General features: G+C 37.9%; 38 protein-coding genes (2 of these 38 running past the window's edge). 18 read left to right on the top strand and 20 right to left on the bottom strand.

The window, feature by feature from the left end:
• Positions 1 to 146, bottom strand: partial view of a DUF2807 domain-containing protein gene (locus tag Q0093_RS03590; RefSeq protein ID WP_297928470.1) — the 5' portion only. The gene continues 670 nt to the left of window position 1, outside the view; 146 of the gene's 816 nt are visible here — the first part of the coding sequence; the start codon lies at positions 144 to 146; its stop codon lies beyond the left edge, outside the window.
• Positions 147 to 1,039: 893 nt separating this feature from the next.
• Here Q0093_RS03590 and Q0093_RS03585 point away from each other — a divergent pair.
• On the top strand, positions 1,040 to 1,513 hold the full coding sequence (locus Q0093_RS03585; protein WP_294176528.1) for a DNA starvation/stationary phase protection protein: 474 nt from the start codon (positions 1,040 to 1,042) through the stop codon (positions 1,511 to 1,513).
• A gap of 617 nt (positions 1,514 to 2,130) precedes the next feature.
• A complete protein-coding gene (locus tag Q0093_RS03580; RefSeq protein WP_297928469.1) occupies positions 2,131 to 4,437 on the top strand; it encodes a glycoside hydrolase family 2 protein in 2,307 nt (768 codons plus the stop codon).
• 67 nt (positions 4,438 to 4,504) lie between these two features.
• Here the strand turns inward: Q0093_RS03580 and Q0093_RS03575 are convergent, their stop codons facing one another.
• The 4 genes from Q0093_RS03575 to Q0093_RS03560 form a co-directional block, all read right to left on the bottom strand.
• Positions 4,505 to 5,719, bottom strand: a complete 1,215-nt coding sequence (locus Q0093_RS03575; RefSeq protein ID WP_294176524.1) for a sodium ion-translocating decarboxylase subunit beta — start codon at positions 5,717 to 5,719, stop codon at positions 4,505 to 4,507.
• Positions 5,720 to 5,728: 9 nt separating this feature from the next.
• Positions 5,729 to 6,181 (bottom strand): LapA family protein, encoded by a 453-nt coding sequence (locus Q0093_RS03570; protein WP_294176523.1) that lies wholly within the window; start codon positions 6,179 to 6,181, stop codon positions 5,729 to 5,731.
• Positions 6,182 to 7,123: 942 nt separating this feature from the next.
• Entirely contained in the window at positions 7,124 to 7,483 is a 360-nt protein-coding gene (locus tag Q0093_RS03565; protein ID WP_297928468.1) for a thioredoxin domain-containing protein, read from the bottom strand.
• A gap of 20 nt (positions 7,484 to 7,503) precedes the next feature.
• Positions 7,504 to 8,208, bottom strand: a complete 705-nt coding sequence (locus tag Q0093_RS03560; RefSeq protein ID WP_297928467.1) for a peroxiredoxin — start codon at positions 8,206 to 8,208, stop codon at positions 7,504 to 7,506.
• Positions 8,209 to 8,323: 115 nt separating this feature from the next.
• On the opposite strand from Q0093_RS03560, the gene Q0093_RS03555 reads away from it, so the two are divergent.
• Positions 8,324 to 9,247, top strand: a complete 924-nt coding sequence (locus Q0093_RS03555) for a hydrogen peroxide-inducible genes activator (protein WP_297928466.1) — start codon at positions 8,324 to 8,326, stop codon at positions 9,245 to 9,247.
• Here Q0093_RS03555 and Q0093_RS03550 read toward each other — a convergent pair.
• Positions 9,242 to 9,847, bottom strand: coding sequence for a recombinase family protein (locus Q0093_RS03550; RefSeq protein WP_297928465.1), 606 nt, complete (start codon positions 9,845 to 9,847; stop codon positions 9,242 to 9,244). The two genes, Q0093_RS03555 and Q0093_RS03550, sit on opposite strands and share 6 nt — an antisense overlap.
• A gap of 821 nt (positions 9,848 to 10,668) precedes the next feature.
• Between Q0093_RS03550 and Q0093_RS03545 the strand changes: the two genes are divergently transcribed.
• From Q0093_RS03545 to Q0093_RS03520, 6 genes are all read left to right on the top strand, one after another.
• Positions 10,669 to 11,055, top strand: a complete 387-nt coding sequence (locus Q0093_RS03545; protein WP_009319680.1) for an START-like domain-containing protein — start codon at positions 10,669 to 10,671, stop codon at positions 11,053 to 11,055.
• 199 nt (positions 11,056 to 11,254) lie between these two features.
• On the top strand, positions 11,255 to 13,165 hold the full coding sequence (locus Q0093_RS03540) for an LptF/LptG family permease (RefSeq protein WP_297928464.1): 1,911 nt from the start codon (positions 11,255 to 11,257) through the stop codon (positions 13,163 to 13,165).
• A gap of 71 nt (positions 13,166 to 13,236) precedes the next feature.
• Positions 13,237 to 14,454, top strand: coding sequence for a bifunctional 3,4-dihydroxy-2-butanone-4-phosphate synthase/GTP cyclohydrolase II (locus Q0093_RS03535; protein ID WP_294176562.1), 1,218 nt, complete (start codon positions 13,237 to 13,239; stop codon positions 14,452 to 14,454).
• A gap of 173 nt (positions 14,455 to 14,627) precedes the next feature.
• A complete protein-coding gene (locus Q0093_RS03530) occupies positions 14,628 to 17,267 on the top strand; it encodes a DUF4118 domain-containing protein (RefSeq protein WP_297928463.1) in 2,640 nt (879 codons plus the stop codon).
• Between the two features lie 20 nt (positions 17,268 to 17,287).
• Positions 17,288 to 17,983 (top strand): response regulator, encoded by a 696-nt coding sequence (locus Q0093_RS03525; protein ID WP_297304080.1) that lies wholly within the window; start codon positions 17,288 to 17,290, stop codon positions 17,981 to 17,983.
• 66 nt (positions 17,984 to 18,049) lie between these two features.
• On the top strand, positions 18,050 to 18,661 hold the full coding sequence (locus Q0093_RS03520; RefSeq protein WP_294176565.1) for an L-threonylcarbamoyladenylate synthase: 612 nt from the start codon (positions 18,050 to 18,052) through the stop codon (positions 18,659 to 18,661).
• Positions 18,662 to 19,150: 489 nt separating this feature from the next.
• Here the strand turns inward: Q0093_RS03520 and Q0093_RS03515 are convergent, their stop codons facing one another.
• Genes Q0093_RS03515 through Q0093_RS03500 form a run of 4 tightly spaced genes read right to left on the bottom strand, consistent with a single transcriptional unit; the run spans position 19,151 to position 23,068 of the window.
• Positions 19,151 to 20,305, bottom strand: a complete 1,155-nt coding sequence (locus Q0093_RS03515; protein WP_294176567.1) for a 1-acyl-sn-glycerol-3-phosphate acyltransferase — start codon at positions 20,303 to 20,305, stop codon at positions 19,151 to 19,153.
• A gap of 46 nt (positions 20,306 to 20,351) precedes the next feature.
• A complete protein-coding gene (locus Q0093_RS03510; RefSeq protein WP_297928462.1) occupies positions 20,352 to 21,338 on the bottom strand; it encodes a D-alanine--D-alanine ligase in 987 nt (328 codons plus the stop codon).
• Between the two features lie 48 nt (positions 21,339 to 21,386).
• Positions 21,387 to 22,457, bottom strand: a complete 1,071-nt coding sequence (locus Q0093_RS03505; protein ID WP_297928461.1) for an RluA family pseudouridine synthase — start codon at positions 22,455 to 22,457, stop codon at positions 21,387 to 21,389.
• On the bottom strand, positions 22,457 to 23,068 hold the full coding sequence (locus tag Q0093_RS03500) for a PASTA domain-containing protein (RefSeq protein WP_297928460.1): 612 nt from the start codon (positions 23,066 to 23,068) through the stop codon (positions 22,457 to 22,459). The genes Q0093_RS03505 and Q0093_RS03500 overlap by 1 nt, the downstream gene beginning before the upstream one ends.
• Before the next feature lie 236 nt (positions 23,069 to 23,304).
• Here Q0093_RS03500 and Q0093_RS03495 point away from each other — a divergent pair, with 236 nt between their 5' ends.
• The 5 genes from Q0093_RS03495 to Q0093_RS03475 all read left to right on the top strand — a co-directional run bounded on the left by Q0093_RS03495 (position 23,305) and on the right by Q0093_RS03475 (position 29,460).
• Positions 23,305 to 24,198, top strand: coding sequence for a hypothetical protein (locus tag Q0093_RS03495; RefSeq protein ID WP_294176571.1), 894 nt, complete (start codon positions 23,305 to 23,307; stop codon positions 24,196 to 24,198).
• 287 nt (positions 24,199 to 24,485) lie between these two features.
• Entirely contained in the window at positions 24,486 to 25,937 is a 1,452-nt protein-coding gene (locus tag Q0093_RS03490) for a TolC family protein (RefSeq protein ID WP_297928459.1), read from the top strand.
• Positions 25,938 to 25,965: 28 nt separating this feature from the next.
• Positions 25,966 to 26,961: an efflux RND transporter periplasmic adaptor subunit gene (locus tag Q0093_RS03485; protein ID WP_297928458.1), complete on the top strand. Its 996-nt coding sequence runs from the start codon at positions 25,966 to 25,968 to the stop codon at positions 26,959 to 26,961.
• A 53-nt stretch (positions 26,962 to 27,014) separates the two neighbouring features.
• Positions 27,015 to 28,196, top strand: coding sequence for an ABC transporter permease (locus Q0093_RS03480; protein WP_294176580.1), 1,182 nt, complete (start codon positions 27,015 to 27,017; stop codon positions 28,194 to 28,196).
• 28 nt (positions 28,197 to 28,224) lie between these two features.
• Positions 28,225 to 29,460 (top strand): ABC transporter permease, encoded by a 1,236-nt coding sequence (locus Q0093_RS03475; RefSeq protein WP_297928457.1) that lies wholly within the window; start codon positions 28,225 to 28,227, stop codon positions 29,458 to 29,460.
• 86 nt (positions 29,461 to 29,546) lie between these two features.
• Here Q0093_RS03475 and Q0093_RS03470 read toward each other — a convergent pair whose 3' ends face one another.
• The 10 genes from Q0093_RS03470 to Q0093_RS03425 all read right to left on the bottom strand — a co-directional run bounded on the left by Q0093_RS03470 (position 29,547) and on the right by Q0093_RS03425 (position 49,983).
• Complete coding sequence (locus Q0093_RS03470; protein ID WP_297928456.1) at positions 29,547 to 30,590, bottom strand: glycoside hydrolase family 43 protein; 1,044 nt, start codon at positions 30,588 to 30,590, stop codon at positions 29,547 to 29,549.
• Positions 30,591 to 30,651: 61 nt separating this feature from the next.
• A complete protein-coding gene (locus Q0093_RS03465; protein WP_297928455.1) occupies positions 30,652 to 32,331 on the bottom strand; it encodes a T9SS type A sorting domain-containing protein in 1,680 nt (559 codons plus the stop codon).
• Positions 32,332 to 32,421: 90 nt separating this feature from the next.
• Positions 32,422 to 35,199, bottom strand: coding sequence for an RICIN domain-containing protein (locus Q0093_RS03460; RefSeq protein ID WP_297928454.1), 2,778 nt, complete (start codon positions 35,197 to 35,199; stop codon positions 32,422 to 32,424).
• 12 nt (positions 35,200 to 35,211) lie between these two features.
• A complete protein-coding gene (locus Q0093_RS03455; protein ID WP_297928453.1) occupies positions 35,212 to 37,773 on the bottom strand; it encodes a glycoside hydrolase family 3 protein in 2,562 nt (853 codons plus the stop codon).
• Between the two features lie 28 nt (positions 37,774 to 37,801).
• Positions 37,802 to 38,539 carry a DUF3823 domain-containing protein gene (locus Q0093_RS03450; protein WP_297928452.1) on the bottom strand — a complete coding sequence of 246 codons (738 nt, stop codon included), beginning with the start codon at positions 38,537 to 38,539 and terminating at the stop codon, positions 37,802 to 37,804.
• Between the two features lie 85 nt (positions 38,540 to 38,624).
• Positions 38,625 to 40,514, bottom strand: a complete 1,890-nt coding sequence (locus Q0093_RS03445; protein WP_297928451.1) for a RagB/SusD family nutrient uptake outer membrane protein — start codon at positions 40,512 to 40,514, stop codon at positions 38,625 to 38,627.
• Between the two features lie 11 nt (positions 40,515 to 40,525).
• Complete coding sequence (locus tag Q0093_RS03440) at positions 40,526 to 43,600, bottom strand: TonB-dependent receptor (protein WP_297928450.1); 3,075 nt, start codon at positions 43,598 to 43,600, stop codon at positions 40,526 to 40,528.
• Entirely contained in the window at positions 43,597 to 45,876 is a 2,280-nt protein-coding gene (locus Q0093_RS03435) for a GH92 family glycosyl hydrolase (protein ID WP_297928449.1), read from the bottom strand. The genes Q0093_RS03440 and Q0093_RS03435 overlap by 4 nt, the downstream gene beginning before the upstream one ends.
• Positions 45,866 to 48,133 carry a GH92 family glycosyl hydrolase gene (locus Q0093_RS03430; protein WP_297928448.1) on the bottom strand — a complete coding sequence of 756 codons (2,268 nt, stop codon included), beginning with the start codon at positions 48,131 to 48,133 and terminating at the stop codon, positions 45,866 to 45,868. The genes Q0093_RS03435 and Q0093_RS03430 overlap by 11 nt, the downstream gene beginning before the upstream one ends.
• Before the next feature lie 233 nt (positions 48,134 to 48,366).
• Positions 48,367 to 49,983 (bottom strand): GxGYxYP domain-containing protein, encoded by a 1,617-nt coding sequence (locus Q0093_RS03425; RefSeq protein WP_297928447.1) that lies wholly within the window; start codon positions 49,981 to 49,983, stop codon positions 48,367 to 48,369.
• 264 nt (positions 49,984 to 50,247) lie between these two features.
• Between Q0093_RS03425 and Q0093_RS03420 the strand changes: the two genes are divergently transcribed.
• The 4 genes from Q0093_RS03420 to Q0093_RS03405 form a co-directional block, all read left to right on the top strand.
• On the top strand, positions 50,248 to 52,758 hold the full coding sequence (locus Q0093_RS03420) for a hypothetical protein (RefSeq protein ID WP_297928446.1): 2,511 nt from the start codon (positions 50,248 to 50,250) through the stop codon (positions 52,756 to 52,758).
• Between the two features lie 657 nt (positions 52,759 to 53,415).
• Positions 53,416 to 54,546 (top strand): ATP-binding protein, encoded by a 1,131-nt coding sequence (locus Q0093_RS03415; protein ID WP_297928445.1) that lies wholly within the window; start codon positions 53,416 to 53,418, stop codon positions 54,544 to 54,546.
• Positions 54,547 to 54,896: 350 nt separating this feature from the next.
• Positions 54,897 to 55,820 carry a magnesium transporter CorA family protein gene (locus Q0093_RS03410; protein WP_297928444.1) on the top strand — a complete coding sequence of 308 codons (924 nt, stop codon included), beginning with the start codon at positions 54,897 to 54,899 and terminating at the stop codon, positions 55,818 to 55,820.
• 328 nt (positions 55,821 to 56,148) lie between these two features.
• Positions 56,149 to 57,671 carry the 5' portion of an endonuclease gene (locus Q0093_RS03405; RefSeq protein ID WP_297928443.1) on the top strand. The gene runs 535 nt beyond the window's last position, so only the first 1,523 of its 2,058 coding nucleotides appear in the window; the start codon lies at positions 56,149 to 56,151; its stop codon lies off the right edge, out of view.

Genomic DNA, 57,671 nt, shown 5'->3' with positions numbered 1-57,671 from the left:
GTCATCTCTTTCTCCACAATCTGCCCTCTCCCCGAAACCTTTTCATAATTAGATTTTTCCACAATTTTATCTTTTCCTCCTTTACAAATTACTATACATGATTGGCAGACCAAAAGCAGAAGGAAAAAGAATCCCAATTTTTTCATTTGTATTTCATTTAAAAGTTAATAATAATGTTATGATAAAGATAAACTATCGGAGACTATTTTAATATAATTTTTGGGTCAAAAAATAACAATTTTACACCGATAATATGTTTTTTAATAAACATAACCCAATAAAATTTTCTCGGGAGTCCGAGAACTTGTCTAAATTTTCCAATTAAAAAAACGTCTTTGCATTTCTTTTCAAACTGTTTTCAATCGTCAGATAGTTCTTGATCATTTTCATAAAAGTAGAAAAAACATCCTTGAAAGAAACTCTCAAAACTGACCGAGCAAAATTTAAATAAGCTAAGCTCTAAAAATGAGAATGTATATTTTAATATGCTCATAAATCATAAATAATTGTTTATAAATAGCCTCTTTCATCCATAAGATACAAAACAATGTTAAACAACATATTTTTTGTAGACAAAGCATGTTGTATAACACAAAAATACATTATATTTGCATTGTGTTTTTCATGGTATTAGATTTAAGGTTAACGAAGATTGGTTGTCGAGATGACAACCTTTTCTTTTTTTAATAGCCTCCTCTCTCTAAAATATTCGAACAGCCAAAATTTTACTAATTCTCAAATAGAGAAAAACCTCCTTCTTTTATCAAAGCATGAATACTCAAGAAACATTTATACAAAATCCGGTAAGCTTCAAAGGCCGGAGATAAGCTTTCGCAAGCTCTTACAGTAACCCTATTCCGGCTCAATAATCCTCACCACAACACTCTTTATCTAAAACAACACAAAATTCCAATTATCTTCTAACTCAGAAATATATTCATATTATCTATATCAATATATATAATATCAGTTTGATTTATAAAACATAACTTCTTACATTTGTACTAAACAATTAAATAAACCTCTAAAATAAAATGATATGAAAACTTTAGATTATATTCAATTAGACAAACAAAAAGTAGAAAATATAGTAAACGGATTGCAACAATTACTGGCAGATTTTCAAGTTTATTATACAAACCTAAGAGGTCTTCACTGGAATATTAAGGGACATTCTTTCTTTGTTTTACATAGTAAATTTGAAGATATGTATAACAGTGCCGCCGAAACAATTGATGAAATTGCCGAAAGAATATTGATGCTCGGCGGGATACCTCAACATCAATTCAGTAATTATCTACAAACTGCAAACATTAAAGAATCCGGTTATATAGATAGTGCTGATAAAGCTCTAAACAATATTGGGGAAACACTTAAAGTCCTCATTGCTGAAGAACGAAAACTTTTATCATTAGCATCCGAAACAAAAGATGAAGTAACAGTTTCCATGATGAGCGACTTACTCAAAGATCAAGAGAAAATGATATGGATGTTAAATGCTTACGCTTCGTAAAAGCCCATCTATTTTTTAGATAACCAAATCTGCAGAAAAAACGAATGTTTTTTCTGCAGATTTGGTTTAATAGAAGAATATAGATTAATCAGTGTAAACAAAATCAATAAAACCCAAAATAGAAAATTCAAATAGCTCGATTTTATTAAATAATGTTTATATGCAACATTTTATGCTCAAAAAGTATGTTTAATAACAGATTATGCATTATATTTGCATTGTGTTTTTCATGGTATTAGATTTAAGGTTAATGAAGATTGGTTGTCGTGAGACAACCTTTTTTATGTGTATATATTACATCTTATCTACGAAGTAATCGAACAATAAGTTCATAATCCTATTATCTAAGAGCTGCCTAAATTTTCCAATAAGAAAAATTATCAGGTATCTTTCAGTTTTTTTTCGATTTTTTTCCGTTTCCACTTGTCAGATAGCCCGCTATTCTCCTCGTAAAAACGAAAAATATCCTCAAAAGAAACTCTCAAATCTAACTCGTACAAAATTCAGACTGACTATTGACGTGATTTGTTTATATTTCTCTTTTTCTTAAAAAAGTATATACAAATACATGAATATCCTTATATTTGTAAAATATATTTACAACAAAATTCATAAGGATGACTAAAGAGAAAATGAAAGTTGTAAGGATGCTGACTATATGTTGCATTCTTACGTTTCTTTGTTCAGAACTACATGCCCAGTTCAAAACAAAAGAAGCACCGATTATGACAAAATGGGCAAAAGACGTGAATTCCGAGAAACCTCATCCGGAATATCCCCGTCCACAAATGACTCGCAACGAATGGATGAATCTCAACGGAGTATGGGAGTTTCAACGTTCCGCCGATTTAAACGAAAAGCCACCTTTCGGGAGAAAACTCACAGAAAACATTTTAGTACCCTTTCCCGTCGAGAGTGCCCTTTCCGGAATCATGGAACAACTGGACAAATTCTGGTACAGACGTACATTTGAAATTCCGTCCAAATGGAAAGGGAAAAAAATTCTAATCCATTTCGGAGCGGTCGATTATGAGGCAGAAGTATTTATCAACGGGAAGAAAATAGGGCTGCATAAAGGAGGATATCTGCCTTTCAGTTTTGACATAACAAATGCCGTAACAAACGGAAAAAATGAGCTCATAGTCCGTGTTTATGACCCGACAGATAAGGGAGGGCAACCACGAGGAAAACAAGACAGTATTCAAAAAGGCATCATGTACACACCGACAAGCGGAATATGGCAAACAGTATGGCTTGAACCGGTCTCCAAAACTTATATCAAAGATCTCAAAATCGTCCCCGATATAGATAAAAAAGAGGTCGAAGTTACTGTCTTGTCAAATACAAAAAATGCCAAAGTGCTCATCGAGCTCGCATCCGGAAAATTTCAAGGAAAAACCAATAGTCCTATAAAGATCAAAATTTCGAATCCAAAACTTTGGTCTCCTCAAAATCCTTACCTATATGATATTAATGTATCGATATTGGGAAATGACGGCAAACCGACGGATAAGGTCAATAGCTATTTCGGTATGCGAAAAATCTCCGTAGGAGAAATAAACGGGGTAAAGCGTCTATTCGTAAATAATGAGCCTGTTTTTATGAACGGTCCCCTCGATCAAGGATTCTGGCCCGATGGAATTTATACCGCACCCACAGACGAAGCTCTTCGCTTCGACATAGAAGAAACGATTAAAATGGGGTTCAATTTTACTCGCAAACACATAAAAGTAGAACCTGCTCGCTGGTATTACTGGTGCGACAAACTCGGACTTATGGTATGGCAAGATGCCCCCTCTTGCAATTCATATAGAGGCAGCCACAAAGATGAGCCCACTCCAGAAATCGATAAAAAGGCTTTTGAAACCGAACTTACAGGAATGGTAGATTTTCTTAAAAATTCTCCGTCTGTTATTATGTGGGTAATATTTAACGAAGGACAAGGGCAATTCGATACCGAACGTCTTGTGCAGGTCGTCAAAAAACAAGATCCCACCCGATTGATCAATGACGCAAGCGGAGGAAAATGGTCTTTTTCAGGAGACATATTGGATACGCATAGTTACCCTGCTCCTTCTTACCCCAAACCTAAAGTCGAGGATCAAGAAAAAGCTAAAGGGAAAGTGCTCGTTTGCGGTGAATTCGGTGGTATAGGGATGAAAGTTCCGGGACACATGTGGTTCGAAGGTAAAGGCAGCGGATATGCTAACGTAGATACATCAGAAGATCTTCTCTTCAAATACGCCGAACTTTATAATATGATTATCAAAATGCGAGAAGAAAACGGTCTCGCTGCCGTAGTTTATACAGAACTTACCGATATAATGACCGAAATCAACGGATTGTTCACGTATGACAGAATTGCTAAAGTCGATGCTTCTAAAATTGCAAAAATAAATACATTCCAATTTAAAATGCCGAATTTTAAAGAAATAGTCCCGACATCGGAAAAAGAAGCCCAAATCTGGAAATATAAATACGGTCCGAGAAAAGGAGCTTGGAACAAAGAGAATTTCGATGATTCAGATTGGGAAGAAGGCCTGGGAGCATTTGGAAATGCCGCCGGTAAAAAGGGAAATACCCCTTGGCCTGTCGCAGACGGCAAAATAAAAGATAATAAGGGCAGAACCATTACGGAAATCTGCATACGTCGCAAATTTACCATGCCTAAACTTTCTCAAGACGAAATATCCCGCCTTATGCTCAAGGTTATGCATGACGAAAATTTTGATGTATTTATCAACGGTGTTCTTGCTTGTAATGCCGGAAGAGCAAATAACGACTATGAATATTTTCCAATAAAGCCAGAGGCTTTAAAAGCTTTGAGAATCGGTAAAGAGAATCTTATTACCGCATATTGTAAAGATACCGGAGGCGGACGTTTTATCGACGTAGGCATATCTTTGCGAGATAAGATGGAATAGTAACAAATGACAAAAAACAGGATACGCTAATTGTTAGCGTATCCTGTTTTTACAGCAACAATCAAAACTATAAATATGGAATTATAGTTATATAAATCCCTGTAATAATAGCTGACGTTATTACACCTGAAATATTTGCGCCCAACGCATCTCCTAAAACAAAAGAATCGGGATTTTCTTTACTGACTATTTTTTGTGCGACTTTCGCCGTAGTAGGGACACAGCTTACAGCTGCAATTCCTATCACCGGATTATAATTCCCCCTCTTTATAAAGTACATTATATACCCTCCCAAAATACCACCGATACCAGACAACAACAAAGCCGTAATTCCCAAAACCAATAACTTTAATATTTTAGGGTCAAGTAATAATTTTGCATCACATAAAACTCCCAACAATAAACCGAGCATGAAAGTAGAACCATACAACAAAGGACCACTGACAAAATCATAGATGTGTTTCATTCCCGACTCACGTACAGCAACCCCTAAAAACAAAGAAAAGAAAAGAGGGGAAGCTACTGGGAACAAGAAACATAAAACAGCACATAATATCGCAGCGAATGCAAGTTTTACCTTAGCATCATAATTTTTAGGAGCTTTTTTAGTTGTCATTTTAATAGCACGTAACCGCTTGGGTATCATCAATTTTACAAGATAAGGATACCCACCATAAGTCAACCCTAAATACAAATAAGCGACTACCGTTATAGGAACAAAAAGATGTTTTGCCAACATTAAAGAGGTAAACAAAACCATAGGTCCGTCAGCACCACCGACCATCGCAACAGAAGCGCTTTCTTTAAAAGACAGCCCGAAAGCAGATGCAATGGGCAATGTCAAAAATGTTCCAAGTTCTGCACACAAAGCCAGAAATAAACTGGTAAATGGTTTCTGAAGTAAAAAACTAACATCCAACAAAGTTCCTATACCCATAAAAACAAAACATGCAATCAATCCATTACTGAACGTAAGGGTATATACCGGTTGCAGAAAATCTATTTGCATTGTATTCATCAAATCATCCGTATCCGAAAGCATCGGATCAAGAAATAAATTACCCAAAACCCCGTCGGGCATAAATAGCGTACCACAATTAATCGCAATCATCCCCAATCCCATCGGTATCATCACCATGGGTTCGAGAACACCTTTCCAACCCAAATAGACAAGTAAAAAACCGAGAAATATCAAAAATAATCGTGCCGCAGCCAGTATCCATCCTCCGGCTGCCATTGTTCCAAATCCTTGAAACAAAGTAAAAAAATCAATATTTTCCATAAGTATTTATTATCTGTTATCCTTCTTAGATGAGTCATTTTTTTTATTCAAACTACTTTCTTGTTCTTCCTTATATTGTTCATGTTTTTTAAAATACATCAACTGCGTATCTTCAGGATAATAATAATCTAACAAATCCATTTTAGAAGCACCATGACTGACTCCATGATAATATCCCGCTTTACGCACATCAGCAGGGTCTTCATTTATTCCCCGACTAAATTCTTCTCGCCTATCCCCATAAAATTTATAATTTTTCAAGGCTTCCTGTTCTACAAGCCGCGCAACTTTCTGATGCAATTTCCGTAATCTTCTCAAACGAATTATCACATCTTGATGAGAAGTATAAAAATCCATAGAATCTGCCCAAACGGCAATAAACTTTATCACTCCTGCAACAAAAAAACCTATTACAAAAGTAAGTGCTGCCATTTCCAACGTAGATAATAACAAATGTATCATAGCATATTAATAATTTAAAGTAAAGATATTACTATTCAGTGTATTATAAAGATAAAAGTTAATTTCAAGGATAATCTTCACGTGCAGCAAATCCATAAGTCAATCTGCAAATGCACAATCTACTGCAACTAAAAAGATCAGCTTCAAAAATATATTAAGAGCTTACCTAAATTTCGCACGGAATTTTTTTTGAGAGATGTTTTCGAGGATGTCTTTTGTTCCGACAAGAAACGTAGCAGGCTACATGACGTGTAGGGACAGAAAACAGACCAAAAGAAAATACAAAGAAGAGCTGACAGATTTTCTTTATTGAAAAATTTAAGTAAGTTCCTATAATAGATAAGAAACAGCTAAATCTGTATTTGCCTTAATGCATATACAAAAAAACGATATGAGGACTTAAACAAAATAAAATTAGAAAAGTCTGCAATCGATTTTTTATTATTAAATCCAGCATTTCTTGTAAGTAAGCGAAAATACTTAGGAGAAATAAATTTGATAACAGTGGGATTTTCTATCTTTCTGGAATAAGAGTACACGGGGAAAAATACTCCGCATATACCGGTATCTAATAACACGAAATGACTTTCAATATCAGCACGTCTATTCGAGTGAGATAGAGAATCATCGAGAAAAGACATGTTCGCAGCAGTACCTTGCTGCAAGACAGACACATCGGACATAAATCTGACTAAATGCTCCTCCGGATTATTATTTGACAACAATAAAAGAGTAACACAAAACAATATGCTTATCAGGTATTTTATCATAGTTACTACAAACTTAATAATAATATTTACATGATCAACAGTATCACATTTTTTATTTCGACAATAATACGATTTTATAGAATCATACTATAACAATAAAAAAAACCGATCGCATTTTGCTATTTGCAAAACGACCGGTTTTTAAAGAAATAAACCAACAAATAGATAAGATCTATTTCAACAGCAATTCTTCTATTTTATTTTTCAATTCATGTTTCGGAATCACTCCTGAAGTCATATACGGATCTCCTTTCAAAGGTGAGAACAATAAAGTCGGAACAGTACGAATACCAAAAATTTCAGACAATCTTTCTTCCTTATCTACATCTATTTTATAAATATATACCCGATCCTTATATTCCTCAGATAATTCTTCAAGAACAGGACTCAATGCCTTGCACGGACCACACCATGTAGCAAAAAAATCTATTAACGCAGGTTTACCTCCCTTATATTCCCATTGCGAGAAAATAGTTTCAAGATTTACTACCTTTTCTGAGAAATCTTTCTCACTCAAATGAATTACCGGCATAATTATACCTTTCTTTAAAATTACTTACCTAACTTACTTTCAACACTCTCTTTAGAAAGTTTTTTTGTACAGAAAAACCAATCATAACAATGAAGGTTCTCATCTTGGCTCTCCATCCGTTCTTTCGCAACGCCACACGATCCTGCAGTAGGAACAATAACATCATCTCCCGGACGCCAGTCTGCAGGAAGAGCGACGCCAAAATTATCTGCAGTCTGTAAACCAATAAGAACTCTCTTTATCTCATCGAAATTGCGTCCTAATGACAACGGATAATACATAATCGTACGAATAGTTCCTTGAGGATCGATAAAAAATACTGCACGGACAGCAGAAGTAGAGCTTTCACCGGGCTGAATCATTCCATAAAGTTTAGCCACATTCATCGTTATATCTTCGATAAGCGGAAACTTAATTTCAATATTTTTCATTCCCTTATAATCGATTTTATCCTTGATAGTACGAAGCCATGCGATATGGCTATATAAACCGTCAACAGAAAGTCCGACTAACTGACAATTTAAATCTTCAAATTCTTTTGACATTTTACCGAATGTCATAAATTCTGAAGTACACACCGGCGTAAAATCTGCCGGATGACTAAACAATATAATCCATTTTCCGGCATAATCCGACGGAAAATTAATTTTACCCTGAGTAGTTACAGCCTCAAAAGAGGGAGCTTTTTCACCGATTCTCGGCATTACGTTCACTTGATTTTCCATAATTATATCTATTTTTAAAATGAATATTTCTTTTATGTATGACAAAGATATGGTACGAATACACATAAATCAAACAGATATTATCTATCTTTGTATTTATAAAATCTATTAAAATATGACAATACAACAGATGGAGTATATTGTGGCGGTAAACAGATACCGACATTTTGTAAAGGCTTCTGAAGAATGCGGAGTTACACAACCCACTTTAAGTACAATGATACAAAAACTCGAGGAGGAGTTGAACGTAAAAATATTCGACCGCAACAAACATCCGATAGAACCTACAGAAACCGGAGAGCGAATCATCCGCCAAGCAGAAATCGCATTACACGAAATTCACAGAATAGAAGAGATGATTCACAACGAGACAAAAACCCTTTCTGGTAATATCAGAATCGGGATCATACCCACGATTGCTCCCTATCTAGTTCCTCAATTCATATCTATATTTAAAAAAGATTACCCGGATGTCGCTCTCTCCATTTCAGAAATGAAAACCGATAACATCATCTACAACCTCAAAAATTCATTATTGGATATGGCAATCGTTTCAACTCCTATCGACCAGAACGGTCTTTTGGAGATACCCATATACTATGAAAAATTCGTTGCATACTTCTCTCCCGATGAACCTCGCAAAAATACCGGTCTAAGCGCAACAGACATGCCGATGGAACACCTATGGGTACTTCAGGAAGGGCATTGTTTTAGGAAACAAATATTCAATTTTTGCGGTAAATCGTCAACTCACAATACAACCTACGAAGCCGGAAGTATAGAAACTTTAATCAGAATAGTTGATAGTAATGGCGGCTATACCGTTATTCCCGAACTTCATTTGCCTTTATTATCAGAAGCTCAAAAAGCGAATATCAAAGACATTACATCTCCACCTGCCATTCGTGAAATATCGATAATTATCCGTAACGACTATATCAAAGAACGAATCATCAATGCTGTAGCCGATACGATAAAAAAAATCATCCCGGAACACATGCTCGATGACCATTTAAAGAAATTCTCGATCAAACTATAATAAACCTCCATTTCTTCTGAAAGCATAAAAAGTATCTCGGCATATATTAAAATGCCGACATATATTAGAAATAGAGACTCCCTGCTGAAGCATTTCCCGTATCTGTTTTTTATGCTCCAAAAGAGATCTTTGTTTGTAATTATCTCCTTTTTTTCTTCCCAGCTGTACCCCTGCCGCTTTCCGAACAGCAAGAGCCTCACGTGTGCGCTGGGAAATAAGTTTATGCTCAATCTGTGCTGCCAATCCAAAAGCAAATGCCATTACCTGACTACTGATACTATCGTCAAACTCAAAACCATCTTTCGTACTATACAATAAAACCCCGGTATCCAAAAAATAGCCCAATATAGACATCACTTCATGAAGAGTTCTGCTTAATCGAGAAATTTCAGTAATGATAATAATATCACCCTTTTTCACCTTCCTCTTCAGTTTTCCTAAAGCCCTGAATTTCTCATTCTTTTTACCACTAACCACTTCTTTTATCCATACATCTATAACCAAGCCTTTGCGAGATGCAAATTTCTCGATTTCTTTCATCTGATTTTCCAAATGTTGCTTGCCAGTACTTACTCGCAGATATGCAAATACCATACTCATAAATAATTTGAGATTATAATAAAAACAACGCAACATATCTATAGTTCTATTTATAAGCCTCAGTATTCATAAAGAACCGGCTCAACTAAAAAATGTCGGTTAAGACGTTCGTCTTAATCGACATTTCACGCATAAAGGTAAAAATTTATCATAAAACAAGAAAACGTTTCTTTAAAATAATTATTATCAGTGAGTTGTAAGAATTATATAATTTACCAAGTAAAATATAATTATTTAAATAACAAGACATTATGAATACAAATTTAACGAACGATTAAATCGACACTTATAATTTTACACAAATAAAATTAAACCAAATCTTTAAAATAAGTCAAATTGTAATGAAGTAAAAAAGAAGTTCATACGATGGATATAAAAAAATGGCTATTCAGAACAAATGAAGAGGGATATATTAACCGAGAAAATGAAAAACTCGAAAATATACTGATGATCATTTTCTTTGCCGTTGTACTGATAATCTTTATTATCTTAATAATCTATTCTTTTTCTCAGCCATCTCAAGAAACAGACATAATACTCCCGATATAAGAGATAATAATCTCCGGCAACTATAACACACACCTAAGCTAATATCACGATGGGAATCGGGATATTTAAACATAGACTTTTAATTTTCTACTTTAAAGCCGGAGATTATTTAATATCAATCTAACTCTATACCATACACTTTTTCAAAACCATGATAATTAGGCAGAAAAAAACCGTATTTTCAAAAAAACAGAATAAAAAAAACAGAAATTCATGTCGGATAAAAATTTATTTATATATTAGCCATCAAAACACTCATAAATCTAATGCACATGAATAAGGAAAAATACATTATCGAGTACAGTCTGAACAATGTATCCCCTTCTGTTCTATGGACATATGTAGGTACTGTCAACGGACTGGCAGATTGGTTTGCAGATACTGTTACTGCAGACGGAAAAGAATATACGTTCTTTTGGAATAAAATGCCTCAAACTGCTCATCAGATCGGATATCGTTCTGGAGTATTTATCCGATTTCGTTGGGATGAAGAAGATGTCGATACGAAATCATATTTTGAATTCCGCATCAATGTAATAGAATTGACAGGGGATGTTATTCTCGAAATTACCGATTATGCCTATCCTGATGAAAAAAGGGATAGTATCGATTTGTGGAACAGACAAATATCTTCTCTCAGACAACGGCTGGGAGCATAAAAAGATTTAAATTATACAGAATATCTGTGTCATGTGCTCTCCAGATATTCTGTATAATATACGTAACTTAATTAAAAGTATCTTTCTGCATTTTATTCACAAGTGCTTTTTCGAAGTATTTACAATAAATGGTTTTTATGAATGCTTAATATCCTAAATTCGTTTTTTTGCACTACTTTTGCGACACAAAGTTAAAAGTATGTTTCGTATCAAAAGATTATATCTCTTTATCTTACAAACATTCTTGCCCTTGTTTCTAATGACATTCTTCATTTGCTTGTTCATTATTCTTATGCAATTTTTATGGAGATATGTCGATGAACTGGTCGGGAAAGGAATAGAGATGTCTGTACTTGCCGAATTATTCTTTTATGCAGCAGTGTCTATGGTACCGATGTCGCTTCCGTTAGCATTATTGCTGGCATCTTTAATGACTTTCGGAAATTTAGGTGAACGACTCGAATTGTTGGCAATAAAAGCAGCCGGAGTATCGCTTCTGCATGTCATGCGTCCTTTAGTCATAGTAGTTGCCCTGATAGCTGTCGGAGCTTTCTTTTTTCAAAATGACATACTTCCGAAAGCTCAGGTAAAAATGTACACTCTACTCTACTCGATACGGCAAAAGTCTCCTGAATTGGACATCCCCGAAGGAGTTTTTTACGATCAGATCAACGGATATAACCTTTATGTCAAAGAAAAAGACAGAAAAACCGGGATGATGAGAGATCTGATGATCTATGATTTATCAGGCGGTTTCGATAACGCAATGGTCATTCTGGCCGATTCAGGAAAACTCAAATTGACCGAAGACAAACAATACTTATTCCTTACTTTATACAGCGGCGAATCTTTTGAAAATCTGAAAAGTCAAAGAACAGCTGTAAATAGCGTTCCTTATCGGCGTGAAACTTTTTCGACAAAAGAAATCTTAATACCATTTGATGCCGGATTTAACCGTATGGATGACGGAGTAATGCAAAATCAATACATCGGTAAAGACATGCACGAACTGCGAACTTCTATCGACTCCATGACCTTAAGAATGGATAGTATCGGCAACAGTTTCGGAAAAGAACTTACGAACTCCGGATATTTCACGTTGTATAACAATGAACGACGAGACAGTACTTATAAAGAACGATCTGCAACTGCAACCATAAATATAGACAGCATATACGCATCGGCATCTTTACAACAAAGAGAATCTATGCTGAACCGTGCTGTTTCAAGAGCCGAAACCGTACGTCAAGACTACGAATATAAAAGTATGCTTTCTGACGGAGACCAACGGATCATTCGTCGTCATGAAATGGAAATGCACAAAAAATTCACTCTTTCTTTTGCATGCCTGATTTTTTTCTTTATCGGAGCTCCCTTAGGTGCAATCATCCGGAAAGGCGGGTTGGGAACTCCAGTTGTCGTATCGGTATTATTATTTATATTTTACTACATCATAGACAACTCCGGATATAAAATGGCGAGAGATGGCCGTTGGGAAGTATGGGAAGGTATGTGGTTAAGTTCTGCAGTATTACTGCCGTTAGGTATCTTCCTCACCTATAAAGCCGTCAACGATGCAGATGTTTTCAATAAAGACCTTTATATGAACTTCATTTATAAACTGATCGGTAAAAAAGAAACTCGCCATATTACCATGAAAGAAGTAATAATAGATGAAGTCGATGTAAATGAAGCAGAAAAACGAGTAGAACAAATAGGTATTCTCTGTGACCGGATGCAAAAAAATACCGGTAAGAAACGACAATCTTACTATCAGTACTGGACGCAAGGTTACGATAAACATTTACTTCGTTCTCTAAAAACAGAAGTTGACAATTGGGTAGAATATGCTCAGAATACTCGATCTCAAATATTAATAAGTAAACTGATAAATTATCCTGTTCTCCGCATGCTGCTACTATACCAGCCATGTCGAATACGATGGATAGGAATTGTCATGACCGTTTTATTTCCCATATCCATACCTATATATTTGGTCGGTTGCTGGGAACAACACCGATTAAGGCAAGAATTACAAACTATACAAAAAACAAATCAAGAAGTTCTTGCTATTATACGAGAAACTGAGCAAAAATCCGAAACTCAATAATTTAAGAATTTCCTTTTTTCGAATTTACCCATTCCGGTGTCTGTTCATCCGGAATACTAAATACAAAGATTATGAATGAAATAAAACTGAATACGATAGAAGAAGCGATAGAAGATTTTCGGGAGGGAAAATTTATTATCGTTGTCGATGATGAAGACCGGGAAAATGAAGGAGATTTCATTATTGCAGCAGAAAAAATAACTCCGGAAAAGGTTAATTTCATGCTCACCCATGGACGTGGAGTATTATGTGCCCCGATAACGGAAGAGCGGTGTGAAGAGTTAGATCTGAACATGCAGGTTGCAAACAATACATCGATACATGAAACCCCTTTTACCATAACGGTGGATAAATTAGGAGGCGGATGCACAACAGGCGTTTCTATGTTCGACCGGGCTGAAACAATCCGTGCATTAGCCGATCCGAAAACAAAGCCGTCAGATTTAGGACGTCCGGGACACGTAAACCCTCTTCGTGCCCGCTCCAGAGGAGTATTGCGCAGATCCGGACATACTGAAGCTGCCGTAGATTTAGCTCGTTTGGCAGGTTTGTACCCGGCAGGGGCATTGATAGAGATCATTAATGAAGACGGAACAATGGCTCGTCTCCCTCAATTGATGGAGGTCTCCCGAAAATTCGGTATCAAGATCATCTGTATCAAAGACCTCATCGCTTATCGCTTAAAGGAAGAATCGATTGTCGAAAAAGGTGTAGAGGTAAATATGCCTACGGCATACGGACATTTCAGATTAATTCCATTCAGACAAGTTTCCAACGGACTCGAACACATCGCCCTTATAAAAGGCGAATGGAAACCGGACGAACCGATATTGGTACGAGTTCATTCGTCCTGCATGACGGGAGATATATTCGGTTCGAAACGGTGCGAATGTGGAGAACAATTGCACAAAGCGATGAAAATGATCGAAAAAGAAGGAAAAGGCGTCATCGTATATATGAATCAAGAAGGCAGAGGTATAGGCCTTATGAATAAAATGAAAGCTTATAAATTACAAGAAGAAGGTTTAGATACGGTAGATGCTAATCTTCATCTCGGATTCAAAGCCGATGAACGAGATTATGGCGTAGGGGCTAATATACTCCGCGAATTAGGAGTCCGTAAAATGAAATTAATGACCAACAATCCTGTAAAACGCATCGGATTAAAAGGTTATGGACTGGAGATCGTGGAAAATGTACCGATCGAAGTAGAACCGAACCCGTATAATATGTTCTATATGAAAACAAAAAAAGAACGTATGGGACACGACCTGCATAAAATAGAATAAAGTTGCTAAAGAATCACATATCAACGGCGGCATCTATTTTTTATAGATACCGCCGTTGATATTTCTTTACCGGAAAATTTAAACAGATACTACAATTTCCCTCTTTATTATTTTGAGAGATCAAAGATCTTTTTTTATTTTGTTAAACATTCCGATATAAAACATACTTTCCTATGAATAAAGTTTTTCGGTTCAAACCTCAAAAGAGAGTCAGCTTACTCAATCCCGAGCGAAAAACAAAAGGACAATTGACCTTGTTCTTCGGAATGTGTATGGGTATAGGCAAAACCCACTTAATGCTACAAGAAGGAATCCAATTGATAAATGACGGCTTCGATGTTGTCTTAGCAAATTATAACTCGCACGGAAATGAGGAAATAGAACGATTAGCTGCACAGATAGAACAAATCCCATCGAAAAAGAATGGAGAAATAAATCTCGATTATATAATCAAACGCGATCCTCAAATCGTTTTGATAGATGAAATGGCTCATCAAAATCCCGATGGCAGCCGACACAAACATCGACATCAAGATATTGAAGAACTGCTTGACGACGGAATACACGTATATACAACTCTAAGCGTGTTACAATTGGAAAGCAAGGCTTACTCTGTTCAAGAAAATACCGAGTATTACACTACATACACCGTTCCGGATATTTTATTCGAACTGGCAGAAAAGGTTCATTATATAGACGCATCTCCTCAAGAAATAGCAAAACGATTTCTCGACAAAAGTATTTATCTCGACCAACATTTAGGAGAACATTATCGAAAAGCATTTTTTTCGATCAAGAACCTTCATTTATTACAACGCCTTTGCAAACAAATGATGGCATTCCGCCGGAATGAAAAACAACGCCAGTATCTTTATGAGCACCATATGCAGGAAGACACTATTACCGGAGTAAAATTATTGATCTCCATTAATGAAAGTCCACATATGGAAAGCTTTATCCGAAGATCTAAAAACCTATCCTATACCTTAGGTGTTCCTCTCTATGCCGTATATTTTGACTCTACCGGAAGATTGTCAAATAAAGAGCAGGAACAACTCAACAAAAATATCAGCATGGCCTATCGGTTAGGAGTATTTGTTATCCGATCAACAGGAGAAAGCTGGGTATCGAGCATGCTGGATGTAATTCGTATCGAAAAAATAACACATTTAATTTTCGAGAGACTTCCGAATGAAAAATATATAAAGCGAATTTTCAGACGAAGCGAACTGGATCGTCTTATCTCTAAATGTAAAAATCTCGACATCTATATTCTTTCGAATGAAAGTATCCTCGAACGAAAAAAGAAATTTTTCAGAATCAATACATCCGGTTTCAAAACTTCTGTCGGTAATTATATTAAATCGGCAGCAATAACATTGTCTGCAGTCGCGATGTTAAGTCCATTCGTGGGAATGGTAAGCGAAGTGTCCTCTGGGTACATATTTCTTATCATTCTCGCATTACAATCTATCTATTTTTCGACCGGACCGATTCTCTTATCTGCTTTACTTAGTGCGAGCATATACGACATATTTTTTACGATTCCTTACGGTACTCCGTCCCTTTCTTCTCCCGACGACTGGTTACAATTTTTTATGTTTCTCGCAATTCCGTTTATCAATATTATGCTGGCCACCCGATTAAGAAAACAAGAACAACAAAGCCGCAAAAGAGAACAGATATCAAATGCCATGTTCAACTTTTCGAAACATCTCAGTACTGCCAGCGGAATTAATTCTATTCTCGAAATATCAGCAAAAGCAATCAACGACAGTTTTAAACTGAAATGCGCATTTATTCTAAAAAACAACAAAGGAGGGTTAAGCAATTCCACCTCACCTCATAGTAATTTCTCGCTTACCAGTAACGAATTTAAAGTAGCACAATGGGTATTCGACAAACGTAAACAGGCCGGTAAATCAACAGAAAATTATATGTATGAAGAACATACATTTTATCCGCTTAACAGCCTTAAAATGAGAATGGGTGTCGTCGTTCTCGAATTTAAAAAATTATTCGATGCCGAAGAAGAACTCTTGTGGCTTACGTTGAAAAGGCAAATCTCAAATGCACTTGAACGGGAATATTTGAACGATATGGCCAGACAAGCCTCTGTATTAAGCGAATCAGACCGATTGTATAAAACTCTTTTCAACTCTATATCTCATGAATTACGTATTCCGGTAACCTCGATTCTTTCTGCCTCTGAAACTTTGAAAGAGATAGAACAAGGTATCAGCAAGGATATAGGAGAAGAAATTTATATGGCTGCCCAAAGACTGCACCGGCTTATCGAGAATCTACTCAGTATGTCGAGATTAGATTCCGGCAGGCTTTCTCCTCGTTTCGACTGGTACGATGTGCATGATCTTGTAAATTCGGTAACCGGGTTACTCAAAAACGAACTAAAAGAATATGATCTTTCTATAAATATTCCGGACGATATGCCTTTGGTACGCATCGATTTCGGACTCATCGAACAGGTGATGTACAATTTATTATACAATATCACAGTATATGTCCCGTCCCATACATTGATCGAATTAGATTTCCAGCACGACGGAACAAATTTCTGCATATCTATTACCGACTACGGGAAAGGATTTGCAGACAAAGATTTACCCTACATCTTCAACAAATTCTACCGGGGTGAATCGGGAATTACAGGAGGATCGGGTCTCGGATTATCCATTGTCAAAGGATACATAGATATCCACAAAGGTCAGGTAGAAGCCAGTAATGTTATCGGAAAAGGAGCAAATATTTTTATCCGTATTCCCAGTATGTTACCTTTGATAGATAATTTTTGATTTTTACTAATACATATAATATGAACAATAACAGCATCCTGATTATTGACGACGAAGTACAGATACGACGCTTATTGAGCATTACTCTGGAAATGAGCAAATATAAAGTATTGGTCGCCTCTAATGCCAAAGAAGGATTAATGGCCGCCGCCATGCATTCTCCGACATTGATCATTCTCGATCTCGGGTTACCAGATGAAGATGGACAATCTGTTTTGCGAAAACTACGAGAGTGGTATAAAAATCCCATTATCATTTTATCTGCCCGCACGCATGAAGAAGAGATTGTAAAAGCCCTTGACTCCGGAGCGAATGATTATCTGACCAAACCGTTTCATAATGGCGAGCTATTAGCCCGCATCCGGTCGGCAATACGTTCTATTCGGGAAGAAAAAGACCAATCGGCAATTCTCTCATTCGGCGATTTAACCATAGATATGCTAAACCATTGCGTAAAAAAGAAAAACGAAATCATAAAATTGACAAGTACCGAATTTTCGATATTGTCTCTAATGGCACAAAATGCGGGGAAAGTCCTTACTCATCAATATTTGTTAAAAGAAGTATGGGGTGTAGCCTATCAGAGCCAACCCCAATATTTACGAGTATTTATAGCTCAATTAAGAAAAAAGATCGAAAACGATCCTTCTTTCCCGGCATTTATTCTTACCGAATCAGGAATAGGATATCGCTTCAGTGAACAGACAGAGAGATAAACAATCCCTTATAAACCTTTGTTTCCAATCACGGTCAGTAATAAACAATATATATACAGTTTTATCATGGAAGTTATCAGAATATATCCGGAAAACCCGAATCCAAAAGAAATAAACAAAGTGGTTAATGTCCTCAAAGAAGGAGGACTGATAGTATATCCGACAGACACTGTATATGCAATCGGATGTGACGCTCTTAATGTTCGTGCCGTTGAGCGAATATGCCGCCTAAAAGGTATTAATCCTCAAAAAGTCAATCTATCGATCATTTGTTATGATCTCAGCAATATCAGTCAATACGCTAAAGTAAACAACGAGCATTTCAAATTGATGAAAAAAAATCTACCGGGTCCGTTTACATTCATACTGCCTACTCACTCCAATCTTCCTAAGATTTACAAAAACCGTAAAACAGTGGGGATTCGTGTCCCTGACAATTCTATAATTCGGGAAATCGTACATCAGTTGGAAAATCCGGTACTAACAACTTCAGTACGTGATGAAGACGAGATTCTGGAATATACTACCGATCCCGAACTCATTGCAGAAAAATATGAAAATGACGTCGATATTGTCATCAATGGGGGATATGGGGGCATAGAGGCTTCTACTATTGTAGATTGTAGCGAAGACGATGCATTCATCGTCCGTGAAGGAAAAGGGAAATTGATTTGGTAACCCAATGATACTTAACCTTTAAATTCTGTTTAAAGTTTCCGATAAAATAATCCGGACAAACACTTAGAGCCTGTTTAAATTTTACTGGATCAGTTTTGAGAGTTTCTTTCGAGGATGTTTTTCTGATTTTACGAGGAGGATATCAGGCTATCTTCCTCGTAAAAAATCAGAAAAATATTTTCAAAAACAAAAGACTTCGATTGACATCGAAGCCCTTTGTATAAGAAGTTTTTCAGATCCGAAGCCGGAAGTCAATTCACTATTCTTCATAAGGTGTCTAAGAGTAAATAAAATAACATGCTTTGATGGATTCACATCCTAAAACAATTACTTTTCCAAAACCTCAGACCTGAAAAACTATATTATAATTATAATTTATGTGCATCTCTATGCTTATGTCGCTAATATGTTTTTTCAGAACATATCTTATTGTGCAAAAATAGTCATTTTATATGACGAAATAAAATTTAATACTAAATATTTTTTATATCAAAGATCAACACCCGTAGCTATTAATTTATTTTTCAATGGATTAGAATACATTTCAAGCATCCTTTCAAGAAGAAACGCCTCATCTTTCTGCGGTAAATCGATCTTATCTAACTGTGTCTGCATATAATCCATAAAACGACGTTTCTCTTCAGCGGAATAATTTTTTGAAAAACGATCTGTATGATACAACTCGTCATAAGCGACATAATTACCCGAATAAATCATGTAATTTGAATGAATTGCCTTATCAATAATACGGGTTATACAATGCAACACATCCGATTTTTCACAACAATCTTCCAATTTTTCTAATTCTCCGTTAATAACCGGCGATAGATGAAAATGAATATGTCCTTTATAACCGGATATCCCCGTTTCCATACTGAAAAGATCATCCTGAGGTTGTTTCTTGTAATCAGGATTATCCCGTTTCATCTGATACTCTTTTGCTTTTAAATAGTCACAAGGATCATATTCATAAGATATAGAAACCGGAACAATATTCAACCCCATAATATTCGTACGCATATCGCTTCCACCTCCGAGATTCAGCATTTTGATAACGCTTTCCTGCGTTTGGTCCTCAGAATTTTTAGAACGACCCTCACGTTGGGCAATCCATAAAGACTGGTGTTTTATCTTAATTGCGAAATTAATATAATTAGATAACCGACGAGAAACCTCAAGCATGCGTCGACGAGGGACATTACGGTTTACGATAACGCTTTTATTTACCCGTACCAAATCTGAAATCCACGGATACACCAATAAATTATCTCCGATCGCCACTTCACTGGTTTCAAATCCATGAGCATCGAGCATCATGTTCAGGAAAGAGGCATCTAAAACTATATCTCGATGATTTGACATATAGGTATAATTACCTGACGGAGACAAATTTTCAAGTCCACTCGCATCCACTCCTGAAGTAGAGCGTCTCGCCAAATCGATTAATACAGGAATAGCCAATCGTTTTTGAAATTCTCTTTTAGTAGTACATTCTTCCATTTGGCGACAGAATGCATCAACATCAGGAACAACAAATTTTAAAGCATGCCGAAACTTTTCTTCTTTTGTGAGCGACCTGATAATGTCAGGAATCTCCTCGTCATAAAAAGGACGTATCTCGTCAAAATCAAATAGTTGTCTCATAACTTTATCATTTTACAGATCATAACAGAGCTCTTCATAAGAATCGTTATCTACACGACATTTCGTTTTCAATAATCTCCGACAAAACACATTTCATCTCCATACCGGCAGCTTTTACCTGCTGAGGAATAAAACTGGTTTCGGTCATGCCCGGAGTCGTATTTACTTCTAACAAATAGGGTTCTTCACCTACGATAATATAATCGACACGGATAATACCTTTACAACCCAATATATCGTAAATAAGAGACGTACGTTCCTGTACCTTGGCTGTCATTTCCTCAGACAAACGGGCAGGAGTAATCTCTTCCGCTTTGCAAGCTGTATATTTGGCTTCATAATCAAAGAACTCATTTTTGCTTATGACTTCCGTAACAGGGAGTACAACATCCCGTTTCCGGGTTTTATAACAGCCGCAAGTGATTTCCGTTCCTGCCATAAAAGCTTCGATAATAACTTCTTTTCCTTCATCAAAAGCTTTCTTTATAGCCGGTTGTATTTCCCCTTCAATCTTTACTTTTGTAGCTCCGCAACTCGATCCGCCGACATTAGGCTTTATAAAACAAGGCAAGCCGACCTGCTCTACTACCTCCTGATCAGAAATCGACTGTCCGTTCCGCAATACGATAGAGTGTGCAATAGGAATTCCGAATGCTTGCAGATACCGATTACAAACAAACTTGTTGAATGTCATGGCCGAAACCAGAGTATCACAGGTTGAATAAGGCAAACCTATCATATCTAAATAACCTTGTATCCGCCCATCTTCGCCGGGAGTCCCATGTATCGTAATATAGACAAAATCAAAATGGCGAATCCGGTCTCCTTCGACAAAACTAAAATCATTTTTATCTATTTCAGAAGTTTCCCCACCAGGTAACTCAACGAACCATTCGTCACGGGTTAATTTTACAATATATATGTCGTAACGGTCCTTATCCATAAAAGAATAAAGCCCTTGCGCACTTCTTAACGAGACCGGAAACTCCGAAGAATATCCACCGGCTACAATAGCAATTCTACGCTTATCCATGTTTATAGCAATAAATATACTTAAAATATTTTATATAACGATCTTTATTCAATCAATTTCTCTATTCTGCATGTACGAACGCCATTTTTCGATCAACAAGCTCATATCCTCCGGTATTTCCGAATCAAAAAACATCTCTTTTCCCGTAACCGGATGCACAAAACCCAAAGTTTTAGCATGCAGAGCATGACGGGGACAAATATCAAAACAATTTTGAACGAACTGCTTATACTTGGCAAAAGTCGTTCCCTTAAGCACCTCATTCCCCCCATACCGTGCATCATTAAATAATGTATGACCGATATATTTCATATGTACCCGTATCTGGTGTGTTCGTCCGGTCTCCAGCCGACATTCTACAAGAGACACATATCCCAAACGCTCGAGAGTCGTATAATGAGTTACGGCATGCTTGCCATAATCGCCTTCAGGGAACACGGTCATTTGTAAACGATCTTTCAAACTACGGCCTATATTTCCTTCGATCCGGCCTTCGTTTTCCTCCATTCTTCCCCATACCAGTGCGACATACTTACGTTTTGTCGTTTTATTAAAAAATTGCAATCCTAAATTCGTTTTGGCTTCAGGCGTTTTGGCAATTACCAACAAACCTGAAGTATCTTTATCGATACGATGCACCAACCCTAAACGAGGATCAGAAACATCGAACAAAGGATCATTTCTGAAATAATATGCCAATGCATTGACTAATGTTCCCGAATAATTGCCATGTCCCGGATGCACGACAAGTCCTGCCGGCTTATTTACAACCAACACCTCTTTATCTTCATATACAATATTAAGGGGAATATTTTCAGGTATGATTTCCGATTCGTAACGAGGCCTGTCCATCACAACCGAAACGACATCCAACGGTTTTACTCGATAATTAGACTTCACCGGAATCCCGTTTACTAATATGCAATTAGCTTCAGCAGCCTGCTGAATTCGGTTTCTCGAAGCATTCTCGATGCGAGCTACCAAAAACTTATCGACCCGTAATAAATTCTGACCTTTGTCTGCAACAAACTTAAAATGCTCATACATAGCCGGAATTTCTTCATCTCCCGTCTCCAGTTCTTCACAGTCGGTCTCTATGTCCGTGAGTTTCTCATCCATTATTCCATCCACTCCTCTCCCACAGAATCTTCATTTATAATAACAGAGTCTTCGATAATCTCCGCAGTCCCGTTTCCAACAAATAATTTCAATCGGGAAGATACGGGCAATTTCAACCCTCTCTCTACAGATACTCCATTATAAACGACATCCAACACAAGATCTTTATATTCCGAAGCTACATATTCGATCTCCGGTTGCGAAAGGCCTATCCCTTCGAGAATAGCAACAGCTTGGCGATATGACATATCTCGAACATCCGGTACTGTAACTTTTCTGGGAAGATTGGAGTTTATCGTCAGAAAAACAATTCTATTTTCTTTAACGGGAGAATTTTCCTGAGGTATTTGTTCCACAACTGCACCTCGAGGAATATTATCTACATACACCGAATCGATGACTTCACTGCGTAATCCGTGACGAGTAAAAAGAGCTTTTGCATCCTCAACCTGCATACGCTTAACATCAGGAACCATTACCGACTCCCCATGTCGGGTATAAATATCCAAACTGTGCAATACGATCCAAATCAATACCACAACAACTAATCCGATAAAAATCAAATGTTTAAGAATCGGATGATTTTTAAAAAACAGAATGATTTTTTTCACTGCTTTTCAATTATACATATTAGAATTGGCAAAGATAGATATTTTGATCGGTTTTCCAACCAAGCTGATTTATTTTAATAATCAGACATCAAAACCTTCACGAAGCAAGGAATTTCCGATTCATAACTTAAAAAATCTAATATGGTTGATTTTTGCTTCCAAAACGTTTACCTTTGCACTGAATATCTCTTTATGGAGAATACAAAATATTCTAATCTGAAAATACTTTTTCAAATATGAAAAAAGGATCTGTCATATGGATTATAGCATGCGCTGTTCTTGTTGTTATTTTGGTAATCGCCGCATATTTTATTTACTCGCAAAAGAAAGAGATGGAAGATTTCAAAACGCAAGTTGAAATCGAAAACGAACGGAAAGAACTTGAAAAAGAATATGCCGACCTTGCATTTCAATATGACCAATATGAAGGTGGGAAAATATTATTGAATAACGACTCTTTAGTGCAAAAGCTGGATGCTGAAAAAATGAAAGTCCAACGCTTGCTCGAAGAGCTTCGTACCGTTAAAGCTACCGATGCCGCACGCATCAACGAACTGAAAAAAGAATTGGCTACATTACGAAGCGTAATGCGTAACTATATTATACAAATCGACTCTTTAAACTCTCTCAATAAAAGGTTGATGGAAGAAAACAAAACTGTTACCAGTAAATATCAAGCTGTAGCCCAAACTGCTTCCCAACTACAAAAAGACAAAGAACAACTCAGCCATAAAGTTACATTAGCATCAAAATTAGATGCGGTCGGAATCACAGTTACTCCGATCAACAAAAGAGGCAAAGAGACTAACAAAATCAGCAAAACCGAGCAAATAAAGGTGTGTTTTACCATTGCAAAAAACGTAACGGCAGAAGTCGGCGAGAAATATATTTATCTCCGAATTATGAAACCGGATGGAGATATTCTGGTGAAGAGTCGGGCAGACCTATTCCATTATGAAGATAAAGAAATAAACTTTTCCACCCGTAAACTTATAGAATATGACGGCGAAGAGATGAATTTATGCCTTTATTGGAATGTTGAAGAATTTTTATATCCGGGCGATTACCGAGTCGATATCTTTGCCGATAATTATATGATCGGAAGCAAATCATTTAATTTGGAAAAATAACAATAGATCAAGAACCAGTCAATAAAATATTGTAGAACTGTTGCCGAAATATATATCTTAATCCGGCAACAGTTTTTTGTAGCCACTTTTATTAAAAAAGAATAAAAACAGAAAACTAACCGAAAGAAATTCTTGTTATGTTAATATTCACAACATATCTTTGCCGATAGAAAAGATAGAGCTGTGAAGACTCTATTTTTTTAACACAGAAAGATTGTTTATGCAACAATTGCATATTTAAGAATATAACGCGAAATTTGAGAAATAATATCTAAACAACAAACAGAATGAAAAAATTAATTGTCCTCTGTTTACTCATCATTAGCGGAAGTAATGCTATCGCACAACAGGTTTTTACCCTTGATTCGTGCCGGAATATGGCAATAAATAACAATAAGCAGATACGTATTGCCAATGAAAAAATAAAGGCAGCCGGTTATGAGAGAAAATCGGCATTTGCAAACTATTTGCCCGGATTCGATGCAGTAGGAGGTTACATGTATAACTCAAAAGAAATCTCTCTATTAAGCGATAAACAAAAAGAGCAATTATCAAATGCAGGAACAAATACATTAGCTCCCATAATGCAACAAATAATGGCTCAACATCCCGAACTCGGACCACAACTTCAGCAATTGGGTGCTGGTATAATAAACTCGGTAAACGGAGCAGGACAATCTTTAGTAAATGCTCTGCGTACCAATACGACCAATATGTTCGGGGGAGCAATTACGCTTACCCAACCTATTTATATGGGCGGAAAAATAAGAGCTTATAATCAAATTACTAAATATGCAGAAGAATTAGCGAAAACTCAGAAGAGCACAGCGGTAAAAGACCTTGTGTTCCAAACGGACGAAATTTATTGGCAAGTGGTATCGTTGGTGTATAAAAAGAAACTGGCCGAAAGTTATGCCGATCTTTTAGATTCTTTATACCAGAATGTCGAAGCAATGATAGCTGAAGGGGTTGCAACTCAATCTGACGGGCTGACTGTCGCAGTAAAACAAAATGAAGCGCAAATCACTTTGACAAAAGTTTCTGACGGACTCAGTCTCTCTAAAATGCTTCTGGCACAAATTTGCGGACTACCTATCAACATGCCTTATACTTTAGCTGATGAAATAGACGTGTTGCATGAGGAAAATTTACCAGTTCCGACAAACTCTATCAATATGGATGAAGTATATGCCAACCGCAGTGAAATACAGAGTCTCACATTAGCAACAGAAATTTATAAACAGAAACAGAAAGTCGCGCTTTCTGCCATGTTGCCTAATCTTGCTTTGACAGGAAGTTATATGTTCTCCAACCCGAATGTTTTCAACAGTTTCGAAAAGAGAGTAGATGGATTTTTCAATGTAGGTGTAATGCTTAAAATTCCGGTTTTCCATTGGGGAAAAGATTTTTATAAAGTAAAAGCTGCTAAAACAGAAAGAAATATCGCTCTTTTAAATTTAGAAGAAGCTAAAGAGAAGATCGAATTACAAGTCAATCAGGCAACATTTAAAGTAAACGAAGCAAATAAAAAGCTGATTATGACACGTAAGAATATGGAAAAAGCAGAAGAAAACCTTCGTAACGCCCAAATCGGATTCGAAGAGGGAGTTCTTACGACCGATAATGTACTGGAAGCTCAGACTGCCTGGTTACAAGCCCAGTCAGAAAAAATAGATGCCGAAATAGATGTTCGCTTATGCGAAGTTTATTTGTCTAAGGCTATGGGACTAATGAAATAAAATAGGAAACGTAAAAAAACAAACGACAATGGATACTCCTCAAAGAAAAAAAGAAAAAAGTCTGATCATCGGATTAGTCGGACTCATTATCGTGATCATTATCCTCGCAATGATCGGATTCTTCATGTTGAAACCGGGTGACGAAACCATACAAGGACAGGCAGAAGCGACTCAAGTACGGGTATCGGGAAAACTTCCGGGACGTATTGTCGAATTTATGGTGGAGGACGGACAAAGCGTACATAAAGGCGATACTCTTGTCCGCATCTTTTCATCCGATGCCGAAGCTAAACTCATGCAGGCTTCTGCTATGGAGAATGTATATAAAGCCCAAAACCAAAAAGTAGATAAAGGAGCGCGTATAGAAGTAATAAACTCGGCTTACGACATGTGGCAAAAAGCAATAGCCGGACTCGATATTGCAAAAAAATCATACGACCGGATGCAGGCTCTTTTCAAAAAAGGCGTGATTTCCGCCCAAAAACGCGATGAAGCCGAAGCAAACTATAACGCAATGAAAGCCACCGAAAGCGCAGCAAGATCTCAATATGAAATGGCCAAAAAAGGTGCGCAAATCGAAGATAAAGAGGCTGCGGCAGCAATGTTGCTGGCAGCAAAAGGTAGTGTGGCTCAAGTAGAATCGGTATTGGCAGACTCATACCTGACAGCTCCGATCGACGGAGAAATATCCGACATATTCCCTAACGAAGGCGAACTGGTAGGTACCGGAGCTCCGATTATGAATGTTCTGAACCTGAATGACATGTGGGTTACATTCAACGTAAGAGAAGAGCTTCTGCAAAACCTGACTATGGGAAAAGAAATCCCGGCAATAATTCCGGCTTTAGGAAACAAAGAAATCACTTTAAAAATTTATTATATAAAAGACTTAGGCACTTATGCTGTATGGAGAGCGACAAAAGTAAGCGGACAATATGACGCCAAAACTTTCCAAATCAAAGCTCGTCCGACAGCTCCGGTAGAAAACCTGCGTTCGGGAATGTCTGTATTGCTAAAAAAATAATTAGTTACATCCGAGTCCGGTATATTTAAAGGACTCCCAATACATAAAATTACATGCCAGAAAAAAAATCGGTTACAAAAATTCTTTGGGCGGTCATCGTAAGAGAATTGCACCGGCTGGTTTCCAGACCGATATACATTTTCTGTATAATAATAGCTCCTCTCATCAGCTATCTTTTTCTGTTAACTCTTATGAATGAAGGATTACCGGAAGAGATTCCCACTGCCGTCGTCGATCTCGACCATTCTGCAGCATCGAGAAACTTTATCCGGCAACTTGACGCAATGAGCCTGACACAAGTTACAGAGCAGCCCAACAGTTTTACAGAAGCTCGAAAATCGTTACAAAAAGGAGAAATATACGGGTTTTTAGTGATACCTGAAAATTTCGAAGCAAAAGCTATGGCCGGTCGCAGACCAGAAATATCGTTTTACACCAATAACGCATACTACATACCTGCGTCTCTATTATATAAGAATTTCAAAACGATGTCGGTACTTGCTTCCGGAGCAATCGTACAACAAACCTTACTCGCACACGGAGAATATGGATACGAAATTATGCCCCAATTACAACCTGTACCTACGGCAGTACATGAATTAGGAAACCCTTGGATAAGTTATTCTGTCTATTTGAATAATACGTTTATTCCGGGAATGCTGCAAATAATGATATTATTGACAACCGTATTCAGCATCGGAACGGAAATCAAACACGGAACATCCAGAGAATGGTTAGCTCGGTCACACAATTCGGTCGTATTGGCTATTACCGGGAAATTACTTCCGCAAACCGTTCTGTTTTTTATCATGGGTGCACTACTGCAATCTATGCTTTACGGATATTGGCATTTCCCATTACACAACGGAATCTGGCCGATGCTGGCGGCAATGTTCTTATTGGTTCTTGCAAGCCAAAGCTTCGGTGTTATCATGATGAGTATAGCACCGTCGTTAAGAATAGGGTTGAGTATAGCCGCATTATTCGGAATCATTTCTATTTCGATTACCGGATTTTCATTTCCCGTGCCCGCCATGTATCCGCCATTTCAGTTATTGTCGAATATATTCCCGCTACGACATTATTTCCTGATATACGCAGATCAAGCATTGAACGGCATACCGTTATATTACAGCCGAATGCAATATCTGTATTTGTTCCTTTTTGCCATAGCTTCTTTACCGTTACTGAAACGACTCAAAACAGCTTTACAAAATCAAGTATATGTTCCTTAGCAATATAGCAGGATAAAAAAATATTAAGATGAAACTACAAATATTCGAATCAATAAAAACCGGAATGCTGGATATCTGCTATATCTGGAGAAAAGAATATGTGACGGTATTCCGAGATTTCGGAGCATTGATTTTTTTCTTTGCCCTGCCATTTGCATATCCGATATTATATGCTCTTATTTATAATCCTGAAGTCGTACGGGATGTTCCGATGGTCGTAGTAGATAACGCCCGCACTCCGTTAAGTCGTGAATTATGTCGAAACATGGATGCAAGTCCGAATGCAAAGATCGTATCTTATTGCGCTAATATGGACGAAGCAAAAAAAATGATGTATGAAAAGAACTGTTACGGCATTATGCTTATTCCAGAAGATTTCAGTAAAAATCTTATGCGAGGAGAGCAAAGTCCGGTTATTTTTTACTCAGATATGAGTATATTACTTAACTACAAAGGATTTCTGATTGCTTTGACAGAAGTGACGATGGACTTAGGATCAAAATTACAAGTCGCCGCATTAGGCGGTGCGACCCCCGAGCAGGCTAAAATGGCGATGTCTCCTATTCCATACAGTTCTATAACTCTCTATAACCCCGAAAGCGGTTTTGCATCGTTTCTTATTCCGGCAGTCTTGATATTGGTTTTGCAACAAAGTCTTATTTTGGGAATCGGACTTTTAGCAGGAGGAATATACGAACACAAGAAATTGCATAGATATTATTCCAACCGGGAAATGATGCATAACAATATCATGCATATCGTTTTCGGGAAAGCGATATGTTATTACAGCCTTTACATCGTCTCCACAATGTATATATTACACGTAGTACCTTGGCTATTCAAATATCCTCAGATAGGAAACCAATGGGAAATATATGCATTCATCGCACCGTTTTTATTATCGTCCATATTTTTCGGAATGACACTCTCTGTATTTGTAAGAGAACGGGAAACGTCATTCCTACTGTTTGTTTTTACTTCATTGCTGTTTCTCTTTATTTCAGGTATTACATGGCCACGTTATGCAATGCCCGAAATCTGGAAAATAATAGGAGCTATCATACCTTCAACATGGGGAATCGAAGGTTTCGTCCGCATGAATACTACAGGAGCTAATATCAGTGACGTACATGATGCATTCATCAACCTATGGATACTTACCGGAATCTATTTTATAACCGCATGTCTGGCATACAGATATCAAATATGGAAAGATAAAAGAAGAGGTTTCGGAGGAAAGATTGAAGAAAACTATCAAGTATAATTAAATCCGAAATAAATCAAAGACATTACAAACCTTATTAAAAATGCCCCTAATATCGAGGGGCATTTTTAATATATCAGAACAGTCTATTTGATACGACGAGGCTTAACGCCCTCAAACGTTATTTTTACAGGAAGAATATATCCGTCCTCATCAAAATACATTCGGTCGATACAGGTTTCTCTATGATTCTGATTGGTATCACCTAAAGGTCTGCGATGATAAACAATATACCATTCGTCCTTACCGGGAATTTGAATTACCGAATGATGTCCAGCGCCGGTTGCTACATTATCATCCTGTTGCAATATTTTACCGATACGTTTAAAAGGACCAAAAGGAGAATCGGAAATAGCATAAGCAACGCTATAATCAGAGCCACCCCAGCTACCTTCAGACCACATAAAATAATATTTGCCGTTTCGCTTCAACATAAAAGGTCCTTCTACATAATTTTCAGGAGTAACCGATTTATATAAAGTACCGTCATCGAATGGAACAATACTCAACAAATCATCACTCAACTTTACCATATTGCAATGATGCCAGCCGCCGTAATACATATAATAAGAACCATCATCGTCACGGAATACGAATTGATCGATAGGTTGAGCGCCATTTACGATTTTATCGATTAAAGGCTTTCCTAAAGCATCTTTGAAAGGCCCTTCCGGACGATCGGCAACTGCAACTCCGATACCACCATATTGATCATTATTCTGAATATCGTTAGCTCCGAAAAAGAGATAATATTTTCCGTTTGCCGAAATTACCGAAGGAGCCCATAAAGCAAACTCAAGCCATTTTATATTTTCAATCGAAAGGACTTTCGGATGTTTAGTCCAGTGAACAAGATCTTTAGACGAAAATGCATCCATATATGTCTGCACATTGTAAATCTGGTGTACAGCCCGAGTTTTCTTGCCGGTATCCGGATCTTTTCCGTCAGCAGTTACCAGTCCGGACAATGTAGGATATATCCAGTACTCATCTCCATACACAATAGCTTCAGGGTCGGCATACCATCCGGGCAAAATAGGATTCCCACTCGTTTTTTTCTTTTTTTGAGGAAATGCCAATACCGATACACAACAAAACAGGAATAAAAAGAAAATTTTTTTTGTAACCATAATTTAACCCGATAAAACAAAAAACGCCCTTAACGGGCGTTCTTTGTAATTAAATACATTTTTATTTTACAGACAATTTATAAGTAGCAACATTACCCTTCGCATCAGCAACTTTTACCAAATAAATACCTTTTGCCATAGACAAAGTACTCAATCCGGCATCCACCTTAGTTTGAGAAATATTCTGTCCTGCAAAGTTATATACATCAACAGTCAGTGATTCTGTAGCAGACTCGATGCAAATAGCATTTGCTGCACCCCAAACTTTCACACCTTCAATTGTTGCCGTAGAGATAGAAGATGGGTCATAGTCGGTATCCAAATATACACCATGGATATTCGCACCGGCATCGGTTCTAAATACCATATACAAATCATGTACACCTTCTACTTTAGATGTCATAACTCCAGCCGTTTTTTTCGGAGTAGCCCAGTTACTTGTACCTTGAGCCTGTACTGTCGCTAATTTTATATCATTTTCCAATACCGAAAGATCACTGTAATCCTCATGATTCAAATCAATATAGAAATCGAACGTACTGCTTCCTAAAGACGCCTGATCTGAAGAATGATCTACCAAAATACGCGTAAATTGACCATCTTGAAAATCTACATCAACAAATTTCAAAACCACACCATAGGAAGTATAACCGATATTAGAAGCCTCAAATTTCAAATCATCTGATCCTTTCGCCATAAAATCTACAACATTTTCAATACCACCCATTGCATCGAAATGCATGCCATAAGCGTTATCCGTAAGAGGTTCGTCTATCAACTCTATTTTTTCAGGCTCATCGTCTTCTATTTCCCAAGGAGTTCCTTCGATCAACTGAATTTCTTTCAAGTTTGTAGCACCAGTCCATTTTACATAAAGATCATGTACACCGCTGATATTCTTCTCCAAATTTTTTGCTAATGTTCCATAAATAGCCCAATACCAGTCACGAGCCGTCCAAATCTTAGCAATCATGTTATCTTCGCTGTCCGTACCATCAATATAAATTTCAAGGAAACCATCCGGATTAGTAGATCCTCCATGAGTAGAAACTACAGCTATTTGCTGATACGTATTCCCATCTTTAAAATCTATAGACGAGAATTTAACGATCAACCCTTCTCCTGTATTTCCCCAGACACCGTCATTCAATTTAGCATCGGGACATTCCTCAGGATTTACAACAGAACCCGCGCTTGCCGGAATCGAAAAATAGTTATACGTCGGATCAGGCACTTCCCCTTGTTCTTCAAGACCTAATTCTTTATTATAGAATATAACTTTTTTCAGATTTCCTTCGCAATTATTATAACGCATATATACCTGATGCTTTCCGGTAGGCCAGGTAAAACCCTCAGTACCCTCAGGATAAAAATTATAACGGTAAGTACGATAATACTGAAAAGCACCTGTACCTTTTACATCGACTTGTGTAAATAGCAAACCTCCGTTATCCGGATCTCCCATATAAAAATCCAACGTACCTTCAGTTGCCTTATTTTCATGCGCGAACTCTGCACCGTTAGCAACATAAGTCGTCCCAGTACCAAAATCGATTTCTCCTAAACAGATTGTCGTTCCGGGTTTCGTATTTCCCAAACACTTGTTTACAATATCGAAGCGGGCATCATTCACAATTTCCACACCGCTTTCCTCCGTCATCTTAATGACAAGGTCCTGAGCTGAAGCCGTTGTAAACAAACCGGCAAAAAGCCCTAAAAAAGTAATTGTTCTCGTTTTCATAACATACAATTTAAAAGTTAATGTATATAATAATTAGCTGTTTTTTGATTTTCGGAAACCGACTGTTTAAAACCGGTTTCCGAACTCTCACTATTTCTTTATTACACGACCGTATGAATGAACAGATTCTCCGTTCAATCTCCAAACATATATTCCTGAAGGCAACTTATTTCCGGAAACAACCAATTCTCGACTCCCGTCAGTTACGAATATTGTATTTCTATATACGCAACGTCCTGCAAGATCGAATAAAGAAATCTCTATATTCTGAGGCTGCTTTATCGAAACCGGAATATACATTTCATCGACAAACGGATTCGGATAAACAACACCGACAGAATTTTCAGAAGCGATAGACATATCTATACCTGTATAATCTGCAACTTCTTCTATCCGGAATTTCTGATTATCTTCACCTGTCAGTTCTCCTAACGACAACTCCGCACCTTCATCCATCGAACCATCCGAAATTTCGAGATACTTTAATGCACCTTTTTGCACGATAGTGAAACAATCGTCTCCTTGATAATACAAATTCCATTTCCCGTTATTCACAGTGCAATCAAAAGGAAATTGCCCGATCGTATTAGTTCCTCTCAAAACGATATTCAAACCGGAAGCGACATTTTGCAAACTGTAGCAAGCATCGCCGGCAACATTTAATTTCCATATTTCCGTATCGTCTCCGGTATATTCTTTCTGAATAATCTTCGTTCCGTTTGTCGTATTATTCGTTTTTAAAGCTAATACCTTACCACTATGCACCGCTATGATCTTGTAACCTTTACTCTCTTCGATTGCAGGAATATCTTCCGCATCTTCTTCGAAATCGTAATAATCGAGATTCATTCCGCCATTAGTTATCTGCACTCTCAAATTATGGATTCCCTCCGGTATCGTTACCCTTACCATATAATCGGTATAATCATCGACTCCGGATGTAGACTTCAATTCCATCGAAGAAAGCACTTCATCATCCAACATGACACAAATCCCTTTATCTTGTCCGGAAGGTGTAGAATAACGGACAGTCATTCTATACGTAGATGTTTTTTCGACATTTACTGTATAATTCAACCATTCTCCGGTAGTAGTCCAGCCGACATGATATCCCGATCCGCCGACCCCCACGCCGACATAATCGCCTTCTTCATTTCGGTATGCACCGCCTTCATTAGAAGTCTCCATATCATAAAAACCAGCACCTTGACCTCCTAAATCGAAATCTTCAGCCTCTATACGACCCGGAATAAAAAGATCCTTATAAGGTTTCTGCCGTTCCGTAAAATATTTTTTTGCCGTAGCCAATAGATCGCTGGCTTTCAGAAATACATACTTCTCCGGAAACTCGCTTTGTAAACGTTCCACAACACGATTTATCGCAGCATATCCAGCTCCTCCTAATCCGGCCTGAACCATATATACTCCGGTAAATACAGGAATATCATTTCGGGCAGTAACACCCTTCAGATAATTATAAATACCGTCTTCATCGCTACAAACTCCTCCCGTACCCACTATCGGCATTCCACACCAGTTATAGGCATCTTTATAAGCACCGTTCGTCCATGCCAAAGTACCGGTAACTCCCGTTTTCACAAAACCGTTATTATAAAAAGGTTGAGCAGGCCAACGCAGAGAAGAGGCCGTACTGAACATACCGGCAGCTTTCAGATACTGTCCGTTCATTATACACCACGATTCAAAATCTTCGGGTTTATAATAAGGCTCTTGTATATACTGTACCCCTGACGGGCCTCCAATAAACTCATCATTATCAGTTCTATTCTCATAATAATATTGCAAAATGAACGGAGCGATTTCGGTCAATGCCGGAGACAAAGTCATGGAAACAGGAACTTTTCCTCGTTCGGACTGCTTCCAAATATCCAATGTCCCGTTATGATTGAATTGAATATTATCTCCGTCACTCCAATGTAATGCAACATATACTTTATTCGTTTCCGCATCAACAGCTACACCTTCCGGCTGATGTCCTTCAAATGTTTCGGAAGGGAACGAAGAATAATAACTTGCATTCGGGAAAAGATCGCTCACCACAAATCCGAATCCTTCGGGATTGATCGTAAGATTAAGATCATCCCCATGCATGCCATATCCCATTACCACTGCATTTTTAGGATAACCCGATGTATTCAGTATTTTTTTTATAATATTCTTCCCCGTAGTCGTTTCATCATCTACCCAAAAAGCGAATGAACGAGAAGCCACTGCATAATCATAAATACGCCATCCTCCACTTCGCCAGTCGTCCCGTAAACCAATACTGAAAACCAACTGTTTGTTAAGCTTCGGCATAATTTCCTCCAATGCCCAATTATAAGCCTGAGTTATCGTACTCCAATTATTCCGAATATCGACAATCTCTTTGTCCCATCCGAACTCGGCAATCAGTTCGTCCTTAAGCTCTTCCGATACAGGCAAAGCATCTTCGGCACAAGCCATCAACAATGCCATATTGAATGTATAATCATTATCCGAAAAATTACATACTACCAGCTTATCCAAACGGTCTTTATACGATTTGAACAAAGTGCGTAATCCCCGATTTTCACCTGTGACTATAACTCCTTTATCCGGACGTTTATATTTAACATCCAAATATTTAAACCAATCCAGTTCTTTATCTCCGGTAGAAAGAAATAGCTCGGCAGAATCTCGATTGATAATTCCTTGAAATATCCGGCAAATATGAAGTGCTTCCGGACTTTCTGTCGCTCCTCCTACCGAAACAAATACAGGTGTCTGTACCGATTTCATTTTCGGGAAATATACTCCGGAAATTTGGGCGGATATTCCACCCAAAATTCCGCAGCATACTATCAATATCATTAACAGTCGTTTCATGCATAATTTATGTTAAAGGTTAATTACTTGTTGTAAACGAATATCATCCGAAGACGACCCGACCATGAAAATATAATTGCCAGATGGCGTATAGAATTTTCCGGTCTTCTCATCCCAAAGACGCAACTCTTTTTTAGGAATCGATACAGATACCTGAGCAGACTTACCTTTTCCTATATGTACACGTTCAAAACCTTTAAGCTGTTTCAAAGGAACTTTTATTCCCGATTCCGGGAAACGCACATACACTTGCGCAACTTCATCTCCAGCATATTTCCCGGTATTTTTCACCGTAAATTTCAAATTCACGGCATCATCAGAGACTTCACTTTTAAGATTCTTATAATCAAAACGGGTATAACTCAAACCATATCCGAAAGGATACAGAGGCTTATTCTCAAAGTACATATAAGTTCTGCCTTTTTGAATGTCATAATCGTCAAAAGCGGGAAGTTCATCAAGACTTCTGTAATATGTTAAAGGAAGGCGTCCTCCGGGATTATAATCACCGAACAAAGCCTCGGCAACAGCAGTGCCGCCTTGTTCTCCCGGATACCATGCGTTCAATACAGCAGGAATATTCTCATCGATCCAGTTAATCGCCAAAGAGCTTCCGGCAACCAACACTACTACCGTATTCGGATTGGCCTTATATGCTTCTTTAATAAACAGTTGTTGGTCAGCAGGCAATTCTATCGTATATCTGTCCTGTCCTTCTCGTTCGATAGATTTGTTAATACCCAATACGGCAACCGTAACATCGCACTCGCGAATAGCCCGTCCAGCTTCTCCGTAAAGATCGAGTAAAGCTTTTTTCCCTACATCCGGAACACGCCAATACAATTTTGCCGTAGCCTCAGCTCCGTCATCGAAATATTCAGCAACCAGATTATATCTTTCTCCCTTATTCAGCTCGACAACAACACTATCGGTCTGTACTCCTCGATTATGCCAAGAATCAATCAGTTTTTTACCGTTAAGGTATAACCGGCAGCCATCATCAGTAGCAAAAGCCAAAGTATATTTTCCCGACACATTCGGAACGAGATCTCCACTCCAGCGAATCGATAACGGAGACTTCGGCAAGAAAGGATCTGGAGCTTGATTAGCCGGTTCAAAATTGATATTTTCATCAATACGTACCTTCGGTGTGCCCTCCAAATTTTTATTACTGTAATGTTCCGCCTTCAAACCATTCGGGAAATTCGCTTTCGTAATCATTTCATATCCTGAAATCGAAGAAGACCAAGGTGCATAAACAATCTTAACATCGTCTCCTACCCGTTTTTTTATTCCCTCAAGTACAGATACCGGAGCATTCATCGGAGTACCGCTATAATCTCCAAACTCACAATTCCCGGCATTAATACCGACTACGGCGATCGATTTTACTTTTTTCGGATTTAAAGGCAAGAAATTTTTTTCGTTTTTAAGTAATACAAGACTCTGACGTGCTGCTTCCAATGCCAACTGCTGATGCTTCTCACACCCCACGACAGAAGGAGATATAGCATTATACGGATTTTTATCGGGATCATCGAACAGACCCAACATCATACGGGCACGTAATATCCGATAAGCAGCAGTATCTATATCAGCATCCGTTACCATGCATTGCTTGTAAGCATTCATCAAAGGTTCGATATAGACATTATCTCCGCATTCCAAATCAAGTCCTGCTTTAATAGACAATGTTGCTGCCGCTTCGGGAGTCTTTACATATTTATGATGTGTCACCAAAAAACCCGGTCCTCCACAGTCAGACACGACATACCCGTTAAAGCCCCACTCTTTTCGGAGAACCTGAGTCAATAACCAAGGATTTAAGGAACAAGGTACATCATTGATTGCATTATAGGCAGCCATGATAGATTGAGCTTTACCCTCTTTAATACAGGTTTCAAAAGCAGGTAAATAATATTCTCTCAAATCCCGTTCAGAAATTTGAGGATTACACTCAAAACGATTATGTTCCTCATTATTGGCTGCAAAATGCTTCGGTGTAGAAACAATTTTAAGATAACGAGGATCATTGCCTTGAAGTCCTTTTACAAAAGCGACACCCAACTTACCGGAAAGAAACGGATCTTCCCCGTATGTTTCAGGAGTACGTCCCCAACGAGGATCACGCGCCATGTTTACCGTCGGCGACCAAAAAGTAAGTAAATCACTGAAAAAACCTTGCTGATCTTTCCCCCGGTTTAATTCATTCCAACGTCCACGTGCTTCATCTGAGATTGCCGTAGATATTTCATAAAGCAAATCAGGATTCCACATACTCGCCAATCCGATAGCTTGAGGGAAAACAGTAAAATTTCCGGGACGGACAACCCCATGAAGCGCTTCATTTCCATGATAATATTTATCGATACCTAAACGAGGAATTCCCGGAGAAGTAGCCCGTAACAGCGATATTTTCTCTTCTACCGTCAAACGAGACAGCAAATCCATAATCCGCTCATGCTGCGGGGCATTCATATCTTTATATAACTCCTTAGTCTGGGCAACTGCCAAAGAAGAAGTTGCCAGACAAAAGGAAAAAAACAAGGTTCTTATTTTTTGATTCAAAATCATAATATCGAGTTTAAATTATATGATATAACTAAGGTGCAACAATCTCAATAACAGGTGTATAGTTATACCGTTTCAATGTCGAATTATAACTGCAACTCGACAGAGCGGCAATACGGATATAATATTTCTGCCCGCTTTTCAGATTCTTTACAGGATCACTAAACACCATCGATTCTATCGAGGCATCTGTAGAACGGCTAAGCACCTTTGTCGTAGAATTTTCTTCTACATAACAACTGTTATAGCAGGAAACTACCGGGTAGATATTGCAAAGCAATCTGGATTCGGAAATAGTTTTCTGACCGATAGTCATTCCTTCCGGAGTAGTGGAACGACGAATCGTATATTTTACCGTAACTTCTGCCGAACCGGGTTCTCCATAAACAATCTCTTCTATATTTACTTTCAGGAATGGGGTTACCTTAAAATCATGCTTAGTAACTCCCTTAAGATGAACTCGTTCAGCCTCTACCGGGAAAAACGGTCCTTCTGTCGGAGTTACATCATAATCTCCGCTGAAAAGAGCGACATTACGGAATGTACCGTCAGCTTTAGCCCAAAATTGAAGCGGTGTAGGATTTTCATAAGAAAGATCCATCAATTCAATACGGCAACCATCCGGTTGTTCGGTATAAACCGGAGATCCGGTTTCAACATCAATCAATGTCCCGTCGATACCCGCATCCGGAGCATCATAATTGTCAAGTTGAAAACAAGATGTCATCAACAAAGGGAATATGGCAAATATCAAATTAATCTTTTTCATGTATTTACAGTTTTATTTTTAAGGACTGTCTGAAAATTTCCAGACAGTCTTGTCTTATTTCTATTATTTGCTTATCTATTGACGATTAATAGCCGGGGTTCTGTTCTATGCCCGGATTCAGTTTTATCTGATCGTCATTGATACGGATATAATACAAATAGGGTTTAAAATCATGAGCATTACCGACCTCGACTTTTTTGAATATCCAAGTCTTCTTATTAGCGACCCAATACGGATAAAGACCCTTCATCTTCTTATTGTTCATAACCTTATCGGACTGACGCCACCGTTTGAGATCCCAAAACCGATGATTCTCATACATCAGCTCAACTTGACGTTCATTACGCACTACATCTACTGTCAGAGACGGAGCATCTTCTACACCTGCGCGGTCACGTACGTCATTTAAATAAGTCAACCCATTAGCTACATAGTCCGATACACCCATCGTTGCCAACTCTGCAGCAGCTTCGGCATAATTCAACTCAACTTCAGCATACCTGAACTCGAACCAATCCTGCTCACCACTCGTATGTTTAGGATCTTGCGTCGCATTTCCTTCGTATAAGAATTTTTTAATATACAAACCGGTAATCGTCGATTCAGCATTACCACCCACACCTTGTGCCCCGATTACATATATCGAAGTATCTTTCTGCGTTTCCGGATCTATATAACTAATCTGATCGGTAAAAGCACCTCCCTCTTTCAAGATCGTTACATTCTGACCGTTCATTTCTGCAATACCTCTTTTTACATCGATTATACCGCTTACATCTCCTTTCGCATTCGTCCATTCAGCACCAGGAATCAAAACAGTAGCATATAATCTCGAATCTCGTCCGTCGAAAAGATCTGTACGATCTTTCAACTCAAGAATATTTCCATCATCTCCGACAATCCAACCTGAAGAATTGGTTTCAAATTCTCCCGACGTACCATCTGCCATAGGAAAAGCCTCTATCAAATCCAATGTCGGAGACAAGCGAGAACCATAACCTTCCGGATAACGGTATCCCCAAGGTTGATTCCATAAATCCCAGTTATGAGCTTTATCGGGATACTCATATTTCTTTACAAAAATCACTTCAGGACAATCTCCCTTGATCCAGAACATTTCCTGATAGTTTTTTGCCTTGTCTGCATTTCCACGATATAGAGAATATCCTCCCTCACGAACTACATCTACCGCCTTGATGACTTCTTTATAGTATTTTTCAGCTTTCGAAGGATCATCGAACCCTACCAATCCGTTCTTATCATACGAACCGTACTTTGCAATAGAAGCCGCATAAAGCATAGCACGACTTTTCAAAGCAGCGGCAGCATACTTATTGATTCTGTATTTCTCCCGAGACGAACGGGTCGGCGGAAGCATATTGATCGCATTATCCAAATCTTTCAATATAAATTCGTATGTTGCTTCTTCTGTGCTTCGATTTACTAATAAAGCCGAAGGATTAGAATCATCGTATTCTTGAGGAACTTCTATAATAGGAACACCCCCGTAACGCTTTGCCATACCAAAATAGTACCATGCACGTATCGCGTATGCTTCACCCAATAACTCTTCTTGCTTTTCCGGAGCAAAAAGAGTAGATTCTTTTAATTCTTGAATCAACTGATTTACATTACGCACATTGTCGTATGTCCACCATTGATTCCACGCATTATTTTCCGTCGCTGGTCCAAATATTTCATGGGGAAACTCGCAATGAATAGCTTCATCACAACTCAGAGCTGGAACAAAACAACCTCCGACCCAATTATTAAATCCGGATTCACTTCCGTAATTGAAATCTTCTATCGGAAGCCGGTTGTATAAAGTAGCCATATAAGCCTCTATTCCGGCCTCACTACCGAAGATATCGTTTTCTGTAATTTTATTGATGGGCGCCAAGTCGAGAAAATCGCTACAAGAAATCGTACCGAAAGTAAGCGTCATGGCCAATGCCCCGTATATAATCTTTTTCATCATATTAGCCTTTAGAATGTTACGTTTACACCAAAATTAAAGTTTCTCATAATCGGATACCGGGCAAGAGAACCTCCGGGATTTTCAGGATCGGCATAATTCAGATCTTTAGAACAGATCGTGAATAAGTTAAACCCGTTTGCATATATACGAAGATTGCTGATCCCGATTTTATTCGTCCATTGTTTCGGCAATGTGTAACCCAACTCAAGATTTTTGAGTCGTAAGTAGCTACAATTATTATAGAAATATGTAGATTCCTGTCCGTAGTTTTGAGGATCTTGTAAACGAGTCGACGGATAACGTCCGGCCACCCATGTTCCTTCACTATCGAACGGTGCGGGATTACCTTCTGCATCGACTTTATGCCAACGATCCATGAAAATATCCCATGATCCGCCAAATTGCAATGGCCGGTCAGTCAAGTTAGCATTAAACATAGCTGCACCTTGGAATGTCACATTCAAATCGATACCTTTCCACTGTCCGCCAAGAGTAAGACCGTAGTTCATCACCGGAGTATTCCCCCTAAGAAGAGGTTGTTTATCCCATTCATCGATAATACCGTCTTCATTATAATCGACATACATCAAGTCTCCGGGAAGGTAAGAATACTGCGTATAAAGACCGTCTAAAACCGGATTCCTGTAAATTTCATCCATACTGGAGAATTGTCCGCGAACATCATATACCCATTTGATATTGCTGTTTCGATTATTCTGATTATTGCGCCAATTATCATAAGAGTTTCCGGACGGAGTGCTTTCGATATATTTATTACGAGCTAAAGTATAGGTAAAGTTTCCTGAGATATGATAAGTAAAATCAGCAACTTTTCCTTCATGTCCCAACACTAATTCAAAACCCGATTGCATATCTGAGTTGATATTCTCTTTTGCAAATGTAGCTCCGAAAGTTCCCGGAACAGAAACTATACGATTTGCCAACAATCCGTCACGATCACGGCGGAACAAGTCGAATTCAACAGAAAGAGCACCTCTCCATAACGACATATCGAAACCGATATTTTTTGTCGTAGATGTGTACCATGTAGCATCATAGTTCGGTATCTGAGGCATCCCGACACCCGGAATAAGACCTTGATCACCCAATACGTATTTATCACCACCCGGATAGTCGAACGCCATCATCCACAAGTAAGCATCAGTGTTGTCATCCCCCATCTTACCGATAGAACCACGAATTTTCAAATTATCGATAAAATCTACATTATCTTTAATAAACGATTCTTCAGAAAGACGCCAACCGACAGAAAGAGATGGGAAGAATCCCCATTTCTTATTTCTGAATTTTGAAGATCCGTCTAAACGGAAACTTGCTTGAACCAGATATTTCGATAAAAAGTCATAATCCACACGTCCGACAAGCCCCATATTGGAGTTACGGTCAGCAGAACCATTTACACTGCGAGCATCATCTACCAATCCTGCATAAATCTGATCGACGGCATCCATCAACGTATTACGGCTACCGCTCAACTCGGAAGTTTCCCATTTACGAGTTTCGAACAATAATAAAGCTTTCAAATTATGTTTATTTTTGATCGAAGTTTCATAGTTCAAAGACAACTGTGTTGTCGGAGTTGCCGTGTTACTGCGCCATTCCGTCACACTTGCCAAAGAAGATGTCGTTACTACATCATAAGATTTCGCGTCGGCATTGTATTTATAAGTTTTATATTGCTTCTTGAGCATTTTATCTGTATGATATTTAGGGTCATAAGCAATAAGTGCTTTTGCCGACAAACCTTTCACCCAAGGTATATCCCAACGTAATGAAGCGGTTGCCTGAACTTGCAAGTTTTTGGTCCGACGATATCCACCATATTCCTGCGAACTTTTTATCAAAGCATTTTTTTCATCATTATATTGATACCCTAAATAATCGGGGTTACCATTAGCATAAACTTCATAAATAGGCACCTGTGCCGAAACAGCATCGAAAATCTCACTAGGATAATAAGCTGGAGCATCCTTATCGTCATAGTATCCTCCTATCTGGAATTCGGCAGTCAACTGGTCTGTTATTTTTGCCGTAATGTTCGATCTCAAATTATAACGTTCATAATTCAATGAATTCGCTTTCCACAATCCCTCTTCCGAGTAATAACCGATACTGTTGAAATATTGTACACGGTCGTTTCCTCCTGAAATATTCATATTTATCTGCCACTGCGGCACTGTGGGACGGACGACCTGATCGAACCAGTTGATATTGGCATAAGGTGAGCCCGAAGTTACCAAACTCGGGTCATAAGTCGGAACAGTCTCTCCACGATTGGCCATCGCTTCATTATAAAGTTCCATATAGCCGTAAGCATCTACGGATTTCGGGAATTTGGTAATATTCTGTATACCGTATGAAGCGTTCAATGTGATTTCCGGTTTACCTTTTGTTCCACGACGGGTAGTAACTAACACGACTCCATTCGCAGCTCGCACACCGTAAACGGCAGCCGAAGCATCTTTCAATACAGACACCGACTCGATTTCATTCGGATCGAGACGATCGAAGTCATCACGAGGAATACCATCAATAATAACTAAAGGCGATCCTAATCCACGAATATTAAAACTGTTATCATAACTACCCGGTTCGCTGGAATTTTGCTTGATATTCAAGCCCGGTACTTTTCCCTGTAAGGCATTTGTTAAGTTTGCAGTAGTAACAGCTTTAATTTCATCCCGGTTAATAGATGCTACAGAACCGGTAATCTCTTGTTTCTTTTGAGTTCCATAACCTACGACAACGACTTCGTCCAGAAGCTTAGTATCCTCTTTCAGAACTACGATCAGGTTATTTTTCCCTTTCACCGGAATTTCCTTTTTCTCAAATCCGACAAAGGAAAAAACCAAAGTAGCCTTATCTTTATCTGCTTTTAAAGAAAAATGTCCATCGACATCTGTTGCCGTTCCGACTTTAGAACCTTTTACAATTACACTCACACCGATGAGCGGTTCACCCGCAGCATCTTTCACTACACCGTTTATGTCGGACACTTGCGCCATCAAAGAGAGCGGTAGCCCTGCCAAAAACAGTAAAATCATCACTTTTAGATGTTTCATTGTATTTCAGATTTAGTATATAATAATTCTTGTTTTTTAACTCCAAAAGATTTTTCAGGGGCATTACCCATCGTCAATTCCAAAACTCCTCCTTGCATAATATCTTCATGTGAAATCCAAGCTTTTTCATAAGGTTTTCCGTTCAGCTTGACCGACTGTATGTACTTATTTTCCGGAATATTATTCAATGCAACAATTTTAAAACTCTTTCCTTCCGGCAAAGAAATCTCAGCCTTGTCAAACAACGGCGAACCCAAAATATAGTCACCGCCTGCAGGCACAACCGGATAGAAACCTAATGCAGAAAAAATGTACCAAGAAGACATCTGCCCGCAATCTTCATTCCCTTGCAATCCGTCTGGTTGGTCGCTATACATATTTTTAAGGATATAGCGCACTTTCTCTGCAGTCTTCCACTGTTGTCCTGCCAACGTATACAAATATGTAATGTGATGTCCCGGTTCATTTCCATGAGCATACTGCCCGATAAGTCCGGAGATATCTCCCGAAGCCTTTTCACCCATGGATTCATTCAAAACAAAAAGAGAGTCCAACTTTTGTACGAACGCCTCTTCGCCTCCCATTAATTTAATCAACCCTTCGACATCGTGAGGGACAAGCCATGCATATTGCCAGGCATTCCCTTCACAATAGTCGTCAGCCCGATGTTCCGAACGAAAAGGATTAAAACCTTCCCGCCAGCTTCCGTCAGCATTTTTACCCCGGAAAAATCGAACTGAAGGGTCCCAATAATGGCGGTAATATCCCGCCCTTTCCATAAACAACCTATAATCATCTTCTTTACCTAATTTCTTCGCAACTTGTGCCACCGACCAGTCTGCCAATGCATACTCCAAACCTTTAGCAACACTTTCTCCTTCTTTATCTGCCGGTATATATTCATTTTCACGTACAAAATTCAGACCTTTATAATCACTTAGCATTGACTGCTTCATGGCATTATAAGCCTGCTCATAGTTAAATGTATTATACCCCTTTAAAATAGCATCTGCAATTACCGGAACGGACTGTATACCGATCATTTCATAAGTATCCGATCCATATAAATGCCATACAGGCAAACATCCTTTCTGATCGAAAATAGCCAGCATGGATTTCACGAAATCCGAAACTCGTTCAGGTTGCAGTATCGTATATAACGGGTGTGCAGCTCGATAGGTATCCCACAATGAGAATACCGTATAATTTTTAAAAGGTGCATTGGAATATACTTGGCGATCGGCCCCCCTGTAATCGTTATTTACATCATTAAAAAGTACCGGTTGCAGAAACGCATGATACATACCCGTATAAAAAATACGTTTCGCTACCGTATCATTTGTTTCTACGACGACTTTTGACAACTCTTTTTCCCACGAATCAGTCGTTTGTGCGACAACTTGTTCAAAATTCCACTCCGGGATTTCCGAAACTATATTTTGTGCCGCATTCTCAATGCTGACCGGAGAAATACCTACTTTAACCTGAACATCTTTTACATCATCCGCAAAACGGACATTTGCCTTCACACCCTGAGCTTTCAGAGATTTTCCGGAAACCTCAGTTGTGTCATTTAATAATATAACGGAAATAGGCAAAGAAAATTTTGCTGTGAAGTAAATTTGTTGTACACCTTTAGACCAACCCGTTGAAAAACGGTAACCGCTTACTGTGTATTCATCGGTCTGTTCGATAAAACTTTCCAATGTTCTATCATCTCCATATCCGCTCTTCAGGTCAATCATCAACTGTTTTCCTCCCGGTTCTTTCGGGAAAGTATAGCGATGATAACCGACACGGTCGGTTGCCGTCAATTCAACCAAAATATCATAATCATCGAGCACAACCGAATAATATCCCACCTGTGCTTTTTCCCGATCGTGAGAATAATGCGAACCGTAACCCGAAGTTGGATTTTCCTGTGTTCCGGCTATTTTCCTCATCTCACCGGTATAAGGCATAAACAACAAATCTCCAGAATCGCAACATCCCGTCCCATTTAAATGCAGATGTGAGAAACCGATCAACACAGAGTCGGAATAGTGATATCCTGAACACCAATCCCAACCTTTATTTATATTCGTAGGTCCTAACTGCAAAGCCCCGAAAGGTGCAGCTACCCCCAAAAAGGTGTGCCCATGTCCTCCCGTGCCGATATAAGGATCAACCCAGCGGGTAAGGCTCGTCACATTTTTGTCACTACAACCGGACAATGCCAGAAATGCGACTGCCAAACATATACTCAAGAAACTTTTCATCATTAAATTATTTTTCATTGCTCAACGAATAGGGAAAATCTTTTTTATCTATACCCCGTTTTTTATTGGGGACATTACTCATTTCATAATCAATTACAGCTCCTTGTTTTAATCGGGAATATGAAAACCATGTAGGTGTGTATTCTTTTCCGTTTACTTTAATCCGTTTTATATAGCGATTCTCCTTAGTTACGTCAGGAGCATTCAGAACTATTTTTTTACCATTTTCAAGAGTAACGGTCATCTTCTTAAAAAGCGGTGTCCCGATTACATATTGATCTGTTCCCGGACAAACCGGATAAAATCCCATAGCAGAAAACACATACCAAGCCGAAGTTTGTCCGTTATCTTCATCGCCACAATAACCATCCGGAGCTGCCGTGTACATCCGATCCATTACCTCTCTTATCCAGTATTGCGCTTTCCATGGCTCTCCCGCATAATTATATAAATAAAGCATGTGCTGTATGGGCTGATTTCCATGTGCATAATTGCCCATATTCATAATCTGCATTTCTTTGATTTCATGAATACAGAATCCATAGTAACTGTCATCATATATAGGCGGAACGACAAATACGGAATCCAACATTTGAACAAAAGTCTTTTTACCGCCCATCAAATCGATAAGTCCCTGTACATCATGAAAGACACTCCATGTATAATGCCAGCTATTTCCTTCTGTAAAAGCATCGCCCCATTTATAAGGATTGAATGGCGTTTGGAAAGAACCGTCTTGATTTTTCCCACGCATCAAGTTATGACTCTTATCGAATACGTTTTTATAATTAAGGCTACGGTTACGGAAAAGTTCGATCTCTTTTTCAGGACGTCCTAACTTTTTAGCCATCTGCATGATACACCAATCATCATAAGCATATTCAAGTGTACGGGCGACATTTTCCGGAATCTTTACATCATAAGGGACATAACCGAGTTTATTATAATAATCAGCTCCCCATCTTCCGGTCGACGGAACATCCGGGTGTACTTTATCTGTAGCCGCTAATAATGCATCATAAAGCGTTTCACTATATTTCACTCCTATTCCTTTTAAAAACGCGTCGGCAACCACCGATGCAGAATTATTACCGACCATACAAAAACGATGTCCGGGACTTGCCCATTCGGGAAGAAATCCGCTTTCTTTATAAGCATTCGCCAATCCTGCCTGTATCTCCTCATTAACAGAAGGATACATCAAATTCAGAAATGGGAACAAGGCTCTGAAAGTATCCCAAAAACCGGTATCCGTATAAAGAAAACCCTTTTTCACACCCCCTTCGTACGGACTGTAATGAACGGGATCTCCTTGTGCATTTATTTCATAAAACTTACGAGGGAACAGAACCGAACGATAGAAACAAGAGTAAAATGTACGGTATTGGTCTATCGAACCGCCTTCTACTTGTATTCTACCCAATATATCATTCCAGCGATCACGCCCGTCCTTTTTAATTCGTTCGAAATTCCCATCTCCCAGTTCTTTTAAGTTTAACCATGCCTGATCAAAAGAGATAAAAGAAGAACTTACTTTGGCCTGAACGATTTGTCCTCGACGAGTTTTAAATCCGATCATAGCACCTACATGATTGGCATCCAATTTTTTCTTTCCGGGAACGACCTTACCGTCACTCCAGATATCGGATGAAACAAAAGGGGTGTCGAATTCGATCACAAAATAATTTTTGAAGTCCGGAGTAACACCTCCCGAATTTTTCGTAGTATATCCTATTACGGCCTTCTTTTCGGGAATCACCTGTATATAAGAACCGTTATCAAAAGCATCAATTACAATATAAGAACTATCGCTTTCAGGAAATGTGAAACGAAATGCTGCCGAACGTTCGGTGGGAGTCAATTCTGCAGTAATATCGTGGTCGGCAAGATATACACTATAATAATAAGGTGTAGCAATCTCCGCTTTATGGGAAAACCAACTGGCTCTTTCTTCCTGTCCTATCTTATAACCGGTAACAGGCATTAAAGAAAACTGCCCGTAATCATTTATCCATGGACTCGGTTGGTGAGTTTGCTTAAAACCTCGAATCTTATCAGCTGTATAAACATACGTCCAGCCATCGCCCATTTCTCCGGTCTGAGGAGTCCAAAAATTCATTCCCCAAGGCAAAGCAACAGCAGGATAGGTATTCCCCGTAGAAAGCAGCTTTTTCGACATACTCCCGACGAGAGGATTGACATAATCGACCACTTCTGTTGCAAACAAAGATGTTGTAAAAAGCGAAACTAAAACTGTCGTTAAAAAATTCTTCATGGCTCAATATTTTCTTAAGCATAAATGTGTTACGAATATATTATTATAGTATAGAAAAGATCATTAATTTATCATTAACAGAAATGACTCAATCTCGATTTAACAATAAACAAAGCCGAAATTTCTTTCTTTCACCATTAATAATTCATTAATTTTTCAGTTCCATACAATCTTTTTACTCAAAGAAATATATCTTATAACTAAATCATTTATAATACATTAAACAAATATGATTATCTTTTTTTCTTATCAAAATAGCGAGCGGCAGATGCAGCAAGATCTTTCGGCAACAAATACTCATAAACGCCCGGACGCTCTTTTTCTAAACGGTCTATCTCCCGCTTCAATTTTGCAATTCCTCCACCACGCCCATAATCGGCAGCAATCGGATATACATTTACAAAAACAGGTTCATCTTCTTTTGCATTGACTTTTATCAAGGCATTATACAATTCGCCTTCTTTACAAATATGCTCTCCCTGATTCATGATTATCACCCCATTCTTATATGCGATGCCGGTTTTATCGTCACCATCAAATATCCCCTGCAATCCGGCTGTTTCTATAAAACGGTCGAAACAATGACTTCCGAATGTAGCATGCCAGAAACAAGCTGTATGAAAACCTGCCGATGCAAGCCAACAGCGATTTTTTTCCAACCACGATTCATAACCCTCTTTCTGGTAATCCCGTCCGTAAATGAACTGATACCCCGATGGACCGGCAACCAACTCGTCATTCTCGCTTTTATGCTTATAATACCACTCAAGTAAAAACGGATTGATTTCTTGCAAACCTGCCGCCATAGTAGTGCCGACCGGAACAGTTCCCCGCAACGAATCATTTTCCCACATCAAATACAGGGCGTTTTGATCGAACTGGAGATTGTCTCCGTCACTAAATATGATACTGACATATATTTTACCGGGTTTTACCTTTCGGGCTTTTCCTTTAGGTTGATAAAAAGATTTGTTAGGATAAGCACTCCAGAAACTTCCATTAGCATAATAATCACTAACAACATAACCTATTCCATAATTATTGACTGTAGCCAATAAGTCATCTCCGCTTTTGGCATACCCCATAACAATCGATCCGGGGTTGTACTTACCCGCAATACAAATATTCCGAATTATTTGCTGCTCATCTTTTTGCGCATCATCCAACCAGAAAGTAAATCCTCCGGATGCAGTAGCATAATCATACAAAGTCCAAGGAGCTCCGCGCCAATCATCTCTCAAACCTACCGAGAAAAGAATATTTTTATGACATAACGGCATCAATTCGGCAATAGCCCAATTATAAGCAGCCTCTTTATTCATCCATTTTTCTGACAAATCGATTATTTCACCTTTCCAATCATACTGCTTTAGCACCCAATCGGCATATTCCCGCGTTAACGGAATACCTTTGTTTCGGGAAGAAAGCATCAAAGCCATATTCCACGTCCAATCTTTTTTTGTATCCCATATATATATATGAGAAAATCTATGTAAATATTTATCCAACAATGATTGTAATCCGGCATTTCCGGTTTTCGGATATTTATTCAGGACCGTATATTTTCGCTCCGTATCATTCAACTGACGAATGTGATGATCTCCAAGAAACAGATATACCTCTGCCGAATCTTGATTAATAACCCCTTGAACCGCCGTAGCCACCATCTTCGACAATGCCGAATCCTTACGGCAATCGGCAACCCAGATTTCAGAAGACATTTTACATTTAAAAAATTGTCCTGATTCAGGAGCTAAACTGCTCTCATATTTCGGTTTCGAGACACGGAGAGAACAACCGGTCAGAATAACAAATAATAAAAATAAAGGAATTTTGCTCGTGCCTTTCATCTCAACTAATTTAAAAAAACAACAAATAAATATCGTATGACAAATATATTTCCAACCTGCATCCACCTTCATTAATTATTCATTAATAAGAGAATGAATAAAAAATAACCGAGTCCTACTCTGAAATTTACAGAAACAGAAACGGAAATTATTCATTAATTTTCCCAAAAAGCAAAAAGCGGTATTCCTTTTTATTTTTTTTGTTTTAGTCTTTTAAATATATTCATTATCTTTGTTGGAACACATTATACATCAACAAAAGCCATGAAGAAAATTTTCATATTTTCTATTTTGTCATTCTTCTTCCTTTTACATATTTCAGCAACGGATATCTCTTCCGGTTTAAATTTTGCATCCCATGAAGTAATTAAAGAAAAAAGGACTTCTTTATTGTTGAATAATGGTAAAGAGTTTCGCTTACCTGAAGGATTTTCTTTGAATTTCGGATTGCGATTCAGAACTGAATTGCATAATTACGGATATATTTTTAGAATCATAGCCAATGATACAGTATGCTTTGATTTAGTATCCAACTATTCTGACGGACGGAAATCTTTAAGCTTTATCGAAGGAAACAGAATATTCGCTCCTTTTAGCAGCCGGATATTGGAACAATACGAAAAAAACAGCTGGGTTACGGTTCATTTCGGTATAGACCCCAAAACAGAAAAAATAACTATATCGTTTAATGGAGAGGAAATCGAGATTCCATATCATTACAAAAAATTGTCCCGATACCGTTTTCAATTCGGATATTGCAGTCATCCGGACTTTATCTCTTATGACGTTCCTCCAATGGCAATCCGAAATATCCGTATCGAGAACCCAGAAGGAGAAACCGAAGCATACTGGCCTTTAAGGGAGCATCAAATTGCAGAAGTATATGATTCGGTTTCTTACAGAACAGCAGAAGTATATAATCCTATTTGGGAAATAGATAAACATACACAATGGAAAAAAGAACGATCTTTCGTTTCGGGACATTACACTCAAATTGCCTTCAACGAAAAAGATAATATACTTTATTTTGCAGATCAAAAACAAATTCTCGTTTACCATTTGACCGATAACCGCATAGATACAATCCTCGTACAATCGGGAAACCCGTACTATGTGAGCTCGAACCAGTTAATTTATCAACCCTCGACAAACGAACTATGGTCTTATGATTTTGACGGTCCCATCATCTCCCGATTCGACTTTAAAACCCATAAGTGGAGTCAGGCTAATAAAGACACAAAGAACCCTATCCATACTCACCATAACTCTTTTATTTCTCCCAAAGATTCCAATTTATACATATTCGGAGGATATGGTGAATATCATTATAAAAATGATTTTCTCAAACTATATTCCGATGAATCGAAATGGGAAAAAATCGATATGAAAGATTCGATTCCTCCTCGTTATCTGAGCGCATTAGGCATAAAATCGGAAAACTCTATACTGATATTCGGAGGATACGGTCACGTCAGCGGATTACAAGAATTAGGACCTTATAATTATTATGATTTATACGAAGCAGATCCCTACACGGGAAAAATAAAGAAGTTATGGTCATTGGATAAACAGGAAGAACCTTTTGTCGTATCGAATGCCATGGTGGTAGATACAACCGAAAATTTATTTTATACGCTTTGCTTCCCTAACAACCGAAGCAATAGTCATATCGTTCTGAAATCATTCGATATAGGCAATGGATACTCCCAGACATTAGCAGATACGATTCCCTATCCATTCGAAGATATAAATGCATACTGCTCTCTATTTTACAGCAAGAAAGACAATAAATTATATGCCGTAACCATTTTTCACGAAAAAGACAAATCTCAAATATCCGTATATTCATTGCTATATCCACCATTATCTGCAGCGAGCATTATTCAACCAGCCCGGGAAAAGGCCGACTTTATGTGGTTATATATCGCAACGGCAATTATTTTGATTATAGGAACGGCACTATTCATAATATATAAAAGAAAGAAAAAATCCACAGTTCAAGATTCGGTAATTTTAAACATGGAAGAATATGTTCCCGAAGCAATTCCAAATCGATCGGCAATATTATTTCTTGGAGGATTTCAAGTGTGGGATAAAAACGGAAACGATATAACCAAATCATTTACTCCGACATTAAGATATTTACTTATATTGATCATTCTCTACACACAGAAAAACGGAAAAGGAATTTCCAATTCTACCATGTGTGAAATTTTGTGGGCAGACAAAAGCGATGAAAGCGCACAGAACAACCGCCGGGTTACCATTCGGAAATTAAAAGTTTTGCTCGAAGAAATAGGGGGAATCGAATTAGTAAATACAAATACTTATTGGGCGACAAAATGCAGCGAACCGTTCTTTTGCGACTATTATACGGTTTTCGAGAGTCTGAAAAAATTACAAAAACAATCAAAGGTTCAAGTAAATAAATTATATGATGTACTGCATCTCATCGCTAACGGATTACCATTGCCATATCTGAATCAAGACTGGGTCGATTCTTTCAAATCCGATTACGCCAATTATGTCCAAGATATGCTATGGAATATCGTGCAATCAGGGAATCTGACAGATTTCAGACTTCTTACTAAAATTGCGGATATTATTTTCTTATTCGACCCTACAGATGAAAATGCCATACACTTAAAATGTAATGTATTGGTAAAAAATGGTAAAGTAGGACTGGCGAAGAGCACTTATGATACATTCTGCTCAGAATATGAACAGTTGTTAGGGACTCCGTATAATAAATCTTTTAATGATATATGTCATTAAGTATATCTTACAGATTATTAATCGGTTTTATATATCCATTTATCAATAAAAGAAAATAGCGCAAAATGAATTTCGTGTCATAAGGCAAACCTAAAACACATAATGAGGAAATATATGCTATTAAAGAATTCCCAACTGCAATTAGGAATATTAGCAAGAGCCTGTTTAAATTTCACTCAAGTAAAATTTAAACAGGCTCTTAGACGATAGTGAATAAACATAGATTTGAATAAAAAGGGATATTCAGAAAAACTCATTAGTGTAGCATTATTTTTATGACATTTGCCAATAATGCTAATGGGGGATATGATTAAAAATTGAAAAAAGTCAAAGTTGTAAAATCTCTATGTGATATTCCTTTCAAATATCACATGACACAAACTTTTTTCTAAAATTTATCTATAGTTTCCATATTAGAAATACTGCTATTTGGAGCAAAATAAATTTGATCTCGCATAATTTTTCCATTGTTAACATTAGTAGTCCAACCACCAATAGATGGTGTTTGATGATTTTCATTTATAAAGGCCATTCGATAAATATAAAAAAGATCAAGTGGATATGGCTTTGCACTTCCTGAAAATAGTTTTATTAGTAATAATATTGTTAGTAATAACAATATTACCTATCTTTGCACCAAAGTAATATTTGAAAATTATGGAGAATAAGCCTTTTATATTCGGAGTCGCAACATCAGGCGATAACTTTACCGATCGAGAGAAAGAAACTGAGCGTTTGTTGCTAAATTTTCGACATGGTGTAAATACTGTACTGATTTCGCCTCGTCGTTGGGGCAAGACTTCATTGGTACAGAAAGTGTGTCGCTTGGCGCAATCAGATAAATTGAAAGTTGTGTATCTTGATATTTTTTCGTGTCGTAGCGACCGAGATTTTTATGATGCATTTGCAGCTGCTGTTCTCAAACAAACATCTTCAAAGTTAGATGAGTGGTTGGAAAATGCCAAGCTGTTTCTTTCACGAATCAGTCCTAAAATATCAATGGGTACAGATCCAATGACGGATTTCTCCATATCGCTTGAAATGAATCCCAAAAGCAACGATATTGACGAAATTCTACAACTCCCCGAAAAAATAGCACAGAAAAAAGGCTATAATATTGTGATATGTATCGATGAATTTCAACAGATAGCCGAGTTCAAAGATTCCAAGACATTTCAGAAACGGTTGCGTACCGTATGGCAACTACAAAAATCAGTATCTTATTGCCTTTTCGGCAGTAAAAAGCATTTAATGAATGAGCTTTTTGAGAAAAAGAGCCTTCCATTCTATAAATTCGGTGATGCCATATATTTGTCGAAAATCGGGACATCGGATTGGGTCGATTATATATGCGGTCGTTTTGAAGCAACAGGCAAGCAGATTTCAAAAAAATTGGCCGAAAGAATATGCCAAATAGTGGATAACCACTCGTCTTATGTACAGCAGTTGGCATGGTTGGTATGGATACACACGGATAGAATTGCTACCGAGCAGGATTTTGAAGCGGCATATCAAGATATTATCGACCAGAATACTCCATTGTTTGAAAAACAGACCGAAAGCCTTACTACTTATCAGATGAATTTTTTGCGAGCGATTATTAATGGTGTTCATAGTGAATTCACAACACAAGAAATTATACATAAATATCAGCTTAGTTCATCGGCTAATGTTAGTATAGTAAAACGAGCTTTGGTCAAAAAAGAGCTTATAGAAATCGAAAAACGCCGAGTTTTCATTCCTGACCCAGTAATGAAAGTGTGGCTAAAAAAGGAATTGGGAATATAATGTAGCATATTGTCAGATTTTAGCAAAAATTCAATAATGGAATAACAAATCAGAATATGACAAAAAGAATTGAATATATAATTGATGAGATACTAGATTAATATATGTATGCATATCTTACATTTCGTCCTTGAATTATCAGATTCAGGAAAAGATTCGATGATATATAACACATTACATTTATCAAATTCTTAATTTAATTTTCAATAATAAAAAAGCACGGAAACAATCATTTTATTATATTTGCACCGTTCTAAAAATAAACAAAATGGACGATTATCATTCGGAATATTAACGTAAGGGTAGGATTTTATACAAATTCTACCTGTAAAAGTATAGGAGATTTGTATATGAAGACTTATCTGAACGGCATAAAACTTATGCCCGAAAAAATCTGGATGCCTAATTATTGGATCAATATCGAACAACCCGACAAGATCGATATCGATTATCTACTTAACGAGCTCAATGTTCCCGAGTCTTTTCTGAAAGACATAGAAGATCCTGAAGAAAGGCCACGTATCGAATACGAGGACGAATGGCAAATGATTATCCTTCGTATCCCGACGAAAGGTCATGATACCGGATATGCTTACGCAACAGTTCCTTTAGGCATTTTCTTAAAAAACGATCTTATCATTTCCGTATGTTTTTACGAAAATGAAATGATAGGGGATTTTATTCGATATAATCAACGTAAAGAAATAGGATTCAACAATCCTTATGATCTGGTGCTTCAACTCATATTTTCTGCGGCAGTATGGTATATGAAGTATCTCAAACAACTGAATATCATCATAAAGGAGAGCGAAAAAGAATTAGAAAAATCTATTAAAAACCGGGAGCTTCAGGCTCTGTTGCAGATAGAAAAATGTTTTGTCTTTTTTATAACCAGCTTAAAAGGGAATACCATTCTGTTACACAGGATCAAACACGATAAAAGAAGTAGTAAATACATCGATCCCGATCAGGTCGAAGATGTGGAAATAGAAATGAGACAAGCTCTTGAGACGTCAAACATATATAGCGACATCCTTGCCGGCATGATGGACGCATACGCTTCTGTGATCGGAAACAATATGGGAGATATCATGAAACAGCTAACCTCAATCTCCCTTATTCTCATGATTCCAACCTTAATTGCAAGCCTATACGGAATGAACGTACCCAATTCATTACAAAATAGTCCGTATGGCTTTCCTATCATTTTAATAGCATCAATCACTTTATCTACTTTCGGTGTATGGCTATTCCGTAAACGCCGTTGGTTTTAATTATTATGTTGGAATTTTTCTTAAATTAAGAAAGACTCCAACATATTTATTGCCCCTAAAAGGTTCTATATTAAACACTTTTCAAAACATCTGTACAAAATTCAAACAGACTTTCTATTATAAAAGAATCAAGAGATTATCTAAGTTCTAAAAGCCTGTCTAAATTTTCCGACAAAAAATATTATCAGGTTACTACTATATTACAAAAAATAAAAAACTCAAATCCTTTGCACTTTCTATGTAAATATCTTTCCTTTCTTATTTATATATATTAATTTTGATACCCTTTTTCTTTCAGAAAGATAAACGATACCTAACAAATATAAATATGAAAAAATTTTTACTTTATTCCTTTTCGTGGCTATTGTTTGCAGGCATGTTACCCTTGCGCGCCCAAGAAATTCCCACAGGCTATTATGACAAAGCTATAGGAAAAAGCGGAAAGGCTTTGCAAGAAGCATTATCTACGATACTAAATAACGGGGCTAAAGATGTCGGATATGACGGGCTATATTCCGTTTATCGAACTTCGGATAACCGGAACGGAAAGGTCTGGGACATGTACTCCGACATAACAAATTTTTCTTTTAGTAATACATGCGGGAACTATAAAAACGAAGGAGATTGCTATAATCGGGAACATTCAGTTCCCCAAAGCTGGTTTAATGAAGCTCGTCCTATGAAATCGGATGCATGGCTGGTATATCCGACAGATGGGAAAATAAACGGATACAGGTCAAACAATCCTTTCGGAGAGGTCGGCTCAAAATACAGCTCTTCGGCAAACGGTTTTTCTAAGTGGGGAACATCCGCTACTCCAGGGATAACCGGAACGGTATTCGAACCGAACGATATGTATAAAGGGGATTTTGCCCGTGCTTATTTTTATATTGCCACTCGATATGCCGATAAGTGCGGAAACTGGCAAAGTCAGGTATTCAGTTCTTCATTTCCTCACTTAGCCAAACCGACTTTGGATATGATGCTCCGCTGGCATCAAAAAGATGCTGTAAGTGAAAAAGAAATAGTCAGAAACGATGCCGTATATAACGAACAAAGGAACCGGAATCCGTTCATCGATTATCCCGAACTTGTCGATCTTATTTTCGGGAACAGGACCGACGAACCTTTTAATCCTGACGGAAGCGAACATCCTTACCTGACTTCTCCGTTAAGCGGATCGACAATAAACATTGGAACTACATTGTTTAATCACTCCGTCAGCAACAATATTCTCATACAAGGAAAAAATATCGAGAATGATCTGACTCTTACTCTTAGCGGAGCAGATGCAGCACTCTTTTCTCTATCGGAAACGATCGTTTCCGCATCGGATATCAACGACGGGAAACAAATAACTATAACTTATTCTCCTACAGAAGCCAGTCTGAATAACGCGACATTGACAATATCGGGAAAAGACCTGGCCTATTCTACACAAGTTACCCTAACCGGAAAAGCGATAGACGGATTTGCGGCATTAGACCCGATAAATATTACCAGTAATTCTTTTACAGCACAGTGGAGTGCGGCCAATGGTGCAACCGGATACTTGTTGGATGTCTATTATTTAGATAATACATCTTCAGGAGAGGAAGTCACAGTATTAAATACGAATTTTAAAGAACTGACCCAGATTCCTAAAGGCTGGGAAACTTCCGGATTTGCTGCGATAGAAGGCGATAACGGCATACGCCTGGCTTCGGGAAGTAGAGACGGATCTATCTCTACTCCGGCTCTCGACCTTTCGGGTAATGAGACTTCATTATATATAAAAGCCGCGCCATATAAAGGAGCTGCACCACTATATATTTATCTGGATGGTAAAAAGATAGATGAGCTGAATGTCAG

The organism is uncultured Coprobacter sp., from assembly GCF_947855755.1.
Classification (GTDB): Bacteria; Bacteroidota; Bacteroidia; order Bacteroidales; family Coprobacteraceae; genus Coprobacter.
Note: the sequence above shows the minus strand (reverse complement) of the source record. Positions and strands in the feature narration are given on the sequence as shown.

Bases quoted from the DNA above. Each gene is read 5' to 3' on its own strand.
- Q0093_RS03475 (WP_297928457.1), top strand. From the start codon at position 28,225: ATGAAACTACAAATATTCGAATCAATAAAAACCGGAATGCTGGATATC.
- Q0093_RS03555 (WP_297928466.1), top strand. From the start codon at position 8,324: ATGACAATACAACAGATGGAGTATATTGTGGCGGTAAACAGATACCGA.
- Q0093_RS03495 (WP_294176571.1), top strand. From the start codon at position 23,305: ATGAAAAAAGGATCTGTCATATGGATTATAGCATGCGCTGTTCTTGTT.
- Q0093_RS03480 (WP_294176580.1), top strand. From the start codon at position 27,015: ATGCCAGAAAAAAAATCGGTTACAAAAATTCTTTGGGCGGTCATCGTA.
- Q0093_RS03420 (WP_297928446.1), top strand. From the start codon at position 50,248: ATGAAGAAAATTTTCATATTTTCTATTTTGTCATTCTTCTTCCTTTTA.
- Q0093_RS03485 (WP_297928458.1), top strand. From the start codon at position 25,966: ATGGATACTCCTCAAAGAAAAAAAGAAAAAAGTCTGATCATCGGATTA.
- Q0093_RS03585 (WP_294176528.1), top strand. From the start codon at position 1,040: ATGAAAACTTTAGATTATATTCAATTAGACAAACAAAAAGTAGAAAAT.
- Q0093_RS03550 (WP_297928465.1), bottom strand. From the start codon at position 9,847: ATGAGTATGGTATTTGCATATCTGCGAGTAAGTACTGGCAAGCAACAT.
- Q0093_RS03525 (WP_297304080.1), top strand. From the start codon at position 17,288: ATGAACAATAACAGCATCCTGATTATTGACGACGAAGTACAGATACGA.
- Q0093_RS03505 (WP_297928461.1), bottom strand. From the start codon at position 22,457: ATGGATGAGAAACTCACGGACATAGAGACCGACTGTGAAGAACTGGAG.
- Q0093_RS03450 (WP_297928452.1), bottom strand. From the start codon at position 38,539: ATGAAAAAGATTAATTTGATATTTGCCATATTCCCTTTGTTGATGACA.
- Q0093_RS03410 (WP_297928444.1), top strand. From the start codon at position 54,897: ATGAAGACTTATCTGAACGGCATAAAACTTATGCCCGAAAAAATCTGG.
- Q0093_RS03515 (WP_294176567.1), bottom strand. From the start codon at position 20,305: ATGAGACAACTATTTGATTTTGACGAGATACGTCCTTTTTATGACGAG.
- Q0093_RS03575 (WP_294176524.1), bottom strand. From the start codon at position 5,719: ATGGAAAATATTGATTTTTTTACTTTGTTTCAAGGATTTGGAACAATG.
- Q0093_RS03455 (WP_297928453.1), bottom strand. From the start codon at position 37,773: ATGATTTTGAATCAAAAAATAAGAACCTTGTTTTTTTCCTTTTGTCTG.
- Q0093_RS03440 (WP_297928450.1), bottom strand. From the start codon at position 43,600: ATGAAACATCTAAAAGTGATGATTTTACTGTTTTTGGCAGGGCTACCG.
- Q0093_RS03460 (WP_297928454.1), bottom strand. From the start codon at position 35,199: ATGAAACGACTGTTAATGATATTGATAGTATGCTGCGGAATTTTGGGT.
- Q0093_RS03430 (WP_297928448.1), bottom strand. From the start codon at position 48,133: ATGAAGAATTTTTTAACGACAGTTTTAGTTTCGCTTTTTACAACATCT.
- Q0093_RS03415 (WP_297928445.1), top strand. From the start codon at position 53,416: ATGGAGAATAAGCCTTTTATATTCGGAGTCGCAACATCAGGCGATAAC.
- Q0093_RS03535 (WP_294176562.1), top strand. From the start codon at position 13,237: ATGAATGAAATAAAACTGAATACGATAGAAGAAGCGATAGAAGATTTT.
- Q0093_RS03425 (WP_297928447.1), bottom strand. From the start codon at position 49,983: ATGAAAGGCACGAGCAAAATTCCTTTATTTTTATTATTTGTTATTCTG.
- Q0093_RS03530 (WP_297928463.1), top strand. From the start codon at position 14,628: ATGAATAAAGTTTTTCGGTTCAAACCTCAAAAGAGAGTCAGCTTACTC.
- Q0093_RS03540 (WP_297928464.1), top strand. From the start codon at position 11,255: ATGTTTCGTATCAAAAGATTATATCTCTTTATCTTACAAACATTCTTG.
- Q0093_RS03470 (WP_297928456.1), bottom strand. From the start codon at position 30,590: ATGGTTACAAAAAAAATTTTCTTTTTATTCCTGTTTTGTTGTGTATCG.
- Q0093_RS03545 (WP_009319680.1), top strand. From the start codon at position 10,669: ATGAATAAGGAAAAATACATTATCGAGTACAGTCTGAACAATGTATCC.
- Q0093_RS03445 (WP_297928451.1), bottom strand. From the start codon at position 40,514: ATGAAAAAGATTATATACGGGGCATTGGCCATGACGCTTACTTTCGGT.
- Q0093_RS03510 (WP_297928462.1), bottom strand. From the start codon at position 21,338: ATGGATAAGCGTAGAATTGCTATTGTAGCCGGTGGATATTCTTCGGAG.
- Q0093_RS03560 (WP_297928467.1), bottom strand. From the start codon at position 8,208: ATGGAAAATCAAGTGAACGTAATGCCGAGAATCGGTGAAAAAGCTCCC.
- Q0093_RS03570 (WP_294176523.1), bottom strand. From the start codon at position 6,181: ATGATACATTTGTTATTATCTACGTTGGAAATGGCAGCACTTACTTTT.
- Q0093_RS03520 (WP_294176565.1), top strand. From the start codon at position 18,050: ATGGAAGTTATCAGAATATATCCGGAAAACCCGAATCCAAAAGAAATA.
- Q0093_RS03580 (WP_297928469.1), top strand. From the start codon at position 2,131: ATGACTAAAGAGAAAATGAAAGTTGTAAGGATGCTGACTATATGTTGC.
- Q0093_RS03565 (WP_297928468.1), bottom strand. From the start codon at position 7,483: ATGCCGGTAATTCATTTGAGTGAGAAAGATTTCTCAGAAAAGGTAGTA.
- Q0093_RS03435 (WP_297928449.1), bottom strand. From the start codon at position 45,876: ATGAAAAATAATTTAATGATGAAAAGTTTCTTGAGTATATGTTTGGCA.
- Q0093_RS03465 (WP_297928455.1), bottom strand. From the start codon at position 32,331: ATGAAAACGAGAACAATTACTTTTTTAGGGCTTTTTGCCGGTTTGTTT.
- Q0093_RS03490 (WP_297928459.1), top strand. From the start codon at position 24,486: ATGAAAAAATTAATTGTCCTCTGTTTACTCATCATTAGCGGAAGTAAT.